The organism is Acinetobacter sp. YH12134 (genome assembly GCF_013418555.1).
GTDB classification, from domain to species: domain Bacteria; phylum Pseudomonadota; class Gammaproteobacteria; order Pseudomonadales; family Moraxellaceae; genus Acinetobacter; species Acinetobacter indicus.
The window spans coordinates 57,672-114,525 of record NZ_VPBT01000001.1 but is presented as its reverse complement, the minus strand read 5'-3'; the positions used below and the strand labels follow the sequence as shown (position 1 = coordinate 114,525).

Sequence of the window (56,854 nt, the reverse complement as noted above, 5' to 3'; positions counted from 1 at the left end):
CTGGTTTAAATCTCTGGTCGGGTCACAAGCCGCCAGTAAAGCACCCTGGATTAAAATAAGCAGGAAGATGATTCTTTTCATCATTATTCTCCCTTTCTGCAAGGTCTATCTGTTTATTTTTTGCACAGTTACTATTTTTATGCAAGCCTGATCCGGCTTTTATCGTGAAAGATTATTTAGCCATCATTGATGGCCGTGCCCCGTTTTCAGTTAGAATTGTCAAAAACGTTCCGTTCTGTCTATGTTTGATTCTATTGCCCAGCAAGTGCCTGATCAGCACATTGAATATCGCCACCAGCGCATCAGCATCAAGCGGCTGGATCTGATTCATCCGCAGATTTCGGGCAACAAGTTTTTTAAACTGAAATACAACCTGCTGGCCGCCCGGCAACAGGGGTTTGAAAAAGTGCTGACCTTTGGTGGGGCCTATTCCAATCATATTGCTGCAACCGCTTTTGCCGCGCATAAGTTTGGTTTTCAGAGCTTAGGCATGATTCGCGGTGAAGAACTGGCGCAGCGTCCTTTCAACCCGACCCTGGCCACGGCACAGCAATTTGGCATGCAGCTGGAATTTATCTCCCGCAATGCCTATCGCCAGAAAGATCAGCCCGATTTTTTGCAGCACCTGCAACAGCAATATCCCGATTTTTATCTGATTCCGGAAGGTGGCACCAATGCGCTGGCGGTTCAAGGCTGTCGGGAAATTCTGACAGCGGAAGATGCGCAATTTGACCTGATCTGCTGTGCTGTCGGTACGGGTGGTACGCTTGCCGGATTGATTGAGGCCAGCCAGCAACATCAGCAATTGTTGGGATTTTCGGCCTTAAAAGGTGATTTTTTAACTCAGGAGGTCGCGCAGCTCACGATCAAACGCAACTGGCGTATTCTGGATGATTATTGCTGTGGCGGTTATGCCAAAACCACACCCGAATTAATCCAGTTTATTCAGACGTTTGAGCAGCGTTATAATATTCCGCTGGAGCAGGTTTATACCGGCAAAATGCTGCGCGGCATCTTTGATCTGATTGATCAAGATAAAATTGGGCCAGACCAGAAAATTTTACTGATCCATACTGGCGGGCTACAGGGACGCGCGTTTTAAAGCATTAGCTTCAAGTGCAGTCTATTTATGATACCGGCTGGTTATTGTTTAGCGCCATCAGGCCTTTCACCAAACGGTAGATATGCCAGATAAAGGCCAGCAACAGCACAATAAAACCAATCAGAATGGTGGTCAGAACCGCACCGACCAGATAGGCAATCAGCGTCACCCAAAAGGTTTTGATTTGCCAGTTCACATGACTTTCCAGCCAGGTGCCACGCATTTCCGCGCGTTTTAAATAATTCATGATAATGGCAATAATTGGTGTAACACCGACAAAAAAGCCGACGATATACAGAATATAGGTGATCAGGTTGTATTGTTTGACTTGATCCAGCCCCGCGGTTTGATTCATTGATTTTTTCCTTTTTTATAAAGTCCGATACCAGATATAGATGTCTAGCCGACATTTCTATTTATTGTTAAGCCAATCAAAGTGTAACTGCGTCAAGTTGAGGCTCGACATCTTCATATAAACAGATCATAAAAAAGTCTGATGAAAGTTTTGTTGATGATCTGTATGTGCTGTGAAATTCAAAGTTCATCTGTTGTGACGTCCTCAATCGGGCTTCCATCCAGCGGATACAGTTTCAACTGGATGGAAGGAAAATCAAAACTTAAGGCTGATTGGTCTCTGGCAATGGATTGGCGGCAAAATAGCGCTCCAGATGATTCACATGTGAATCCGGACGTGGTCGGCGCATATTTTCTGCGACCCCGTTATAGAGCTCAGCCCGTGGCGTTAAGTGGAATTTATTCAGCTCTGGGTCCATATACGGCAAGCGCTGTTTACGCTGTAAATATTGATGCAATTGCTGATTAATTTCCTGTAAACCATAGCCACCTTTGGCCCAGGCGCTGTCGTGGCTGCCCCAGTGATGGCCGAACTCATGGCCCACAATGCCAATACTGGTATTGAAATAATGCGCATAGAACAGCCAGGTATCGACTCCCAGCACATTTCGTCCGCCTAAACCGCCGCCCACGGTGGTCACCCCGAGCGTCACTTCGCCACGGTTCATAATCTCATCATAATATTTTTGATACTCCGCTGCGGTAAAGTAAGCGCCATCTCCGACCACTTGGCCCTTGTTGCCAAAGAAGTCATGCCCCATGACCGCTTTATGGTTAAACCAAATGTGTTTAAACTCAGGGCTATTCACCAGATAGGCAAAATTGGTAATCATAATCACCCATTCACGCGCATAGGCTGGAGTAATTTTGCCCCAATTGCCATGCGTTTCAGGGGCAAAGTTGCCAAAATGAATTTTCCATTTCGGCTTTAAACTCATGAGCTTTTGTACATGCGGATCGGTTGCGGAGCTGATTTTTAACTCGAGTAAATCTGCCGATAACTGCTAGAAGTTGCCTAAATTTCTTAGCTGAACCGAACCTGTGCCCTGCAGCAATGGGAAATGCATATTTTCATTGATATTCAGTTTGAGTTTGACCTGGCTAAAAGCATCCAGATGGTCCAAGCGGGCCAACACAAACCATTGCTCGGTATCTTTCAGTCTGGCGTGAATTTCCAGATCACGGACCGGTGCCGCACTATAGCTTTGCAAGGCCAGAAGCTGATGCTGTAAATTTGCCGATAAAATATTATCCATATAAAAATGGCGCAGGTTTTCATTGGTCAGGGTTTCCCAGCTTTCCCCATCTTGCAGCACATAACTGCGGCTTTGGGCCTGCTGCTGCTTGAGTGCCGTGACTGTGGCAGCAGTATTGGACTGGAACTGCTGCAATCGCTTAAGCGGCATCATGACAATTTTGCCGTTAAACAGGCTGAATAAATGTTCCTGACTAACCTGAATATCTAAGGCACCGGCCAGTTGCTGATCGGTACTCGCCCCTGCCGTACGATATTTATAAAAACTTTCTTCTGCGGCTGGAAAAATATTCTGTAGATTTTGCGTATTTGGTAAAGCTGAACTGTCGATCCGGCCTGAAGTATGGGCTGCATAAAAACGCTGGTCATCCGCGGCATGAAATACCCGTGTTCCCACATTTTCCTGTCGTGTCGCCGCCACGTTTGTTGCGCCTTCTTCAAGATGAGTCAGGTCATATACATAGCTCATGCCATTATTAAAACTGGCATACAGCAAATTACCGACAGCTTCCAAACGCGCACTACAGTTATAACCACAGTTCGGCAAGGACAAACGTGCATATTTTTTGGCTTTTAAATGATTGGTGCTACTGATCTCACTTTGCTTCCAGACATTAATCCGGCTATGCGTATCTGCTGCCGTATTGCTGTCACTGCCACCGCCGCCACCGCAGCCAGTGAGAGCCATACTCAAAATTACCGCCAGGCTTAATAATGTTTTATTCATTGTGTTCCCCAAGAGACAAAGTCATGACATAAAAAACATGTCTAAAAATTGCTATTTATTCTGAACAACAATGCCCCTTTAATAAATAATAAATTATTGATTTAAAACAACTTTAAAATAAAACCAGATCAAATAAACACGACTTTGCCGCGTAAAAAATCACCTTGAAACAGTAAAATGTGGCCTTGCTAACGATGATTTGGTTTATTGATAGACCATTCCTGCTTTATAGGAAAAGTAAATATTCTGCGCACATTTCAATCTGGAAAATGCGGCATCATCAAACGATAAAGTCTATAATAGTCCGCTTTCATTTTCTCTCGGTGCAACATGGCAACAGCAAATCAATACGATGTTCTAGTTTTGGGTGCCGGTGCGTCTGGTTTAATGACCGCCTATATGGCTGCCCAGCGCGGACGCAAAGTATTGGTGCTGGAAAAAGCCAATAAAGTTGGCAAGAAAATCCTGATGTCGGGCGGTGGTAAATGCAATTTCACCAACCTCTATGTCGAGCCAAGCAACTATATTTCACATAATCCGCATTTTGTGATTTCCGCGCTCAGCCGCTATACCAATTGGGATTTTATCGGGCTGGTCTGCGAATATGGCATTGACTATGAAGAACGTAAACATGGGCAGCTGTTTACCTTAAATGGCGCCAAAGACATTCTGAATATGCTGCTGGCCGAGTGTGACAAAACCGGTCTGGTCGAGATTAAAACCAGCTGTGAAGTCAAAGCCATGACCGCCATAGATGATTTGGGTTTTCAGGTCGCAACCACTTTAGGTTATTTTCAGGCAGAATCTGTGGTGATCGCCAGTGGCGGCCTGTCCATTCCGACGCTGGGAGGGTCCGGAATCGGTTATGAAATTGCCAAGCAGTTTGGCCATCATGTCTATCCGACCCGTGCCGGCTTGGTGCCGTTTACCTTTTCCGACAGTTTTAAAGAAGTCACCACCCGCCTCAGTGGTAATGCTGTAGAAGCGACACTTTCCAATGCGCTAAACAGCTTTACCGAAGCCTTGCTGTTTACTCACCGCGGTTTAAGCGGACCAAGTTCGCTGCAGCTGTCCAATTACTGGGATGTCGGCCAAAGTTTTCATATCGACTTCCTGCCGGCCGTGGATTTAGCCGAGTTTTTTAAAGCCAAAAAATCCAGCCAGCCAAAAGTGCTGTTACGTACCTTACTGGCCGAACATTTACCGAAAAGTGTGGTGGCAGAGCTGCAACAGCTGATCTGGCCGGAACAGGCGGAAAGCGCGATCGGGCAGCTGAGTGATGAAAAACTGGAGCAGATTGCAGCGCGCCTGCATAGCTTTGAAGTCAAACCGTCAGGGACCGAAGGCTACCGTACCGCAGAGGTGACTTTAGGTGGCGTCGATACCACTGAAGTTTCTTCCAAAACCATGGAAAGTAAAAAGCAGAAAGGCGTGTATTTTGTCGGTGAGGTGCTGGATGTGACGGGCCATTTAGGCGGTTATAACTTCCAGTGGGCCTGGGCGTCAGCGCATGCCGCCGCCCAATATGTCTGATGGTTTATAAAACTGGTGGATGAATTATTCCAGATAATCTGTGCGCAATAAGCACAGATGATTCTGGCGTTGTACACGTAAAATGGTCTGCTGCATTTTCATCACGGCGCACTGAATATGCTTTGGTAATACTACCGGCTGTTCTGATTGTTTTAAGCTAATTTTTAACATAAGGTCTTCCCCAAATAGACTTTCGTCGATTTTATTCCCTGAATATTTCATACAGATTAAATCTAAGCATCTAAAATATATGAAATATTTATTCCTTTTTTATGAAGCTTCACTATAGCAAAAAATTGTTCATTTATACAACATCATCGACTTTGGTCGCAGCTTGCCCGGTATCGCCCGGATCATCAGCGCTCTGGGCGGGTTGGTTTTGATTTTGGTTTTGAGTTTTGGCAAAAATAAATTTATATGCGCTGGCCAAAAAGCCAAGGATAATCCCTGCAATCACTACGGGTGCAAAAAGATTAGAAGGCGCTTTCTTTTTCGTCATTCTGCTTCTCCAGTTTTCAACAAAAAACGAGGTCGATCAACACTCAGTTTGATCGACCTTGTAGATAGATGACAGGTTATTTCGGGTCATCTTTTCGTGGTTGATGTGCATCGACATCCGGTTCTTTTTCACCAGTTGAACCAAACGGATTATTGCTGGCCGGATGCGCCGGATCCACCTTCAGCGTATCAGGTGTAACCTGATCTGCACCGGATGCTTCATCTTCCTGCGGTGCAGTGGTCAGCGTTGCCGGTGTGGTATTCGACAAATCCGTGGTCATTGGGGCATTTGTCCCTTGTGACGGGTCCTGTTTGTTCATTGGATTTACTCCTGGGGTCATAAAGCCGCTATTGGCCGCACTGTCCTGCTCCTGTTTCAACGGATTCGGCTGCTTGGCTTCGCGTTTGGCTTTATCAATCAGATCGGTTAAAACACGTTCTGCCGGTTGACGGCCACCCAGACCAAAGGCCAGAGCAAAGGCCACCGCAACTGCACCCAAGGTTAGACCGAAGGCCAGGTTCACAATAGAATCGGCAATGCCCATGGCACGTAAGCCCATTGCTACGACCAGACCCATAATCAGTACGCGTACCAGCGTCGCTAACCAGCGTGAACTGTTGTATTCACCACGCTCGACCACTTTGGCCACCACATTCGCCAGCCAGAAACCGACCACCAGAATGACCGCACCCAGCAGGATATTGGCACCGAAGTAAATGAACATGGAAATCAGACCACTCACCTGCTCGAAACCAAGACGGTTAGCCGCTTCAGACACAGCAAACAGCATGGTAAAGAACACGATCAGACAACCAACCATGGTCGATACTTTGGTGGTACCGAGGAAACGCTGTACACCCAGTTTGGCCGGAATTTCATCGACACCCGTACCTGAAATAATTTCAACCACCAGATTGGCCACGAAACGTGACACCACATAGGCAATGATCAGAATTAAACCAGCGGCAATAATATGTGGAATTGCATACATGATTTCATGCAGCATGGCGGTTGCCGGCTGAGAAATCGCCTCAATACCCAAGGCTTCAAATGCAATGATTAATGCAGTAATGATAATAATGGCGAAAACAAAAGAACCGACCAGCTTCGGCAAGTTAGAGTTCTTGAACAGGCCAATTTTTTGCGCCTGCTGTTGCAGATTCAGACTGCCAATTAAACCTTCGACAATACCACGGACAATTTTGGCCAGAATATAACCGACAAAAATAATCACGCCGGCAATAAAGATATTCGGCAGATAAGAAATGGCTTCAGTCACCATGTTTTGTACTGGATATAACAGGCCGTTTAAGCCCAGAATCGACAGCACAATTGGCAAGAACAGTAATAGGATTAACCAGTACACAATATCACTGATATTGCGGCTAATCGGGCTAACCCCGACATCGGCACTGAGCTTTTCATCCAGCTGGGTACGATTCAGTACGCGCTGCAGGCCCATTTTGACCAGCGTTGCGACAATCCAGGCAATAAAACCGACCGCAATGGCTGCCAACAACTGGGGAATAAAGACCAGGAAGCTTTGAATCATATTGCTAAACGGCCCACTGACACTGGTCAGATTCAGCACATTCAGCGCCGCGATAATCGCGATAATCATGATGATCCAGAAGGCAACTCTGGACAGAATACTTTCTACATTGGGACGGTGCCCGGTGGCATGCGACAGCTTCTGGTTGGTGCCCAGCTTTTCTAAGCCTTTTTTAATGGCTGCACCGACAATTAATGCAATAATCCAACCAATAATAAGTATGACAATCGCCGATAAAATGGGATGAAACTGTTCCCAGTAGTACATGGCATCGAAGCCTGCACCTCTCGGGTTTCCATCAAAATAATCATTCATATGTCTTGCCCTCTTGTTATGACTTTCTACATTCGTTGTTCATGGCAAAAGATGCGCATCTTGATCATGGTAAAAATGAAAGGTTTAAGTACTTTGTGTTTTTAAGTACCGTGTTTTTATGAAGTACCAAGCGTGTAAAAATGCACGGCTATCGCAAAAAACCCTGAACTGACGGTCAGGGTTTATGCAATCTTCAGACTTATTGAGCAGTGGCCGTAGCGGTATCGCCATCAGTGGCAGTGGCTGAATCACCATCTACAGCGGTGCCAATATCGCCATCCACACCTGTGGTCGCCACACCTTCTTCAGCCATTGCAGGCGTACTGTTATTTGGTGTAGCCTGTTCTACATTGGCATTCGGATGCCCAGGTGGTGCCTCACTCGGTTTAGGATCACGATCCGCAAACATATACACCACCAGTGCCAGCAGAAAAACACCCACAGCAATCAAGATAAAAACTGGCATACGTTTTTTCTTTTGTACTTCTTCTGCGCTTGTGACATGAGGTGGCTTGTTAAAATCATGGCTCATGTTTCCCTCACTTCTTTTCTATTCGCTTGTCGAATTTTTATACTAACAAGAAGCATTGTTGTGTTGTGTGACAAAGCATTGTGAGATGGTGAAAAATGTAATTACAAAAAATGAAGTTTTTTACTGCTTTCATTTTATTCAAAATTTTGACGTAAACTGGATTTAGCAGCTGACAGGACTTGTATACTTTTTAATCACAACAAGCAGATGGATAACTGATGCAAAATTAGAAGAATAAGCACATGAAAAGGAATATAGAATCGCCTAGATGAGAGAAAAAATTCAGCAGCCTGAGCATTCTCCAGTGCTGATCAGCCCCTCCTTGCTTGATACAGCAAAATGCTAGGTAACAATTTGCTTCAGCTCGCCCACCACAAGCGCTGCCTTAACGCATACAAATGCGCTATAATATGTCACTCTTTTTTTCATGCTCCAGAATTTTATGGCGTATCGTCAACAAAGTGTAACGCTTGATCTTGACACTGACGTCACACATCAATGTGCTTTGCACTACACGCGTGATCAGCATTTAATCGGGATTATTGAGTTCAGTAAACCGAGCTTTCTTCTGAAATGGGGCGATCTGGAATATTTCCGCCGTCGTACTGAAGAGTTTTCAGTGATGCCGTTTCCAGACTGCATTAATGCCATGGTGATTGATGTGCGTAATGTCGCGGCCTGGCTCGATAATGAAGTGCCGATTATTCCATGGCGCTTACTGGAAGAAGAATGTCCAGTGCGTCTGGTGGTCCCTACAGACCGTGTCGAACACTATGCCGGCTTTTTTGAACCGACCTGGCTGACTACTGATACAGAAACAGCGATTCAGGAAATCCGTCATTTTATGGATATGTTTGTGCATTAAGCATATTCAAGTGGTGCTGACACTTCATCAAAAAAACCTCATCTGAATCATACAGATGAGGTTTTTTAATAGAATATACGTTTCATTTAATCCGCTAGCGAATGGTAAAAATACACTGCTGCTTAAAACTGGATTTGGGTAGCCAGATCAGCTGTTTATAGCGCACCTGATCTATTCCAAAACTTTGCATTTTCTGGCGTGTATAGCGCCAGCCAATACAATCTTGACAGCGCACATATTCAGGCGCTTGCCCTGCTGTAGTCGATGCCTGCTGGACCTGAATTTTCTGGAAAAACGCGGTTTCTCTGGCGCGCATCGGGCCAATATACTGCTGATAGGCCTGCTCCATGTCTGCATCATCAAACTGCATTGGTTACATGGCGCCGCCATGCCAGCCCAGCTGACTGCGCCAGTTCAGATATTTGACCTTTCCGGCCGGAAACACATAATTGGCGCAGGAGGAAAAACAGTATTGCCCGACTTCTACATTCAGTTGATGCGCATAGACCTGATCACCCAAATCCATTCCCAGACCAATTTCACCCCCCTTGACTGGTGATTTTCAGGGTCTGTACTTGCGGGAACTGCTTCAACAAAGCAGCTGCACGGGTATTGGCATCTGGGCTGAGCGGGCCAGCATAGATCAGCACATCTTCATGTACCGTCACTTCTGTTTCCGTGCCTGTAGTATTCGCCTGTAGCGTAGTTGCCGCCACCAGCGCGACGCTGGCCATAAGCATGGATTGGAACACTTGCATCACATCCTCACAGAACAAGAGAGCAATAAACCGGGCTGAAAACAGCAGATCATCAAATCAAACCTGTAGCACTCAAGCTTACCAGTAGTTTTCTACTGCAATATTGCCTTCTCCACGGCGGTTCATGCTCAGGCCACGCGCTTTTAGGGCTTCTTTGGTATCTTCCACCATTTGTGGGTTACCACATAGCATCACATGACTGCTGTCCGGATTAAAAGACAGGCCCACGGCTTTTTCCAGCTCGCCATTGGCGATTAACACCGGCAGACGGTCATGCAAAGGTGCGTTCGGATCACGGGTAATAATCGGCACAAATTTAAAACCTGTATGCCCTTCGCCAAAAGTCGCTGCAATTTCTTCAATCCGCTCGACATAGGCCAGTTCAGCGGCAGTACGGACACTATAGACCAGATGGATATGCTGGTATTTATTCCAGGTGTCAAAATCTTGCAGCATCGACAGGAATGGCGCCAGTCCGGTGCCGGTACCCAAAAGCCATAAGTCTTGTGGCAAAGGCAACTGATAGCGCGCCAAGGTTAAAAAGCCATACGGTACTTTTTCCAGATACAGCTCATCGCCAACCTGCAGATGTTGCAGATTGGAAGTAAAGGCCCCATCGGGTACGACAATTGAAAAGAATTCCAGGGTTTCATCAAAAGGTGAGGACACCACTGAATAGGCCCGCACCACCAGTTCATCGCCGACTTTAAGGCCAATACGCGCAAATTGCCCGGCAGTAAATTTAAAGTGGGCTGGACGCGTCATGGTAAAGCTGAACAAGGTATCGGTCCAGCGATGTACAGATAACACCGTTTCTAGGCTAAATTTTTCAATTGACATAATTTGTACGTGGCATGAAAGACTGCGCTCATGGTAGCATGGCAGCATAATTTATTAATATTTTTTAAATGTTAAGGCTATATTCATGCGCATGACTTTACGCCAATTGGCTGTTTTTGTAGCAGTCGCTCAAGAAGGCACAGTAACCAAGGCCAGTGATGCCGTCAAACTGACGCAAAGTGCGGCGAGTATGGCTTTAGCAGATCTGGAAGATGGTTTAGGCGCACCATTGTTTGACCGTTTAGGTAAACGCCTGCAATTGAATGATCTGGGCCGTTTTTTACTCCCGCAGGCGCTTGAAATTCTAGGCCGCTGTGAAGCCTTTGAACAGGCCGCCAAAGGCGAGCTGCAAAGCATTGATTTGCGCCTGGGCGCGACCCTGACCATTTCCGATTACCTGATGCCAGATTTAATGGCCAACTTCCTGCAAATTCAGCCACAGGCGCATTTACAGCTGCAAGTCGGTAATACCCGTCAAATGATTGAAGCAGTCAACCAGTTCCAGCTCGATTTAGCCCTGATTGAAGGTTCCTGTCATTTACCGCAGCTGCAATGTATCCACTGGCGTGATGATGAACTGGCGGTCTGCTGTTCACCGAATCATCCGCTGGCGCAGCTAGACCGTGCCTTAACCGCAGAAGACTTTAAACAGGTGGAATGGATTTTACGAGAAGAAGGTTCAGGCACGCGTGAAGTATTTGATAACGCCATTTTAAAAGATGTGCCAGATGCCAAAATCCGTTTAACCCTGGGTCATAATGAAGCCATTCTGAAAATTGTGGCCGGCGGCTTAGGCATGTCCTGTATTTCAAAACTGGCGATTGAGCCTTTACGTGAAAAAGGCCAGCTGGTGATTTTAGACACTCCATTCTGGCAACTGGCGCGGCCTTTATTTATGCTGGTGCATCGTCAGAAATACCAGGGTCCAGGTCTGAAAGCCTTTATGAAATTCTGTGACAGCAAATAAGGCTGCAATTTCAACTATAAAAAGCGCCAATAGGCGCTTTTTATGCTCTACGATACAAACCCTGTATCGAGGATGAAAATACAGTTTGATGGATTAACGTCGGAAATTGGACAGCAGGGAAGAAGTAATCGACTGGTTATGGGCGGCCACTTTGGATTTTTTGGCTTTGGCCGACTGGTCTTCAACCCGCTCAATTTTCACTGCTTTAAACTTGTTGCCGTTTTTGACCACATTAAATTTCACCCGGTCATTTCGCTTCGGTTCTATCCCATCGGCCGGGAAATCGGAAATATGAAAAAACACTTCGCCTTCCGGACAGGCAATAAAGCCGTAACCCTTGTCTGCGTTGTATTGCTTAACTTTACCCTGATATTGTTCGTTGCTCATCGACCTGTCCCCCTTTTGCGCTTCAAGCTTAGTATATAAAAAAGAGGCTATAAAAGCCCCTTCTCTGTTCACTAGCAAAATCAGTCTTTTTGCACGGAACCGAAAATTTTGTCACCGGCATCACCCAGGCCCGGTACGATATAGCCATTTTCATTCAGGCCCTGATCCACAGAGGCAGTGAAAATTACCACATCCGGATGCGCTGCTTCTACACGCTGAATACCTTCTGGCGCAGCCACCAGCACCATCACGCGAATATCTTTACAGCCGCTGGCTTTTAACACATCAATCGCCGCCACTAAAGATGAACCGGTGGCCAACATTGGGTCAATGATCATGGCAATACGGTTTTGTACATCCGGTACCAGTTTTTTGTAGTAGGTACGTGCTTCCAGCGTTTCTTCATCACGCTCTAAGCCCAGTACAGACACTTTGGCGCTTGGAATCAGGTTCAGGAAACCATCCAGCATGCCAATACCGGCACGTAAAATTGGTACCACCGTAATTTTTTTACCGGCAATACGGTCTACCGTGACCGCACCATTCCAGCCGTCAATTTCATGCTCGACCATTGGCAAATCTTTGGTCGCCTCATAGGTCAACAGCATGGTCACTTCTTGCGCCAGCTCGCGGAAGTTTTTAGTGCTGATATCTGCACGACGCAGTAAACCGAGTTTATGACGAATGAGCGGATGACGAATTTCATGGATAGCCACGGGAGAACACCTAAAAGGTTAAGATAAAATTCCGTCTATTATAATCATTTTTTAACCCTGATAAAAACAAAAAAGCCCTCAAATATTGAGGGCTTTTTGCTAGACAATTCTCTTTTTCAAGATTATTGCTGAGACAGCATGAAGTGAATTGGAGATAAAATCTCGGCTTCAAGTGCCATCTGGATAATTGGATCCGGATAAACACCAATCACCAATACCGCCAGTGCAGCCAGCAGAACCATGATCCCGCCAACACGTTGACCCCAGTGATCGACTGCATCCATTTTTGGTGTTTCTGGCGGAGTCATATACATCACCACCATCACACGTAAATAGTAATACAGACCAATACCCGAACCGACAATAATCATCGCTGCCAGGAACCAGTGCTGGGTTGTTACCGCAGCCATGACAATCAGGAACTTACCAATAAAGCCTGCAGTCAGTGGAATACCGGCCAGAGACAGCATCATCACGGTTAATACAGCAGTCAGCACTGGACGACGCCAGAACAGACCACGGTATTCAGCCAGACTTTCTGCTTCTGAAGTGTTGTTATATGGACTCGACATTAACGCTACGGCACCGAAAGCACCAATCGTGGTTAATACATAGGTAATCACATAAACAGTCACATTACCCAAGCTGGCATAAGTCAGACTGATCAGACCAATCAGCAGATAACCGAAGTGTGCGATTGAAGAGTATGCCAGGACACGCTTCAAGTTCACTTGGCGTACCGCCAGGAAGTTACCGACCACAATCGACAGTACGGCAATAATGGTCAGCAGTGTAATAACTGATTCTTGCAGGATGGCACCTGAAGTCAGCAAGTAACGTACGAACAAACCAATGGTCGCCACTTTGGCAGCCGTTGCCAGGAAGGTCGCGATTGGTGCTGGAGCACCCGCATACACATCTGGTGTCCATTTGTGGAATGGTGCCAAAGACAGTTTGAATGCAACCGCAAAGATAATTAAGGCAATACCTAAAATGACCAGTGGCTGGTGCAGGTTCTGCATAAGCGCCTGTACAGAGTCATAGAATGACAGTGAACCAGTGTAGGCATAAATATACGCCATACCCATCAGCAACATCGCAGATGCGGTTGCTGAAAGTACCAGGTATTTCACCCCTGCTTCTAAAGACTTCGAACGCTGATGTGTATAGGCCAACAAGCCATATACCGGAATCGACATCAATTCCAGGCTGATGAAGAATGAAGCATAGTGCGAGCTTGCCACCATGAGCATTGCGCCTGCAACTGAGGACAACATCAGGATGTACAGCTCTTCACGATTGTCTTTATAGCTTTCAATATAAGCATGTGACAAGGTACAGCAAGCCAGTGCAGCAACCAGGATCAGTAACTGATAAACCAGTGTGAACTGATCAATCATAAACATGCCCATGACATTCGCTGGTGCAAAAGCACCACCGAATAATGAGAGCAGAATATACGCTGCAGCAAGGTTTAAGCCCACTACAGATGCTGTCGCAATCAGGTTATGGTTACGCTTGATTGCGGTGAGAATCATCACGACGATCGCAGTTAAAGCCACGATCATCACAGGAGCTAATGGCATAAGCTCGGAAAATGACATTGTGAAGTTCATGACTTATTGGATCTCCACATTTTCGAGTTGAGTGCTTACCTGTTCGGTCACTTCAACTAGCTCTTGAACTGGAATGTAGCTGTTTGCTAACCACGCCATGCTTGAATTGGAAATATCAAGGAAGCTTTGTGGATACAGACCAAGCCATAACAGACCAACGGCACAAATTAACAGAATCACAATTTCACGCGCATCCAGATCTTTTAACGGATTGCTGTAATGCTGTTTTTGCTCTTCGTTTGGTGTACCAAATAAAGCTTTGTGAATCAGGATCAGACCGTAAAGACCTGCAAACACCAGACTCACTGCAGCAATGATTGTAAATACAGGGAACTGGTTGAATGAACCCATCAGAATCAGGAATTCACCAATAAAGTTACCCAGACCCGGGATACCGACCAATGCTGCCACGAAGAACATCAGGAAGAAGGCCAGATACGGGAATTGACCACGAATACCACCCATCAGACGCATGTCACGGGTATGCACACGTTCATAGACCTGACCACACATAATGAACAATGCAGCAGATGACAAGCCATGTGCCAGCATCATGATCATTAAGCCTTGGTAAGTCAGGATATTACCTGCGTAAATCGCCAGTAACACAAAGCCCATGTGCGAAATAGAGGTATAAGCCAACAGGCGTTTCATATCGGTTTGCTGGAAGGCACACCAAGCGCCGTAGAAAATACCAATTAAACCGAAAATAATCGCGATGTCTGCAAACTGTGCAGAAGCCGCCGGGAAGAATGGAATCACAAAACGGAGTAAACCGTACGCTGCAGTCTTAATCAAGATACCTGCAAGGTCAACAGAACCTGCTGTTGGTGCCTGTGCGTGGGCATCTGGTAACCAGCCGTGTAACGGGAAAACTGGAAGTTTTACCGCAAAGCCGATGAACATACAGATCATGAAGGCATAAGCCACTGCCGGTAACTGTGCATCAAGTGTATTCGCCACCGCTAACAGATAGTGGTAGTTGAACGAGATGGTACCTGACAGCATGTAACCGTAAATCACCAGCCCCAGGATACCGATCAGCATGATCAGACCTGCAACCTGTGTATAGATGAAGAACTTGGTTGCTGCGTAAACACGCGATTTACCATCTGCCCCTTTATGCCCCCAAAGCGCAATCAGGAAGTAGATTGGAACCAGCATCATCTCCCAGAAGAAGAAGAACAGGAACAGGTCAATCGCCAGGAATACACCAATTACGCCACCTAAAGACCATAACAGGTTCAGGTGGAAGAAGCCCACGTTCTTCTGGATTTCACCCCAAGAACAGCCGACGGCCAAAATACCCAGCAGCGCTGTCAGGCCAACCATGAGTAATGATAAGCCATCTACCGCCAGGTGAATGTTAATGCCCAGGGTTTGAATCCAAGGCAACTGGAATTGGGCAGCCCAGCTTGGAACCTGTGCACCCAATTCATATTGATACGTACCTGATTGCCATAACGCCAGGGTCAGACCCAGCGTTACCAGCATACCCACCAGCGCAATATAGCGCGGCAGTTTGTCGTCGAGCTTGTCGACGATCCAACAAATAAAACCTGCAATGAACGGAACGAGGATCAGTGCGGGTAAAATGATATTGTTTGGAGCTTCCATCTTATTTCCCCACGACCTGAGTCACGACCACGACCAGCAGTAAAACAACAACACCGAGGGCCATACTAGAGGCGTATTCGCGCAATGAACCGGTTTGACGTGAACTGGTAAAGCTGTTGCCTGCTTTAACAATTGCAGGAAGCACCAGCCACAAGCCATCAATCGGATCGCGACCTAAAATTTTAGCGATAAGCAGGTAAGGCTTCACGAATACGATGTCATACAACGCATCGAAACCAAGTGCATTACGGCAGATATTGGCCAGACCTGAACCCAGAGAAGTCTGAGCAAAGCCTTTCACGGCATTGTAAGCAAACGCAAACAGCACCACGCCAACAGCAAGACCTGCCAAAGCAACCCCAATCGCGATGTATTCAGCACCATGTGCACCGGCTTCAAGCGCTTCAGGAATAATGAAGGCTGGAATTTGTGCAGCATCCAGAATACTCATGACTGGTGCTTTCAGCACAATCGCCAGACCCGTTGAAAGCACTGCCAGAATTGCCAGTGGAGCCCAGTAAGTAATGCCTTTGATTTCATGATAAGGCGTGTTTTCTTTGCCGAAGAATACTACCCAGATTAAACGGAAAGTATAAATCGACGTTAAGAACGCACCTGCAACACCCACCCAATACAGTGTATTGAAGACTGGTACGCCAGCTAAATGGCTTTGTGTCCACACCGCGGCCAGAATCGCATCTTTAGAGAAGAAGCCGATGGTCAGGAATGGAATGGCTGCCAAGGCACCGCCACCAATCGCGAAACATGCAAACAGGAATTTGTTCTTGTAGAACAGACCACCCATCTTGAAGATGTTTTGTTCATGATGGTAAGCCAGAATCACCGCACCTGAAGACAAGAATAATAATGCCTTGAAGAATGCGTGAGTCAGCATGTGGAACAGACCTGCCTGGTACGCTTCAGCACCTACGGCCATAAACATATAACCGAGCTGACTCATGGTTGAGTAAGCCAGAATACGTTTGATGTCGGTTTGAACCAGCGCTGCAAAACCAGCCACCAGCAAGGTTACCGCACCGGTAATAGAAATGAAGATCATCACTTCTGGTGCAAGTTCAAATACGCTGAACATACGGCAGCATAGATAAACACCCGCAGTCACCATGGTTGCCGCGTGGATTAACGCAGATACTGGCGTCGGACCTGCCATCGCATCTGCCAACCAGGTTTGTAACGGGATTTGCGCAGATTTACCGGCAGCACCCAGGAACAACATTAAGGCTGTCCAGATGGTAATTGATGAGCTTTGGGTCATAACCGCAGCAGCATTCTCAACGATGTACTGTGTATTCAGGGTACCGAACTGTTGGTACAGTAAGAACAGTGCAATCAGCAGGAATACGTCACCCACACGCGTTACGGTAAATGCTTTAATGGCAGCAAAACCGTTGGCCGGGTTCTGGTAGTAATAACCGATTAACAGGTAAGAACACAGACCTACACCTTCCCAACCCAAGAACAATAACGCCAGGTTATCGCCCAGTACCAGCAGTAACATGCTGGCTACGAACAGGTTGAAGTAAGAGAAGAAACGTGCAAAGTCTTCCTCACCACGCATATACCAAGATGCGAAGATATGAATCAGGAAACCAACACCGGTAATCATGCCCATCATCAGCAACGATAAGCCGTCAAGCTGCAAGCTGATGCCTGGGGCAAAATCACCCACGCTAAACCACGTCCACAAATGCTGAACGTAAAGTTCTTTACCGTTATTGACAAAGTCAAGGCCGGCAATCAGGGCAAATAATGCCGATAGACCAACTGCCCCTACCCCGATAATCGCCGCAACTTTCTCAGGAAGATTGTGACGCCCTGCCGCTAATAAAATAAAACCGATTAGCGGGAACAAAATTGTTAAATATAAATAACTCATCCGCGCATCTCACTAGCAGCATCCACATCCAGGTGATGGAAGCGATGATAGAACTGAAGGACGATCGCAAGACCGATACACGCCTCTGCCGCAGCCAGCGTCAGAATCAAGATGAACATGATCTGGCCATCTGGTTGTACCCAGGCACTACCCGCCAGAACGAACGCAAGTGCTGCTGCGTTCATCATGATTTCAAGGCTCATTAAAATGAATAACAGGTTGCGTCGCACCATTACACCGTAAAAACCCAGTGCAAAAAGAATGGTTGCAACGATCAAACCATGTTCTAAAGGGATGTTGCCCATTATTGTTTTTCCTCTTCTGCACCTGGTTCACGTTTACCTAAGTGGAATGCTGCAACCAGGGCTGCTAGCAATAACATCGCGGCAACTTCAACCAATAATAAATAGTGAGTAAAGAGTGCTTGACCGACTTCTTTAGGACCAACAATTTCGGTTCCCATGACAGCTGGCGTGCTGGAGTAATCAGATGCAAGCATCCATACCAGAACCAGACCCATCAAGAAGCTCATTAATGCTGGATATGCCCATGCAGATGAGTTGAGCCATTTGCTCTCTTGTTCAACAGTTTGCTGACCCAAGTTCAACATCATCACCACGAACACGAATAACACCATGATCGCGCCGGCATACACAATAATTTCCAGGGCACCGGCAAACGGTGCACCCACAATCATGAACATCCCTGCAACAGCAAGTAATGACACGATCAAGCTCAGTAACGCATGTACTGGGTTCGTGTTGGTGACAACACGAACAGTAGAGATAATGGCCACGAGTGCCATCAAATAAAACGGCCACATCATGGTAATAGACTCCGTACATCAACAGGTGCACTTTCTTTTTGTGCTTGACCTTTGTCTTTACCTGTAACTGCCATACCGGTTACACGGTAGAAGTTATAGTCAGGATATTTACCCGGACCTGAAATCAGCAAATGTTCTTTTTCATAGACCAGGTCCTGACGAACATATTCACCCAATTCAAAGTCTGGTGTCAGCTGAATTGCAGTTGTCGGGCAGGCTTCTTCACACATACCGCAGAAGATACAGCGAGAGAAGTTGATACGGAAAAATTCCGGATACCAACGACCATCTTCCTGCTCTGCTTTTTGCAGTGAAATACAACCCACTGGACATGCAACGGCACACAGGTTACAGGCAACGCAGCGCTCTTCGCCATCTGGGTCACGTGTAAGCACGATACGACCACGGAAACGCGGTGGTACGATTTCTTCGGCTGGCACTTCCGGATATAAAATGGTGTCACGTTTGCGGGTTGCGTGGCTGAACACCATCCACAACGAGCGCACGATTGACCCAAATCCAGCTAGAAACTTATACATTTTGTTCTCCCTGCCCTTACCACAAGATAACCGCGCCAGTAACCAGCAGGTTCACCAACGCTAATGGCAAGCAAATTTTCCAGCCAAAGTTCATTACCTGGTCATAACGTGGACGCATTAAAGAACCACGTGCCAGAACGAACATCATTACAAAGAATGCTGTTTTGATAATGAACCAGAATGCTGGAGGTAAGAAATCAAGTCCGAATGGCGCTAACCAGCCACCGAAGAATAACGTCACGATCAGCGCAGAGATCAGCACCACGTTGACGTATTCCGCAACGAAGAACATCCCCCATTTCATACCGCCGTATTCGACGTGATAACCTTCTGCCAATTCCTGTTCTGCTTCTGGTTGGTCAAACGGGTGACGGTGCGTTACCGCAACACCTGCAACCACGAAAATCAGGAAGCCCAAGAACTGCGGAATTACAAACCAGACATCTTGTTGTGCTTCTACAATTTCACGCATGTTGAATGAGCCGGCAATTGCCACCACACCCATCAGGGAAATACCCAGGAACACTTCATAAGAAATGGTTTGCGCTGCAGAACGTAGACCACCCAGCAATGCATATTTGTTATTTGATGACCAGCCACCAAACAGAACCGCATAGACTGCAATACCCGCCATTGCCATAAAGAACAGCAGGCCGATGCTCATGTCTGCCACACCTAAATACGGTGATACAGGAATAACCATGAACGACAGTACCGCAGTTGCCATTGCAACTGCAGGTGCCATACGGAAAGTCAGCTTGTCAGCGAATTTTGGTGTCCAGTCTTCTTTGAACATGATTTTCAGCATGTCGGCGACAATCTGGAACATACCGCCCGGACCTACACGGTTCGGACCGTAACGGTCTTGCCATAAACCGAGCAGACGACGCTCGATAAATGACATTAATGCTGCAACCAGTACCACAACCAGCAAGATCACAATCGCTTGAATGACTGAATAGGCAATTGGCCAGTTCTCAGCCCAAAGCGGTGTTTGACGCATTAATTCTTGTTCCATGAATTATACTCCTACCGCGACTGACACAGGCTCAGCAAGAGATACCGTCGGTGCTAGACCAATTGGGTAACCAATATAACCTGTAGGTAAATATTCAATCACTTGAACTGGAAGAACAATTGAAGTCTCGCCTGCTTTCACAGTGATCTTCTGACCATCTTTCAGGTTCAAACGGCTTGCATCCTGTTCACCCACAGCAAACATGGCTTCAGGAATACGTGATTCCATCGCTGGTGTTTTAATGGTGAATTCACCTGACGCAAAAATATGATGCATTGGCACCAAACGGAAGCTGTCCGGATTGGCCAATACAGGGCTTGGTGCTACGAAGCTACGTGCTGGACGTTTTGGTAAACGGTCGAATAAACGTACGCCTGAATCACCACCTTTTAAGTGACCGCCCACGTTGTCCTGGAATTTGTTCCAGGCCTGTGGCGAGTTCCAGCCTGCAGACCACGCAAATGGCACCAGTGCAGATGGCGTCTGATTACCGACATAACCTTCCATCGAGAAAGTTAATGCAGAATCGACATCGGTCGGCTGTTTTGGTTCGTGAATCGAAAGCGGTGCACGAATGGCAGTACGGCCTGAGTAACGACGTGGTTCACGTGCCACTTTCAGACCATGGACACGGAAGCCCGCATTTGGTGCAACGTCTAAAATACCTTCTAATGCCGGTACGTTTTTCGCTACAGACTCGATCACATCATCCAGCAAGGTCCATGAAATCGCTTTACCTTTCATGCCAGTTTCAAGGGCATGTAACCAGCGCCAAGATTCTTTAATCGCCAGTTCCGGCTTGTAGTAGCTTGGGTCATACACTTGATAGAAACGCTGTGCACGGCCTTCTTGCGATACCACAGTACCATCACCTTCAGCGAAGCTTGCTGCTGAAAGTACGATGTCTGCTTTCGCCACAGTCGCAGTTTCAGAGTGGTCCAGCACAATAATGTCTTTACCTGCAAGTGCAGCATCGACCTGAGCCGCTGGTAAACGACGGTAAAGGTCATTTTCCACCACAATCACAGTGTCATAGTCTTGTGCAAAGGCTTGCTCCAAGCTCTGACCACCAAAGATCGCCAAGCCCATTGAGTTCACTTCAGGAACAGTCAATGTTAAGCCTGCATTACCCAGATTCTGCGCCACTTGTGCAGCAGCTTCCATGATGGCAGCGTCTTGTAAGCTTGTACCAGAGATGATTAAAGGCTTCTTCGCCGCTTTTAAGGTATCTGCGATGGTTTGCGCAAATGCTTTGGCATCGTCATCTAAACCGGTAATCACTTCGCCTTTTACGCCAGCGGCAATGGCAAAGCCTAAACGCGCGATGTCATTTGGAGATGCAACCACTTCACCAGTTGCCACGTCAGCAAGACGGGTTTGAGTTGCAGCCAGAATGTAAATCGGAGATTTTGCATCTTGCGCAATACGTTGTACCGGTTCAGCCAGCCATTCTTGAGTACGACGCTCTGCCGCCATTTCTTTGGCTTTGTTTTTCGCTGCTTGACGAACAGATAAAGCCATACGTGGTGCAGTTTGTGTCAGATCTTCACCCAGAATTAACACGGCGTCATAGCTTTCAATTTCACGCATGCCCGGGTTGTAAACACCTTCGGTTTGCATGATTGATGCCGCCAGTTCCACCAGACTTTGCTCTTTTTGCGACATACCGGTTGAGTAGTTGTCCTGACCAACCAGTTCGCGCAGTGCAAAGTTCGATTCAAGCGAGGCACGTGGTGAGCCAATACCCAGCACTTTTTTGCCTTGAAGATTCTCGATCACGGTGTCTAATGCCTGATCGACAGACACAGTCGTGACATTTTGACCATCACGGAATTGTGGCTGACGCGGACGATCTTCACGGTTCACATAACCGGTACCGAAACGGCCTTTGTCACACAGGAAGTACTGGTTCACTTCACCATTGAAACGGTTTTCTACACGACGCAGTTCACCATAACGCTCACCTGGAGAAATGTTACAGCCTGAAGAACAGCCTTGGCATACGCTAGGCGCATACTGCATGTCCCACTTACGGTTGTAGCGCGCAGAGTGAGTTTTGTCGGTGAATACACCTGTTGGGCAGACTTCAGTCAGGTTACCCGAGAATTCAGATTCTAAAGTCCCTGATTCTGGACGACCAAAGTACACACGTGATGCGTTGGCATATACGCCAAAGTCGGTACCACCAGCATAGTCTTTGTAGTAACGCACACAACGGTAACATGCGATACAGCGGTTCATCTCGTGCGCAATAAACGAACCCAGTTCCTGGTTGTAATGCGTACGCTTGGTGAAACGGTAACGACGACGGTCGTGTTGCGTCATTACAGTCATATCCTGTAAATGACAGTGACCACCTTCTTCACAGACCGGACAGTCGTGTGGGTGGTTGGTCATCAAGAATTCAACAACAGAAGCACGGAAATCTTTTGCTTCTTTGTCTTCAATCGAGATGTAGGTATTGTCAGCAGCAGGCGTCATACATGACATGACCAGACGACCACGCGTATCTTCAGGATTCGCGTATTGCGTCACAGCACATTGACGGCAAGAACCGACAGAACCTAAGGATGGATGCCAACAAAAATATGGGATGTCGATGCCAAGGCTTAAACAAGCTTGCAGCAAGTTTTCTGAGCCGTTGACTTCATACGATTTTCCATCGACATGAATTGTAGCCATAGTCGAATTCCTTAAGCTTGTTCTACGTTGCTGGTCTGAGCTGCGGCATTCACCACTTTCGCTTCAAACTCGCCACGGAAATATTTGAGTGCGCCCATTAACGGTTCCATCGCACCTGGTGCGTGTGCACAGAAAGTTTTACCAATCCAAAGCTTACGGGTCAGTTCCTGTAAGTGATCGATGTCTTCTTTCGTACCCGTACCATCTTCGAGTGCTTTCAGTGCTTTCACCGCCCACGGTAAACCATCACGGCAAGGTGTACACCAGCCACATGATTCACGCGCAAAGAATTCTTCTAAGTTACGGGTTGCTGAAACCATACATTGGGTTTCATCGACTACCATCAGCAGACAGGTACCTAAACGTGAACCCGCTTTCATGATGCTTTCTGCATCCATTGGCAGGTCAATGTGCTCAGCAGCCAGGAAGTCTGTTGATGCACCACCTGGTAACCATGCTTTCAGCTTCAGGCCGTCACGCATACCACCGGCATGTTCTTCAATCACTTCACGTGCAGTGGTACCAAAAGGCAGTTCCCAAAGACCCGGGAATTTCACCTTACCTGATGCACCGTAAATTTTCGTACCTGGATCTTTAGATTTACCCGCAGACAGGTTGATGTACCACTCAGGACCACGTAACAAAATGGCTGGCAAGTTGTTGTAGGTTTCTACGTTGTTGACAATCGTAGGACGACCCCACGCCCCTGCAACTTGCGGGAATGGTGGTTTGGTACGCGGATTGGCACGGCGACCTTCCAGCGAGTTAATCAGTGCGGTTTCTTCACCACAGATATAACGGCCAGCACCAGTGTGCACATACAGCTCGAAGTTCCAGCCAGAACCCAGGATGTTGTCGCCCAGGTAACCTTTGGCACGAATCTGCTCAATTGCTTCATTTAAGTATTGTGCAGCTTCGATGTACTCGCCACGGATAAAGATATAACCGTGAGTCGCTTCCAGTGTATAAGCTGCAATCAGCATGCCTTCAATCAATTGATGTGGAAGTTTTTCCATCAACAAACGGTCTTTGAAGGTACCCGGTTCCATTTCATCAGCATTACAGATCAGGTAACGTGGACCTGAATTGTCGTTTGGCGCCATCAGCGACCATTTGATGCCCGCCGGGAAGCCTGCACCACCACGACCTTTAACGGTTGCAGCTTTCACCACATCCAGCACTTCAGCCGGTGTCATGCTAATGGCTTTTTTGAAGCCGGCATAACCATCAAGCGCTTCGTAATCATCTGCATGACGAACATGCTCTTGTTTACTCAAACGCCAAGTTAATGGATGAGTTTCTGGGTTACCGTCGCCATAAATTGGTTTTGGTTCGGTATTCATACATACTTCTCCAATAACTGTTTAATTGATGTCACTTCAACCAGACCGTGAGTATCTTCATCAATCATTAACGTTGGACCTTTGTCACAGTTGCCCAGACAGCAGATTGGCAGCAAAGTGAAACGACCATCTGCAGTCGTTTGACCAAACTGAATACCAAGCTCGCGCTGGAACGCTTCTGCCAAAGTTTCCGCCCCCATCAAGAAGCACGCGATAGAGTCACACAAAAGAATAACGTGACGACCTACCGGTTGACGGTAAATACGGTTATAGAACGTTGCTACCCCTTCTAAATCAGCAACACTGATTGAAAGCAGTTGAGCAATCGCATTGAGCTGTGCGTCATCAATCCAGCCATTACGGCGTTGTACACACTTCAGCGCATCCAGAGATGCTGCACGTGGGTACGGATAGTGACCAATGTGATGTTCGATTTCGTGGATTTCATCCGCAGTTAAAATCCCTTCAACATTCACACGTGGCTTTTTATCAGTCAAAATCATCATAATGCGTTTACCCCTTAGCGATCCACGTCAGCCATTACGACATCAATTGTCGCTAAATAAATAATCAAGTCAGAGACCAGACTGCCGTTAATCACCGAAGGAATTTGCTGTAAGTGCGTGAAGGTTGGTGTACGGATACGGGTACGATAACTCATGGTTGACTTGTCTGAAGTCAAGTAGTAGTTCGACGCCCCTTTCACCACTTCTGCCATTACAGATGCTTCACCTGCCGGCATGACAGGCCCCCAAGACACGCTCAAGAAGTGCGTAATCAGGGTTTCAATATCTTGTAATGTCTTGTCTTTTGGTGGTGGAACAGCCAGAGGATGATCCGCTTTATATGGACCAGATGGCATGTTATCCAAGCACTGCTTTATGATTTTTAAAGACTGTTCGATTTCGCGGTAGTGAACGATGACACGCGCATAGGCATCACCTTCGTACTCCACCGGCACTTCGAAGTCATAGTTTTCATAGCCGCTGTATGGACGGTATTTACGTACGTCAAAGTCGATACCTGTTGCACGTAAACCGGTACCTGTCACACCCCAGGCCAATGCAGATTTTGCATCGTACTGCGCTACATTGCGGGTACGGCCTTCAAACACCGAGTTTTTCAGCGCTGCAGTATGGTATTCCTTCAGACGCTTTGGCATCCACTCCAGAATCTCGCGGATCAGGTGCTGCCAGTTGTTTGGAAGGTCATGCGCGGTACCGCCAATACGGAACCAGGCTGGGTGCATACGGTAACCGGTGATCGCTTCAATCGCGTCATAAATCTTCTGACGGTCGGCGAACATATAGAATACTGGGGTCATACCGCCGGCATCCTGAATTGCTGTACCGATATAAAGCAAGTGGTTATTGATACGGAACAGTTCCGACATCATCACACGGATACATTGTGCACGCTCTGGCACCTGAATACCGGCCAGCTGCTCCACACCCATCACATACGGCATGTTTTGCGCACAACCACCGAGGTAGTCGACACGGTCGGTATACGGAATGAATGAGTGCCAGGTTTGACGCTCAGCCATTTTCTCTACACCACGGTGGTGATAGCCGATGTCGGGTACACAGTCTTTTACTTCTTCACCATCCAGCTGCAAGATGACACGGAACGCACCGTGCGCAGATGGGTGGTTAGGACCCAAGTTCAGGAACATGAAGTCTTCGTCTTCGTTACCACGGGTCAGACCCCAGTCTTCCGGTACAAAACGTAAGTGTTCCTGTTCAAAATCCTGCTTGGCCTGGTTCTGCATATACGGGGTATATTCAGTGGCACGTGCAGAATATTCCTTGCGCAGCGGGTGACCTTCCCAATAGGTTGGCAGCAAGATACGACGGAGCATTGGATGCCCTTCGAAGTTAATGCCGAACATATCGTAAGCTTCACGCTCGTACCAGTTGGCATTTGGCCAGATATTGGTCGCAGTCGGAATATTCAGATCGTTCTCATTTAGCGCAACTTTGACACGGATATCGCTGTTACGTTCTAACGACAACAGGTGATAGAACACGGTAAAGTCAGATGCAGGCAATCCGTCGCGGTGCGTACGTAAACGCTCATCTACCGCAGACAGGTCAAACAGCATCACGTATGGACGTGACACTGTACGCAAGAACATCAAGACTTCTTGTACGCGTGCGCGCTCAACCCAGACCGTTGGAAAATCTTCAAAAGTCGTTTGCACATAGAAGTTCTCACCAAATTTGGTTTTGAGCTCTTCTACAATTGCAAATGCTGGGCGGGAATCAACTGCTGTTGATTCTGGCATAGCAATGTCAGTTTCAGCCATTGGCTTGGCTTCCTATTTAATACAAATTCAGTCAACCTAAACGACAACTACACCCATAACGGGTGCACCACGATTTTGTCGCTTAAATTATTTAATTTCATCCATAGAGCGCAGGTTTTTCACCGCAATACGCTGTGCTTGCTTACGGTCACGTTCTGGCATCATCTTTGGCTTATACACTGGCTTAAGATCATCACCAATCACCGCAGACAGCGGACGGCGCTCTAATTGAATTTGGTCTTGCAACAACATTAATGCCTGAATTAAGGCTTCAGGACGTGGTGGGCAACCTGGGATATACACATCGACAGGAATGATTTTATCCACACCTTGTACAACCGAATAAATATCGTACATACCGCCTGAGTTTGCACATGCACCCATTGAGATGACCCATTTTGGCTCAAGCATTTGCTCGTACAAACGCTGGATTACTGGGGCCATTTTCACGAAACAGGTACCGGCGACAATCATGAGGTCGGCCTGACGAGGTGAAGCACGAATAACCTCGGCACCAAAACGTGACAAGTCATGCACGCCGGTTAAAGTCGTTGCATACTCTACGTAGCAGCAAGATGTACCAAAGTTAAACGGCCAAACTGAGTTCTTACGCCCCCAGTTTACTGCTGTATGTGCCAAGTCTTCTAAACGAGTCATGAACACATTTTTATTCACTTCTTCTTCAAGCGGATCTGTAACGATCTGGCGCTCCTGAAGTGGATATTGATCAGCATCCGGATTCGCACGGGTTAAGGTATATTTCATCCCGAGTTACTCCTTATCAGATGATATAGCCTGTGATTTTTTCACATGACCAGCAGATTGAGCAGGAATTTGACCAGTAGGGTCGATTACCAGCTCTTCAATTGAGTTAAAGCGGGTAATTTCTGCAAGATCCATATTTGGTGAACCGATTTTAGGTTTAATCCCTGCAGCTTTACGTTTGTCAGATGGAGCCCAGTTCAGTGCACCGGTTGACAGTTCGTAAATCAAACCAACGAGTAAAACTAAAATAAATACAGCAGCAGTTGCAAAACCAACCCAGCCTACTTCACGAACAGAAGCTGCCCATGCGTAGAGATAGAGGGCTTCTAAGTCGAACACAACGAAGAAAATCGCAACTAAATAGAACTTGGCAGACAAGCGAATGCGTGCACCACCTGCACTCACAACACCTGACTCAAACTGCTCCTGCTTGGCACGGCCCCATGATTTACCCCCTAGGAGTAACGGGACAGTGAGCATAAAGACGCATAAAAATGTAACGCCGATCACGAAGGCAATAATTGCCCATTCGTATGGAGTAATGGCACTCATGCGGGGATAACTCCTGGCAGGCCTATTTATTAACAAAGAATGTATGTATTGGCCTTCAAATACACCAAACACAAAATTAATCCCGCCAATTGTACCTGATTTATGATTTCACTTGCTAGCTTATAAGCCTTAGTCTTTCGGATGATTTTTCCGCGAAACAAATGCCAGAGCACCATTCTGTTGTGCCCCTACAGGCCATAATCGCTTTACTAAATCAAGATGTGTTTATTTATTAATTTTTCCAAAATTTTGCATGAGTCGCTGCTATTGATCACTAAATTTGCAATGGCCAATCCTGCCAGCCGTATTCGGCTTCATTTACACCGAATTGAAATGATGATCCTATTCTGCGCCTGAACGCCGGCGTGATTTGTATATTTTTGCAATTTAAAGCGCTTAAGGCTTCATCAATCTGAAGGCTTATGGTATTCCTAAGAAGAACTATAAATTTCAATAATAAGGAGTACATACATGAGCTTAAAATTTACCCATCATCCTGAGTACTTTCTCTTTGCCCAGCTAATTATGCGTCATATTGAAAATTATATTGAGAAACATCCAGACGCAAACAATGCCATTTTCGATTTACGAGATATTTACGAGCTGTTCCGTCAGGACAAAGCTTCAGCCAGCATTAACCTCGATGGTATTTTAAATATTGCCGATGAATACACGGTGGATACCCTGGACGGTGACCAGAAACTGATTAGCCGCTACAGTATTGATGCCAAAGACAATAAGCTGCTGTTTGACTTTAATCAAGCTGCGCTAGAAGGCCTTAAGAAAGGCAAAGCCCTGATTGCTCCGGATGCCAAAATCCAGGAATAAAACAAAAAAGCGTGTTTTGACAACACGCTTTTTTAATTAACTTTTACGTTGCCATAAAAATTGTGAAATGGCTCTTAATGCAGCGGCATCTTCAGCAAAATAGTCTAGTGCCTGCAGGGCCTGATCATGCAAATCTGTGGCATAAGCCTGTGCCTGCTCTAGTCCCATCAATGCCGGATAGGTCGATTTCTCCACCTGTTCATCCTTCCCGGCAGTTTTTCCTAACACTTCAGTATCAGAAATAATATCCAGAATATCATCCTGGACCTGGAAGGCCAGACCAATCACCTGCCCATATTCGCGCAGTTGTGGAATCGCGCGATCGGTACCCTCAAAAATCGCTACTGCGGCCATCATAATCGCCGCAGAAATTAAAGCACCGGTTTTATTGCGATGAATCGTTTCTAACGCAGCCTGATCGACCTGCTTGCCTTCGGCCTGCAAATCCAGCACCTGTCCGCACACCATCTTGGAAGACGCGGTCGCCAGAATCTGCATCTGCTTTAGCACAATTGCCGCATCTACCGCCGCCCCTTGATCAAACAGACGGCTGCCCAATACCTCAAAGGCCATTGACTGTAAAATATCGCCAGCCAACAGTGCCGTATCTTCACCAAAAGCAGCATGACAGGTCGGCTGGCCACGGCGCAGCAAATCATTGTCCATACAAGGCAAATCATCATGCGCCAGCGAATAGCAGTGAATCAGCTCAATCGCCACCGCAGCACGGCGTACTGCCGCCATATTGGTATTCGGTTTTAAGGCTGCTGTGGCATAACACAAGGCTGGACGCACACGTTTTCCACCCAGCATCACCGCATGATAGACCGCCCCTTTTAAAGGCTCAGGAATGGCAAAAGCGTCTAAGGCCGTCAATAAATCTTGTTGGATACGTTGTTGCGCTTCAGTCAACACGGTTACAGGGACGTCAGTGAGAGATGACACATTTGCCTCGAATTGGTTGTTCTATAAGATTGTTAGCCGTCACTGGCCAACCCCCTGTCCGCATTGTACCTCTAATTTAAGTTTTTTTAAGCCTTAACTACAGACAAGCGGATATTTCAGTTTTTAAACTCTAACCTTAATTCAATAAAAAAACGCCCCTATTGAACATAGAGGCGAATTCATTAATTCAGGCAAGATTAAAGTCAGTGTTATTCCAGCACCTCGGCCGGTACACGTACCCAGCCTTCCATCAGCACCCGCGCACTACGGCTCATCACCGCTTTTTTCACCTGCCACTGACCGTTTTCCTGTACTGCTTGCGCGCCAACGCGTAAAGTCCCGGAAGGATGACCAAAACGCACCGCTTCACGCTCGCCACCACCAGCAGCCAGATTGACCAATGTCCCCGGCACAGCAGCAGCTGTCCCAATGGCTACCGCAGCGGTGCCCATCATGGCATGGTGCAGTTTCCCCATCGACAAGGCACGCACCAGTAAATCGACATCTTCAGCCTGAATATTTTTGCCACTCGATGCAGTATAGCTCTGTGGGCGCGCGACAAAAGCAATTTTTGGAGTATGCTGACGTTTTGCCGCTTCCGCTACATCGTCAATTAGCCCCATCTGCTTGGCCCCATAAGCCCGGATTTTTTCAAAACGCGCTAACGCCTCTGGATTACTATTAATATCATCCTGCAATTCAGTACCGCTATAGCCAATGTCATCGGCATTTAAAAAGATGGTCGGAATACCGGCATTAATAAAGGTCGCCTGAAAAGTCCCAACATCCGGCACCACAAAGGTATCCACCACATTGCCAGTCGGGAACATGGCCCCGCCCTCTTCGCCATCATCGGCCGGATCTAAAAATTCAATTTGCACTTCTGCTGCCGGAAAAGTCACACCATCCAGCTCAAAATCACCGGTTTCCTGGACCTGGCCATCGGTGATTGGCACGTGTGCGATAATGGTTTTCTGAATATTTTTCTGCCAGATACGCACGGTGCACAGACCATTTTCTGGAATTTTATCGGCATCCACCAAGCCCTGACTGATAGCAAAGGCCCCCACCGCCGCAGTCAGGTTGCCACAGTTACCACTCCAGTCCACAAAAGGCTGATCAATTGCCACCTGACCAAATAGATAATCGACATCATGCTCTGGCTGGCTGCTTTTGGCCAGAATCACGGTTTTACTGGTACTGGAAGTGGCGCCGCCCATGCCATCAATCTGCTTGCCATAAGGGTCCGGGCTGCCAATGACCCGCAGCAGCAACTGATCACGAATTTTTCCAGGCACTTGCGCTTCGACTGGTAAGTCATCCAATTTGAAAAAGACACCTTTACTGGTACCGCCACGCATATAGGTGGCCGCAATTTTAATTTGTGGAGCGCAGCGCATTCTTATCTAATCCTTTGATTTTTCGTTGTATTACATAATCTCAAGCAAGGTTTTTTGCTTGCTTTAAATCATAACGTCTTTTACTTAAAAAATCAGGCAAACTGGACTTAAGTATAAAATTCACCCAAATCTTTGGCTGTGCACTTGAAATTTTCAGGCCTAAAAAAAATATAGCTAATAAAATTAATATCTTGATTCAATTATTGTTTCAACAAAATGACCATTTTCGATTTTATGAGCTGTTCTGAAGCGACTGGTGATCTACTAGGCTAATTTGCAACTATCTATTACAATCGAGCCACTTATTATACATTGTCGGGCTGAACACTTTGAACAACGAGTCTTCTCAACTTCAGCGTGGCTTAAAGAACCGTCATATCCAACTCATCGCCATGGGCGGCGCGATTGGTACTGGCTTATTCTTAGGTTCCGCTCAAGTCATCCAATCCGCAGGTCCCTCTATTATTTTAGGCTATGCGATTGGGGGTTTGATTGCATTTTTAATTATGCGCCAACTGGGCGAAATGATTGTTCATGAACCGGTTGCAGGTTCTTTCAGCCATTTTGCTTATCGCTATTGGGGGAAATTCCCTGGCTTCCTGGCCGGCTGGAATTACTGGATTTTATATATTCTGGTTGCCATGACCGAACTGACCGCCGTCGCCAAATATATTAACTACTGGTGGCCGCATATTCCAGCCTGGTCCTCAGTCCTGTTCTTCTTTATTGTCATTACCCTGATCAACCTCGGCAATGTGAAATTTTATGGGGAATCAGAATTCTGGCTGGCAATTATTAAAGTGGTCGCAGTGGTGTCGATGATCATTTTTGGTCTATACCTCCTGTTGACCGCAGATGCCAACTCGACAGCATCTTTTAGCAACCTCTGGAGCCACGGCGGATTCTTCCCGCATGGTTTTGAGGGCTTATTCTTCATGTTAGCCTTCCTTATGTTTGCCTTTGGCGGGATCGAGTTAATTGGTATGGCGGCAGCTGAAGCGCAGGACCCGAAAAAGACTATTCCAAAAGCCATCAATCAGGTGGTGTTCCGTATCCTGATTTTCTATGTCGGTTCATTGACCATTTTACTGTCCTTAGTGCCATGGAATCAGCTGGAACTGGGCGGTCTGGATAAAAGCCCATTCGTGATGATCTTTAGCCAGTTAGGCATTGGCTGGGCGGCACATCTGCTGAACTTTATTATTTTAACGGCGGCGCTGTCGGTTTATAACAGTGGTATGTATGCCAATAGCCGGATGCTGTTCGGTCTGGCCCAACAAGGCAATGCGCCAAAAGTATTCCTGAAAGTGAACAAGCAAGGCGTGCCAATTCCTGCGGTGCTGTTCTCTGCCCTGCTGATTTTTGGCTGTGTATTGTTGAACTACTTTGTACCGGAAGATGCTTTAAGCCACCTGATTTATATTGTGGTCGGTGCCTTGGTACTGAACTGGGCCATGATTACCCTGACTCACCTGAAGTTTATTCAGGCCATGAAAAACTCAGGTCAAACCACCTCTTTCCCTGCACTGTGGTCACCTGTGGGTAACGTGATTGTGCTGCTGTTTATTGCCACCATCCTGTACATTATGTGGACCCAAGGCTTTAGCGAATCGGTGTATATGATTCCGGTCTGGATTGTGCTGATGTGGGGTCTGTTTAAATTGCTAAAACAAAAAAACAGCTAAGTTATTTTTACTGACAAAAGAAAAAGTTATTACTTCGGTAATAACTTTTTTTTCAGCTTTTTTTCAGCTAAATTAAGGGCGTTTTGTGCCCTTAGCTTAACTGGATAGAGCAGTTGCCTCCTAAGCGACCGGCGTGGGTTCGAGTCCCACAGGGCACACACACCATCGTATCTATAAAAAAGGAAGGCGCATCTCCTTCCTTTTTTATCTTCAGCACTTCACCGAGATGAAGCAACTCGCGTAGCTGCCTTGGCGAATTCCCCCACCATTTTAAATCGGCTGTAACTGTGCGCTTAAACGTGCTGCCATCTCTCTTAAATACTGGATTTTTGGATGCTGCATATCCAGCGGCAAATCAGAAGCGGTGCCCAGCACCGAAATCGCATATTCAATTTCATGATGCTGATTTAACACCGGCACACAAATCGCATGAATTCCGGCCAGCAAATCGCCTGCGACCGTGGCCACACCTTCACTTAGAATCTGCTGTTTTAATGTTAAAAATTCATCCCAGTTCTGTGGATAGACCGGTTTTTGCTGTGCCTGATGCTGTTGCCATTCTTTTTCCAGCAAAGGCCGGACCAATGCTTCCGGCATAAATGCAGCATAAGCCCGGCCGGTGGCTGAGTTCAGCATCGGCATAATCGAACCAACCCGGGTAATTACTGATACCGGCTGATTCGGCTCTAACCACTGTACAATCAGTGGGCCTTGCGTCGTCCATTTGCTAATCTGCAAACCACAATCCAGATGCTGGTGCAGTTCATTAATCTGTGCCTGTGCCGCCTGCAGACTGTCACTACGCTGGATACAGCTCAAACCAAAACGATAAGCCTGATCGCCCAGTGCATAACGACCATCTTCCAGCTGCTTGGCATAATTCATACGTACCAGACTGACCATATAACGATGCACCTTGGCCGGATGCATAGCCAGTTTTTCAGATAAATCTTTGAGCATGACCGGATGACGATAGGTCATCAGCGCATCCAGCACGGTTAAACCCACCTCTAAAGATTGCACGCCCACCTGATTCTTTTCTGACATAAGAATTTTACTCTCCTGTAAACACCGAGCATTTTAGCGTGCTGTTCTGATTTATAAATACATCTCTGCAGAATTCTTTTATTTACATTTTTACGATATCCGTAATTTAATTAACTATTGCATAATTAATAAAAATGAGTATGATGAGATTTATGACAAAAATCAAGTGATCCAGATCACTCCCAGATCGAAAACACTGGACCGTTTTCATCGAGATATGCAGGAACCCCCATATGACTCAGCAAGCATTTGTAGACGTTGCAGCACATTCAGATTTCCCGATTCAGAACCTGCCGTATGGCGTATTTAGCGAAAGCCCAATGGGTCAGCGCCGTATTGGTGTGGCCTTAGGTGAATGGGTGGTGGATTTAGCCATGCTGGAAGCGAACGGTTTTCTCAGCATTCAGGCCGGCGAAAGTTATTTTAATCAGCCAACCCTGAATAAATTTATTGAATCAGGTCAACACAACTGGCGCAAAATCCGTCAGGAATTACAAAGCCTGTTGTCTGCTGACAACCCGACATTACGTGACAATGACAGTTTACGTGCGCAGGCTTTCTTCGCTCAGGCAGAAGTGCATATGCATCTGCCGGTACATATTCCGGGCTATACCGATTTCTATTCATCTAAAGAACATGCCACCAATGTCGGCTGCATGTTCCGCGATCCAAAAAATGCGCTATTACCGAACTGGTCAGAATTACCGGTCGGTTATAATGGCCGCGCCAGTTCTGTGGTGGTGAGTGGTACACCGGTGGTACGCCCATCTGGCCAGATCAAGTTACCAAATGCCGAACGTCCAATTTTCTCGGCTTGCCGTAAACTCGATTTTGAACTGGAAACCGGCTTTATTGTTGGCAAACCCAACAAACTGGGTGAACCAATCTCAATTGAGAATGCTTGGGAGCATATTTTTGGCATGGTGCTGTTCAATGACTGGTCAGCACGTGATATCCAGCAATGGGAATATGTGCCTTTAGGGCCGTTTAATGCCAAGACCTTTGCTTCATCCATTTCACCATGGATTGTGACCATGGAGGCGCTGGAACCGTTTAAAACCCGTACCCCGGTGCAAGAGCCACGTCCCCTGGCCTATTTACGTGAAGAACAGGTCGATAACAGCTATGACATCCATTTGTCGGTTGAGCTCAAAGCCGCACAATCGGAACAGAGCGATGTGATCTGCCAGACCAACTTTAAATATATGTACTGGTCGATGGCACAGCAACTGACCCATCACACTGTTTCAGGCTGTAATGTTCAGGTTGGCGATTTAATGGGTTCCGGCACCATTTCTGGTCCAACGCCGGATTCTTATGGCTCCTTGCTGGAACTGACCTGGAACACCAGCAAACCGTTAACTTTGGCCAACGGTCAACAGCGTGGTTTCCTAGAAGATGGCGACACGCTAATCATGAAAGGCTACTGTGAAAAAGATGGCCTGCGCATTGGCTTTGGTGAAGTCAGCGGCACCGTCTTGCCTGCAGTGCAATTTAACTTTGCCACAGATGAAGCGCAGGATGCTGCCCATGAAACTGTATAGTTATTTTCGCAGTTCAGCTGCTTACCGGGTGCGGATTGCGCTGAACTTGAAGGGCTTAAAAGCTGAGATTATTCCGGTACATTTGCTAAACAATGGCGGTGAACAGCATCAGCCTGCCTATCGTCAAATCAACCCAAGCGGCCTGATTCCGGCTTGGGTGGAGGATGATTTTCAGCTGAGCCAGTCGCTGAGCATTCTGGAATATCTGCAAGAAAAATATCCGCAGCCAGCCCTGTTACCGGCCGATCTACAGCAACGCGCCAAAATCCGCGCCTTTTGCCAGAGCATTGCCTGCGATATTCATCCGATTAATAACCTGCGCGTGCTGCAATATTTAAGCGGAACGCTACAACTCAGCGATGAACAGAAAACGGCATGGTATCAGCATTGGGTGACTTTGGGCTTTCAGAGTCTGGAGGCACAATTGACCGATTCCAATGGCCGTTTCTGTTTTGGCGACCAGCCCACTTTTGCAGACTGCTGCCTGATTCCACAGGTCTATAACGCCCAGCGCTTTCATGTCAATTTAACCGACTTTCCAAAAATTGCCGCGATTTATAGCCATTGTCTCACTCTGCCTTCATTTCAACAGGCCGCACCCGAAGCACAGGCAGATGCCGCCTAAGATTCATCAATAAGGATATTGAACCATGACCATTCAAATTGAAAAAATTCACCACGTTGCCTATCGCTGTAAAGATGCCAAAGAAACCGTCGAGTGGTACAAAAAAAACCTGAATATGGACTTTATTCTGGCTTTTGCCGAAGACTATGTGCCGTCGACCAAAGCCTTTGACCCATACATGCATTTATTCCTAGATGCCGGCAATGGCAATGTACTGGCCTTTTTTGAACTGCCGACCCAGCCAGAAATGGGCCGTGATGAAAACACCCCGAAATGGGTGCAGCATATTGCCCTGAAAGTCAAAGACCGCGCTGCACTGCTCGAAGCCAAAGCGCATCTGGAAGCTAATGGTGTCGAGGTTTTAGGCGTGACCAATCATGGCATTTTCCATTCAATTTACTTTTTTGATCCGAATGGCCATCGTCTGGAACTGGCCTACGATGATGAAGCTGCGCCAGAAAAAATCGCCCTGATTACCGAAGACATGAAGCATGAAATGCTGGAGCAATGGAGCAAAACCAAACGCGCGCCACATCATACCCATTTCCTGCATGCCTCGGAGTTAGACAACAATGCTGGCAGTGCCAAAGTCAACAGCTAAACAAGCAGGTTAAAACAGATGAATAAAGTAGTTGCAACTGCTGAGCTGGCGTTGGCCGATGTGGTGGCCGATCATCAAACGCTCGCGGTAGGTGGTTTTGGCCTCTGTGGCATTCCTGAAGCCTTAATTGAAGCGCTAAAAAATACCGGAGTGACTGGACTGACCTGTATTTCCAACAATGCTGGGGTCGATGATTTTGGTTTGGGCAAACTGCTACAGACCAAACAGATTTAAAAGATGGTCTCCTCCTATGTTGGTGAAAATAAGGAATTTGAACGCCAGTATTTAAGTGGTGAACTGGAAGTGGAACTAACCCCTCAAGGCACACTGGCAGAAAAATTACGTGCTGGCGGCGCGGGGATTCCGGCCTTTTACACGCAAACCGGGGTCGGCATGCTGATTGCCGAAGGCAAAGAAGTTCGTGAATTTGAAGGAAAATCCTATATTCTGGAACACGCCTTAACTGCCGATGTTGCATTAATTAAAGCTTACAAGGCAGATAAAGCCGGAAATTTAATATTCCGCAAAACTGCCCGTAACTTTAATCCTGAATGTGCCATGGCCGGCAAATTTACCATTGCGGAAGTCGAGCAGATTGTGGAAATCGGCGAGCTGGACCCGGACGAGATCCATCTGCCTGGAATTTATATCAACCGTGTGGTACTGAACAGCACACCCGAAAAACGGATTGAACAGATGACCTTAAAGGCGGAGGCTTAAACCATGGCATGGACGCGAAATGAAATGGCCCAGCGTGCTGCGCTTGAGCTGCAAGATGGCTTTTATGTCAATTTAGGGATTGGCCTGCCCACCCTGGTCGCCAACTACATTCCAGAACATATCAACGTTTGGCTACAGTCTGAAAATGGCCTGCTGGGCATTGGTGAGTTTCCAACTCAGGACACGGTTGACCCTGACCTGATTAATGCCGGGAAACAGACGGTAACTGCACAAGCAGGGGCATCATTTTTCTCGAGCGCAGAGTCCTTCGCCATGATTCGTGGCGGACATGTCAACATTGCCATTTTAGGTGCCATGGAAGTGTCGGAACATGGCGATTTGGCTAACTGGATGATTCCAGGTAAAAAAGTCAAAGGCATGGGCGGCGCCATGGATCTGGTGGTTGGGGTACAGAAAGTCGTGGTGCTCATGGAACACTGTGCCAAAGATGGCAGTCCAAAACTGCTTTCCGAATGTAGCCTGCCTCTGACCGGTCAAGGTGTCGTCAACCGGATTATTAGTGATCTCGGCGTGATTGATGTGACTGAACAGGGCTTAAAGCTCGTAGAACTGGCCAAAGATGTGACCCTTGCACAAATTCAGGCTGCTACAGGGGCAAAGCTGATCACAACGGGGCTAGATGCAGCTTAAATCACACAGATCAGGAGCAGCCAAATAGCTGCTTCTGTTTTTAACCCACTAATCACCTGATTTTTTAAGAGCACGCGAGTCTCTAAAATTTTGAATTAAATCTCAAAAATTATAGTTTCACATAAATAAGCCTCAAATTTTTAACTACCAAAATCGATCAAATTTCAATCAATTAAAAACATTCAAACAAGAGATTGATTTTAAATTTTATTCTTTAATTTTCAATCACTAACAAGCAAAAAACCCACACCAATTAGAACAAATACTCTATTCAGAGTGTTTTTTATACTGATTAGTTTTTTCTAGAGCATTTACTCTTATTTTAATTGTGATATTTTTGTCACATGGAGTAACAAATGGTCTCGGTTTGCACAAATCGAAATCATCCAAAATGAAAGCTTAAAGCATCAACAAAAACTGTCATAAAAGACTTTATAGCCCAAGGGAAATGTATAATGAAATTAAAAGCACTAAGCACAGCAATGATTTTAGCAACTGTACCAATGACAGGTGCTTTTGCTGCAGCTCTAGATCGTTCTGGTCAATCTATGGCTGCATTCTTACAACCGGGTAACTATTTTGAAGCAGGAATTTCTGTATTAGATCCAAGTGTTTCTGGTAAGGAAGCAGGTGAAACCCCTACTCGCCGTAATATTGGTGATATGGCTGGCGATTATTACTTCCCTAGTGCAGCCTTAAAGCTTCAACCAACAAAAAACTTCTCATTTGGTATTTTATACGATCAACCATACGGTGCTGATGCTGCTTATACTGGTAACAATGTTTTCGTTTCAGATACGACCAATACAATTCTAGCGCCTGAAGCTTTGGCTGAGATTCGTCAAAACACTATCACTTCAACATTTGAAGGATTAACTGCAGAGGAAAGAGTTGGTGCTGCCCTGGAAGCCCAAGGTGTAGACTTAACAACTGCTGCTGGACAACTTCAATACCAAGGTACTTTAGCGGCATACAACACTGTAGATGCAGTTAAGCAACAAATCGACGCTGGCGTTCTTGCTGGTGTTACAGCTCGTGTAGATGCAGGATTGGCCGATGTCAATGATTTACTGGGTGTAGGCAATACTCAAGTTGAAGTTGATACTCAAAATCTATCGTTTGTAATGGGTTATCAACCGACTGAGAACTGGAATATTTATGGTGGTGCTGTTTATCAAACTATTAAAGGTAATGTATCTTTACGTGGTCAGGCATACAGCCTATACAATGGCTATGATGCCTCCATTCCAGAAGACAGCGCTGTAGGTTGGTTAGCAGGTATTGCTTATCAAATTCCTGAAATTGCATTAAAAGCATCCCTAACGTATCGCTCAGAGATTGATCACGACGTTAATGTGCGCGAAACATTACCAACTCTTGAAGCATTAGCATTACTGCCGAATGGTGCGGCAGCAGCAGGTGCTATCGCAACTTCAGAAGGTAAAACTACAATTACCACACCACAGTCTGTAAATTTAGATTTCCAAACTGGAATCATGGCAAATACTGTGGCATTTGCAAACTTACGTTGGGTAGAGTGGTCTAAGTTCTCTATCCGTCCACATAAATTTGGTCTTGTAAGTGAGGCTGTAGGTCCTCTAGTTCAACGTCCTAATGGCTTTAATCTAGTTGAATATGAAGATGACCAAATTTCTGCAACTGTAGGTGTTGGTCGCAAATTAAATGACCAATGGGCTGGCAACGTATCTGTAGGTTGGGATTCTGGCGCAGGTAACCCTGTATCAACTCTTGGTCCTACTGAAGGTTATTGGAACGTGGGTCTAGGGGTTCAATACTCACCTGCACCAAACTACTTTATTGCAGGTGGTGTAAAATACTTCATGTTGGGTGATGCTAAAGCCCAAACAGGTGCTCAAGCAGGCAGTTCTGATTATGTTGCAGAGTTTGAAGACAACGATGCATGGGCATACGGCTTAAAAATTGGTTACCGATTCTAATCTCTTAGTTTTCAAAGGAGCCACCCTTCGGGGGGGCTTTTTTGCACTTAAAACCCACTCGTTTTTAAACAAGTGTTAATTAAATGTTTAAATTAAAAGCAATTAAACTCATATTTACCCAAACATTACCCTAAAAAATTATTTAATAAAATTCATTCACTTAAGACCTAAAAATAGTACTTTTGCTCTAATCAACTGCTATTTATAACTTATTCAGTTCATTTATTCTGCGAAGTTGAGCATTTACTCTTTTTTTATATGTGTTACTTTTCCTGCACTTTTTGTTACATAAAGCATCAGGGAACGGCCATGAAGCTCAATAAAATCTATTCAGCTATTTTACTTAGTACTCTTCCACTTACACCTGCACTTGCTGCTGGTTTAGACCGTTCTGGTCAATCTATTTCTGCTTTTTTACAGCCGGGTAATTATGCTGAAGCAGGTATTACTGTGATTGATCCTAGCGTATCTGGAAAATCTATTCCTCAACTAGGTAATGAATCTATCAGCGACATGGCAGAAGACTACTACTTTCCATCTGCTGCTATTAAAGTTCAAGCAACTGATAAAATATCTTTAGGTCTGATTTATGATCAACCTTATGGTGCCGATTCAATTTATCCAACAAATAATGTAAGTTTTTCACAAGTAAATCCTCTTAGTACTCAACGAGAAAGCACTCAAGTAGAAGTAAAAACTAATAACCTTACAGCTTTAATCGGTTATCAACCAACTGAAAACTGGAATTTTTATGCTGGACCTGTTTGGCAAACTGTAGAAGCTAAAATTGCATTACGAGGTGCAGCTTATGGAAATTCGGGCTATGATATTAAACTTGATGAAGAAGAAGCTTGGGGCTGGCTTGCTGGTTTCGCCTATCAAATCCCTGAAATTGCTTTAAAAGCAGCTATTACTTATCGTTCAGAAATCGATCATGAGGCAAATTCAACAGAGAGCTTTGGATTTGGAACTATTGCATCGCCTCTTTCACCAGATGTTACAGCTACAACACCTCAATCTGTAAATTTAGATCTTCAAACAGGTATTGCAGCAAATACTTTAGCCTTTGCTAACGTACGCTGGGTAAATTGGAGCCAATTTGCAGTAACACCTAATTTATTAAAATTACGCTCAGGTAGTAATTTGATTGACTACTCAGATGATCAATGGTCTGCAAATGTTGGTGTTGGCCGTAAATTTAGCGACAAATGGTCTGGCTCTGCTTTAGTAAGTTATGACTCAGGTGCAGGTAATCCTGTAACAACACTAGGACCAACCGAAGGTTACTGGGGTGTAGGTTTAGGTGGACAATATAGCCCAGCCGAAAATTACTTTATTCAAGCAGGTGTTCGCTATATGTGGTTAGGTGACGCTGAGGCTAAAGCAGGCCCTAATGTTGTAGGAGAGTTCACCGATAACACTGCAATCGCATATGGCATGAAAATCGGTTACCGCTTCTGATTTTTTGATAGATTCAATAAAAAAGGCGCTTATAGCGCCTTTTTATTTACTTAAATTCTTTAAGCAGGGATATCACGCACTGAAGCTTTACGGATCGCTTCTTTTAGCGCTTCATAGCCATGAATGGCCGGGAACTGTGGAAATTCTGCAATCACATTTTCAGGTGCATCAAACAGGAAACCGGCATCGGCTTCGCCAAGCATGGTGGTGTCATTATAAGAATCGCCTGCGGCAATCACACGGAAATTCAAACCATGTAATGCTTTTACGGCCTGACGCTTCTGGTCAGGTTGACGCAGCTTGTACGCGGTGATCATGCCATTTTCATCAGTTTCCAGTTTATGGCAGAAAATAGTTGGCCAGCCCAGTTGCTTCATTAACGGATGTGCAAACTCATAGAAGGTATCAGATAAAATAATCAGCTGGAAATGGGTACGTAGCCATTCCACAAATTCTTTAGCACCCGGAAATGGGCCCATATCGGCAATCACTTCCTGAATATCATTTAAACCTAAACCATGCTGTTTTAAGATATTCAAACGCTGTGTCATTAATACATCATAGTCAGGAATATCACGGGTTGTCGCTTCTAGCTCTTTAATCCCAGTTTTTTTTGCAAAGTTAATCCAAATTTCTGGAACCAACACACCTTCAAGATCAAGACATACAACTTCCATGAATGCTCCCCATATCTGTCATTGAAAAAAATTTGCTCTATCATAGACCAAGATCGTGCTTTTGACTTGTTCTTTTTTAAATCTATTTTTTTCATAAGCATTGATTTTTTAGTGATAAGTCGGTTTTGGCATTTCTATTAAAATACAGCCAAAATAAATTAATATAGGTTTTGCCATCTCCAAGCCTATAGCCAGGAATATTATGACTACCATTCCCACTATTGATCTCGTTGACGCGCTTGCCGCCGAGTATGCAGATAAATCTCCAAGTGAAATTCTAAAACTGGCACTCAACCAGCCAGGTGAAATTGCGATTTCCTTTTCAGGCGCTGAAGATGTGGTACTGATTGATATGGCAGCCAACTTAGGCCTGCCATTTCGTGTCTTTAGCCTGGATACCGGCCGTTTGCATGGTGAAACCTATCAATTTATTGAAACCGTTCGCAAGCACTATAATATTCCAATTGAAATCTGTTTCCCGGAAACTGAAGCCATTCAGCAATTGGTTAATGAAAAAGGCCTGTTCAGTTTCTACGCCGACGGTCATCAGGAATGCTGTGGCATCCGTAAGGTTCAGCCGCTGCGTAAAAAGCTGGCCACGCTAGATGGCTGGATTACCGGTCAGCGTAAAGACCAGAGTCCGGGCACGCGCAATGAAATTCCAGTGGTTCAGGCTGACCCAGGTTTTTCTGGTCCTGGCAAACAGCTCATCAAGTACAATCCCTTGGCCAACTGGTCCAGCAGTGATGTCTGGAATTACATCCGTTTAATGGAAATTCCATATAATCCATTACATGAAAAAGGTTTTATTTCGATTGGCTGTGAACCATGTACTCGTGCGGTGTTACCAAACCAGCATGAACGCGAAGGCCGCTGGTGGTGGGAAGATGCAACCCATAAAGAATGTGGACTTCACGCCGGAAATCTGAAAAAATAAATACGCTAGACCACTGCCCAGCAGTGGTTTATTTTTTTACGCAACAGAATAAACAAAGTTCCGCGTTTATATGATAAACACTATATACTAAGTCAGTTCACCTATAATTCTAAAAAGCCGTTCCAATGAGGGTCGGTCATATTGCAGTGAGGCAATTAACGCTATGCGTCCATTACATCCGATTGATTTTATCTTTCTGTCTTTAGAAAAACGCCAGCAACCGATGCATGTTGGGGGGTTATTCCTATTTCAGATTCCAGAGAATGCACCTGAAACCTTTATTCAAGATCTGGTCGAAGACATCCGTAATTCTCAATCGATGCCGATTCCACCATTTAATAATAAATTAAATGGACTATTCTGGGATGAAGATCCTGAATTTGATCTGGACCACCATTTCCGTCATATCGCCCTGCCTCATCCGGGACGAATCCGTGAATTACTGACCTATATTTCTCAAGAACACAGCGCGCTGATTGACCGCGCCAAACCGCTGTGGACCTGTCATATTATTGAAGGCATTGAGGGCAACCGCTTTGCCATGTACTTCAAAATCCATCATGCTATGGTTGATGGCATTGCCGGCATGCGCTTACTGGAAAAATCGCTCTCACACGATCCAGATGCCAAAAGTATTGTACCGCCTTGGTGTGTAGAAGGCCGCCGCGCCAAACGCCTGAAAGAGCCAAAAGCCAGCCGCTTTAAAAATATTGCAGCAGGCCTGAAAAGCCAGCTGGAAGCCACACCGCGAGTCATGTACGAGTTATCACAAACCGTAATGAAAGATATGGGCCGTAATCCGGATTATGTATCCAGCTTCCAGGCGCCAAGTTCAATTCTGAATCAGCGCGTCAGTTCTTCACGCCGCTTTGCTGCACAGTCCTATGAGTTTGCCCGTCTGCATAAAATTGCCAAGGCCCTAGGCGTGACGATTAATGACATTGTGCTGGCCATCTGTTCAGGTGCCTTACGTGAATATTTACTCAGCCAGAATGCCCTGCCAAGAAAACCACTAATTGCCATGGTGCCCGCCTCAGTCCGTAGCGATGATTCCGATGTATCCAACCGGATTACCATGATTCTGGCCAATCTGGCGACGCATAAGGACAATCCGCTGGAACGTCTCAGCATTATTCGCCGCAGCGTACTAAATGCCAAAGAACGCTTTAAACGCATGAATGCCAACCAGATTCTCAACTATAGCGCCTTTGTTTATAGCGCCGCCGGCCTAAACATTGTGTCTGGTTTAATGCCAAAACGTCAGGCCTTTAACCTGGTCATTTCCAATGTACCGGGACCGCGTGAAGCGCTGTACTGGAATGGTGCCAAACTCGAAGCACTGTATCCGGCTTCAATTGTGCTGGATGGTCAAGCGCTGAATATCACCATGACTAGTTATCAGGACAAGCTGGAAGTCGGTTTAACGGCCTGTCGCAATGCCCTGCCAAAAATGCAGAACCTGTTACAGCATCTGGAAGATGAAATTCAGCGTTTTGAACGGATTATTGAAACGGTAGATGTGACCTTGGACGAGGTGGAACAAAAAGTCAGTTGAAAGACTCGGCCCAGGCCGGAAGAATATCGAGATTCAGACGAAAAGTATGAATCTCGTTTTTAAAATTGTAATGATAAGAGAAAAAATTAAGGGGCTTTCAAAAGGCCCCTTAACTTTTAATGGTTCGACATTGTTTTAATAATTGCTGACAGACGGTGCGAATCATGGCGGTAGTAATTTGTACTTCTTTACCTTGCTCATCTACGATATACGCCGCACTGTGTACAGTTTTTGGTTCTAAAACTTTAAGACTTTTATTAATCACGACTTCGCTCATACCCATGATAGACCTCATTTTGCTGAAACCGTAAGGGAGATTACGGCTTTGGCTCTGGTGTATGCTTAGTATTGTGAATCTACCTAAAAAAGTAAAATTTCAGATGTAACAACTGTTTAACGATATCCTGTTACAATTTCAGCTTAAAATGATATCGTATTGCTCTTGCGTGTATAAATTTTCAACCTGGAATTTTATGACACGATTCACGAAATGCTCCAGATCCGCGACGGCTGGTGCTTCTGCGGTTAACAGCCGGTCAATCACCGATGGATGGGCAACGACAGTAAAGCCACGCTGAGATTCAAAGGCACGTGCATAGCGCATAATTTCTCGAAAAATCTCGTAACACACTGACTCGGCTGTTTTCACATAACCGCGGCCCTGACAGGTTGGACAAGACTCACACAGCAAATGTTCCAGAGATTCACGGGTACGCTTACGGGTCATTTCCACCAGACCCAGTTCAGACACCTGGGTAATTTTGGTTTTAGCATGATCGCGTTCCAGCATTTTCTCGAACTGGCACATCACTTCTTCACGATGCTGCGCTTCCTGCATGTCAATAAAATCAATGATGATAATCCCGCCCAGATTACGCAGTCGCAACTGACGTGCAATCACCTGTGTGGCTTCCATATTGGTTTTAAAGACCGTGTCTTCCAGACTACGCCCGCCGACATAAGAACCGGTATTGATATCAATGGTGGTCATGGCTTCGGTCTGATCAATCATCAGATAGCCACCCGATTTCAGCGCCACGCGGGTTTGAAGTGCCTTCTGGATATCTTCTTCGACATTGTATAAATCAAACAGCGGTCGCTCACCCGGATAATGCAACAAGCGGTTTTGCATATTCGGCACAAACTCATCGACAAAGTCTTTTAGCTTGGCATAGATTTCACGTGAATCGACATAGATTTTGGCGGTTTCTTCATTGGCCAGATCGCGAATCACACGCTGCGGTAAAGGTAGCTCTTCAAAAATTAAAGACGGCACCGCAATAATTTTCTGTTTACGCTGAATATGCTCCCACAGCTTGGCCAAATAGGCCATATCCTGGGCAATGGCGGCTTCTTCCACCCCTTCTGCAGCGGTACGAACAATCACCGAGCCCGGCAGTTTATGCTGTTTCTGAATGCGTTCAATCATCGAGCGTAAACGGTCACGCTCTTCATCCGATTCAATCCGCTGTGATACCCCAATATGGCTGCCAAACGGCATCAAAACCAGATAACGCGAAGGAATTGACAGATCGGTCGACAGACGCGCACCTTTGGTACCGAGCATGTCTTTCATGACCTGCACAGTAAGGATTTGTCCCGGCTGTAACAGCTCGAAAACATTCGGCGTTGGCTGGCTGCGTGGCCAGACCATGTCATTGATATGTAAAAAAGCGGTACGTGACAGCCCAATATCGACAAAGGCGGCCTGCATACCTGGCAGCACCCGTACCACTTTACCTTTATAAATATTTCCTACTAAACCACGTTTGGCGGTACGTTCAACAAATAATTCATTGACCGTGCCGTTTTGAATTAACGCGACACGACATTCCATAGGCGTGACGTTAATCAACAACTCGTCAGACATAATACAACTCAAAGCCTTATAAAAATTCTTGTAGCAGCAGTTAATTTAGTGCCTTAACTGTCTGTAATAACTGTACGGTTTCATGCAGCGGCAATCCCACCACGTTGCTATAACTGCCTTCAATACGCGGGATATAACGTGCTGCAATGCCCTGTATGGCATAGGCTCCCGCCTTACCCAGCGGCTCTCCACTGGCCCAATAACACTCCATGTCACTCAGACTCAGCGCTTGAAATTCAACCTGGGTACGTACCACTATACTGTATTTTTCTGCTTTTGTGCGTACGCAAACACCTGAAAATACATCATGTTTTCGACCGGAAATCTGCTGCCACATGGCAAAGGCATGCGCTTTGGATTCTGGTTTTCCTAAAATCTGCCCATCAACACCCAAACTGGTATCGGCGGCAATCACAATCGCATCAGGGAAACGTGCCAACACGGCATCGGCTTTGGCACAGGCCAGCCGCTCAACATACTGCTCGACTGGCTCATCTGGCAAGATAGACTCGTCGATGTCCGGGCTGTAAATCTCGAATTGCAGCCCCAACTGTTCAAGCAGCTCACGGCGTCTAGGTGAGCTGGAGGCCAGAATTATACGCTGCGCCATTTTCGTAGCAGATAATACAGCACCGGCCAGACCAGAATGCTGGACAGCACCGGTTGCCAGTGACGGGCAAATGGAAATTCAATACCAGCCATAACCTGTAACAGCCAGATCAGCGCCAGATGGACCACAATGGCAATACTGGCAATCACCCATAAATTGGCAAAAGTCATCACCCGGCGTTCACGGGTCAAGAATCGCGCCACAAAAGTAATTAATACAAAACTTAAGGCATTCATGCCCAGCGGTGCATCCAGCAGCAAATCTGCAAACAGGCCGGTGCCAAAGGCAAACCAGACGCCGCACCAGGTCGGCTGGCTCATGACCCAGAACAGCATCACCATCATCATAAATACCGGACGCCAGCCCGATAAGCCATAAGACAAAGGATAAACCAGCAGCACCGAGGCAATAATGACCGAAAAAATAATCGGGAATAAAGGATCTTTGGGTTTGCGCTGGCCCATTTTAGCGATTGGCATGTGGCTGCTCCCGTGATAAGGATTCAGAGAATAACACCACCACATGATGTCCACCGGCCAGCTGTGCAGCAGGAATCACATCAATTTGCGCAAACTCGCCCGAGTTATGCCGGCTGACCTTGGAAATAGTTCCGACCAGATAACCTGCCGGGAAATGTTCACCGAGTCCGGAGCTATAGACTTTTTCACCGACTTTGATATTGGCGCTGGTCGGCACATATTCCATTTTTAAACGACCTAAGTCACCCGTACCCGAAACAATCGCGCGCATACCGGTATGTTCCAGACGTACCGACAGCGAATGTTCTTTATCAGACAGCAGCATCACCCGGCTACTGTGCGGATAGACATCAACAATCTGGCCCATAATACCACGATCATCCAGCACGGTTTGCCCGACTTTGAGCTGACGGTTGGCGCCGCGGTTAATCACAATAATATGTCGTAGCGGATCGGCATCGGTCCCAATCACTTCGGCAATTTCCATGCGTCCGTCAATGATCAGTGGCGTATCGAGCAGGCCACGTAAACGGGTATTTTCGGCAGACAGTTCGGAGAGTTTTTGCAGGCGTACCTGTGCCTGAAGCAGCTCGGCCTGCATCGCGGTATTTTCACGACGCAGCTGGGCTTCAGATTTACTTTGTTGACTTAGCCATTCTCGCGACAACACCGGATAACTTGCCAGCGCATAAATCGGATTATATGCCGCGTACAAGAGATCCCTTGCCGGTTGAATTACATGCGGCATGCGCCAGTTAAAAAACAGCACCACCAGGCATGTAATGACCGCAATAATAAAGGAGCGAAAAGATGGCGGTTGTCTGGAAAACAGATGTGATTGCACCGCCGGGTCCTTTTGATTAGCCTACAAATAACATGTCATGGTTTGGATTATCAAAGAATTCCAGCACCTTGCCACCACCACGGGTAACACAGGTTAAAGGCTCTTCAGCCACGACCACTGGCAAGCCGGTTTCTTTGGCCAACAGCTTGTCCAGATTACGCAGCAAGGCACCACCACCGGTCAGGACAATACCGCGCTCGGCGATATCGGAAGACAATTCTGGTGGTGTTTGTTCCAGCGCCGATTTTACTGCCGACACAATATTTTGTAGCGGATCAGAAATCGCCTGGGTAATTTCATCAGAAGTCACGGTAATGGCACGAGGTACCCCTTCGGCCAGGTTACGGCCACGCACTTCAATTTCCAGTGGTTTCGCACCCTCTTCAGGAACTGCCATGCCCACTTCTTTCTTGATGGTTTCTGCTGTGGTTTCACCAATCACACAGCCATGCGCTTTACGGACATAGTTGATGATCTGCTCATCAAACACATCACCACCAATACGCAGTGAATCTGCATAGACACAACCTTGTAGCGAAATAATCGCAATTTCAGTTGTACCACCGCCCACATCGACCACCATCGAACCACACGCCTGCTCAACCGGCATACCGGCACCAATTGCTGCAGCCATCGGCTCTTCAATTAAACGGACATCACGCGCACCGGCATTAAACACTGCCTCACGAATGGCGCGACGTTCAACCAGCGTCGATTTGCATGGCACACACACCACCACGCGCGGTGCAGGCGGAAACAGGCGCTTTTCATGCACTTTACTGATGAACTGGTTCAGCATGGTTTCAGTCACTTCAAAGTCGGCAATGACGCCGTCTTTCATTGGACGAATGGCAGAAATATTGGCAGGTGTACGACCCAGCATCTGTTTAGCATCCAGACCGACTGCGGCAACGATTTTCTGTGAACCGCTGTGACGAATTGCCACAACCGTCGGTTCATTTAATATAATGCCTCGTCCTGGCGCATAAATAAGTGTATTTGCTGTACCTAAATCAATGGCTAGATCTGGTGAAAACAAGCCAATTAGTCGTTTTAGAATCACGGAGTCGTTCTCGATTAAACTTTATGTGGACGCAAGTTGGCAACTTTAACTAAATGTGATGCTTTGGACAAGTCAATCGCTTATTATAACGCACGATATTTTGAAAATTTTTAATACTGATTAGGTGATGTTATGTCTACATCGGATGCACAGCATTCTGCAGATTTAAATGCACAAACAGTTTCAGCAATCGCCAATCTTGCTCGGTTGTCGCTCAATGATACGCAATCTGCTGAATATGCTCAAAGTCTAAATAAAATTTTAGGCATGATGGAAACCTTAAAAGGCATCAATACCGATGGCGTTGAGCCACTCAAAAGCCCATTTGACCACCCTCAACCGCTACGTGAAGATGTGGTGTCTGAAGATAACCATCGTGAGGAATATCAGGCCGTTGCACCTGCCGTGCAGGACGGTTTGTATCTGGTACCACGCGTAATTGAATAATTTTTCAGCGCTCATCTTTTTGTTGAATTCAGGTAAAGAATATTTCTCATGACAGATTTACATCGCTTATCCATTCGTGAACTGACTGAGGGTTTAGCCAATGCAAAATTCTCTGCTCGCGAATTGACCGAACATTATTTAAAACGCATCGAAAAAATTGATGCCCAGGTCAATGCCTATGTCACCGTAACTGCGGAACAGGCGCTGGCCCAAGCCGATGCTGCCGATGCGTTGCGTCAAGCTGGCGGCGCTGGTGTGCTGACCGGTGTGCCTATTGCGCATAAAGATATTTTCTGTACCCAAGGCATTAAAACCACCGCTGGTTCTAAAATGCTGGATAACTTTATCTCGCCTTACGATGCTACGGTGGTTGCCAAAGGTAAAACTGCTGGCTTAGTCACTTTAGGTAAAGTGAACATGGACGAATTCGCAATGGGTTCGACCTCGGAAAGCTCATACTTTGGCGCAACCAAAAACCCGTGGGCACTGGATCGTGTACCGGGTGGTTCTTCAGGTGGTTCGGCTGCGGTGGTCGCGGCTGATCTGGCGCCATTTGCAACCGGTACCGATACCGGTGGTTCGATTCGTCAGCCAGCTTCTTTCTGTGGCTTGACCGGTCTGAAACCAACCTATGGCCGTGTTTCACGTTTCGGTATGATCGCATACGCATCATCTTTAGACCAAGGCGGTCCTATGGCGCGTTCTGCGGAAGACTGTGCGTATCTGATGAACGTGATGGCGGGTCATGATGCCAAAGATTCAACGTCGGTCGAGAAAGATGTCGATGATTACGTGGCGAACCTGAATGGTACATCGTTAAAAGGTTTACGTATTGGTATTCCAAAACAGTACTTTAACGTTGCCGGTCTGGCCGCAGATGTAAAAGCACGCGTTGAAGAATCGCTGAAAAAATTAGCAGAGATGGGTGCCATTCTGGTTGAGGTTGATCTCAACATGACTGAAGCCTATGTACCAACTTATTACCTGATTGCGCCAGCGGAAGCATCTTCTAACCTGTCACGTTATGACGGCGTACGTTATGGCTATCGCTGTGAAGATCCAAAAGATATTCTGGACCTGTACAAACGTTCTCGTTCAGAAGGTTTCGGTGCTGAAGTTCAGCGCCGTATCCTGATTGGTACCTATGCCCTGTCTGCCGGTTATTACGATGCCTACTATGTAAAAGCGCAGAAAGTCCGTCGTTTAATTCAGCAAGACTTCCTGAAAGCCTTTGAACAGGTGGATGTGATTGCTGCGCCATCTGCACCGACTACTGCCTATAAAGTGGGTGCTGACCTGACTCCGGTAGAAATGTATCTGGGTGATATTTACACCCTTGCGGTGAACCTGGCCGGTCTGCCTGCCATTAATGCCCCTGTTGGTTTTGACCAGAACAACCTGCCAGTTGGCTTACAGCTGATTGGTAATTACTGGTCAGAATCTCAATTGTTGTCTGTGGTGCACCAGTACCAACAAGCCACCAATTGGCATACACAACGTGCGGCAATTGCTGAGGAGAACGCATAATGGCGAAGAATAACGCGAAACCAAAATCTAACCTGATTGATGGCTGGGAAGTTGTCATTGGGATCGAGATTCACACCCAGCTTGCGACCAACTCTAAAATCTTCTCCGGTTCATCAACCGAGTTTGGTAATGATCCAAATACTCAGGCCAGCCTTGTAGATTTAGCCATGCCAGGTGTACTGCCTGTACTCAACAAAGAAGTGGTTGATCTGGCGATTCGCTTTGGTTTGGGGATTGATGCCTACATCGACCAAGCGTCTGTATTTGCACGTAAAAACTACTTCTACCCGGATTCGCCTAAAGGCTATCAGATCAGTCAGATGGACAACCCGATTGTGGGCTTGGGTCATATCGACATCCAGCTTGAAGATGGTACAGTTAAACGTATTGGCGTAACTCGTGCGCATCTTGAGGAAGATGCGGGTAAATCAATCCATGACCAATTTGAAGGCATGTCTGGCATCGACTTAAACCGTGCGGGTACACCCCTTTTAGAAATTGTATCTGAACCAGATATGCGCTCAGTTGAAGAAGCGGTTGCTTATATTAAAGCGATTCACACACTGGTGCGTTGGTTGGGTATTTCTGACGGTAACATGGCCGAAGGTTCATTCCGTGCTGACTGTAACGTGTCGCTACGTCGTCCGGGTCAGCCATTCGGTACACGTTGTGAGCTTAAAAACTTGAACTCATTCCGTTTCATTGAACAGGCGATTAATGTTGAAATTGAACGTCAAATGGAAATTTTGGAATGGGATGGCACCATCGACCAGGAAACTCGTTTGTTCGACCCTGTGAAGATGGAAACGCGTTCAATGCGTTCGAAGGAAGAAGCCAACGACTACCGTTACTTCCCTGATCCAGACTTGTTGCCTGTGATTATTCCTGATGCGCAAATTGAAGCCATTAAAGCGACTATGCCTGAGCTTCCTGCTGCACGCCGTGCGCGTTTCGTAGCAGACTTTGGTGTAACTGAGTACGATGCTCACGTGCTTACATTAACTCGTGAAATGTCAGAATTTTACGAAGCTGTAGTTGCTGCGGCTGGTGGTGCGGCACAAGGTAAGATTGCTGCAAACTGGGTAATGGGCGAATTCTCAGGTGCTTTAAATAAAGCAGGCTTAGATTTGGCTGATTCTCCTGTATCTGCGGAAAAACTTGGCGGTATGATCGCGCGTATTGTGGACAACACGATTAACGGTAAGATCGCGAAGCAAGTATTCGGCTTTATGTGGGAAGAAGGCAAATCTGCGGACGAGATTATTGCTGAAAAAGGCTTAAAGCAGGAAACTGATACAGGTGCGATTGAAGCAATCATTAAAGACGTGCTTGCTGCGAACGAGAAGATGGTTGAAGAGTATAAATCTGGTAAAGAGAAAGCCTTTAACGGTCTTGTGGGTCAAGTGATGAAAGCTGCAAAAGGCAAAGCTAACCCTGCGCAAGTCAATGAATTAATGAAGAAATTGATCGGTTAAGCTGATCTAGTTTCAAAAGAAAACCCGCGAAAGCGGGTTTTTTATTAATCGGTTAAAGATGAAATCAGTGATTCATTCCCATCTATAAAACCATCTAAACCTGTAAAATCGTATGTTGGATCATTTTCTAATATTTTTTCAATAATTAATTTGTGATCTCTTTTTGCACGACTTCTATCATAACATTGTGAATTTTGATTAACCTTACTAGCTAAATTTTTTAATTGTTGAAAACTAAAGTTTTGAAAATAAGGACGTATTAACTTATCAAATCTGTCATTAGCTGAATCAAATGATCTTGCAAAAGAGTATCCTTCAATACAGTAGTCATAGAATTTATCTTTACAACTATACTCCTCAGCTTCACCTTCTATAATATTAAAGTTTGATAATGAATAATTATTTGAGTTTCTAATTAAAAAATCAATATAATCAATAATACGCTTAAACTTAATTAACTGAAACTTACTATCACTTGCCTCAATAATTGTAGTTACAGTTTGAATAGAGTTTTCACTAAAATATTCAAAACATCATCTATTGTTCAATAAGAAATGAAGTAGATTTTCTTTTAAATTATCTTCTAACTGAATATCAGAAATAAAATCTTTTTCTTTATTTAAAAACTCTATAAAAATCTGCTCTTTTCTATTAATGATACTATTTAAAATATCCAAATTAATATCTTTATTGAGTATTGTTTCTGGATTATTAACTCTAAAAAGAAACTTCCATAATGTCTTTAAGAACTTGAGCAATACTGCATTAGGCATTTTTGAAAGGAATTTATGAGAAAAATAACGATCTCTTTGATCATAACCAACTAAAGTATCTCTAATAGTATTCAAATCTTTAAGCATAACATCAATAATTTTAGAGGAAAATAAAGCTTCTTTAGTTAGTACGCTTTCTAGAGCATTTCTTATCAAGCTGTACACTGTCTCTTTTGTAGGAGAGTGCAATAAGTCTGTTGATGTAATTACTGGGTGAGCTGATACATGTCTCATTTTCTGTAAATGCTCTAAATTAGCAACTTCAAAAGTTTCAAAAAAATTTATTTCTTTATAAAACTTATCAATAATCTCAGACTCCCATTTAGATGACTTAGGATCTTTAGTCTGCTCGGCTTGAATGTATTGAAGAATTTGTGCTGCTTTAGGATCACTATAAACACTATCTAACTCCTTCAATTTATGGACAAGATCTGTCACTACAACCGACCAAAGCATCACAGTAGCAGATCTATAATTCCCCATTGCATAAGAAGAGTAAACTTCTTTAAATAATTCTTTTGTATATGGATTTTTAATATTTTCAATGGATTCATCTATAGAAAAATAACTCATTTCTTCCCCCTAAATTTATGATGTAATCTAGCACAAAGAACTGTTTATTAAATAAGATGACCATCAAAAAAGTATCCTCCATCGCCAAACTCGAAGACTTAGGACGTATTCAACTTCCCTAATCCCTCTAAACCTCCCTTTAGAAAAGGGAGACTTTGTCATGTGATTAATTGGATACGCGGTCTTCCCTCTCCTTTTTTAAAGGAGAGGGCTAGGGAGAGGATTTTTATATTAAGTAGTTTTAATTCCCGAAAAACCACTACGTTAACCACATTCTAATACTTTAAGAACATTAACCACTTGCAAAAAATCAAAGGACAAAAATGAAAATAGCCATCCTCACACTTTCTAGCCTTGCCTTCTTCAGCACTACCATCTTTGCAGAAACCAAACCCACTGTTCCTGCTAAAGAAGCCAGCCAAATATTTAAAGCCGCAGGCTTTTCAAAAACCAAACATGGCTGGGAAGGCAGCTGCGACACAGGTGAAATCACCACATACAAAGACCTCAATGGTGACGGTCTAAAAGACGCAGTCATTTCAGACTACAGCACCATGTGCTATGGCAACACAGGTGTCGGCTACCATATCGTTGCTCAGCAAAAAACTGGAAATTGGAAACTTATTTTTGAAAACATGGGCATCCCTACTTTTCTAAAAACCAAAGGAAAATACGGCTGGCCAGATATTGAAAATGGTGGCCCCGGATTTTGTTTTGCAGTTTACCGTTGGAATGGTCAAAAATATGATGTCAACCGTTATGAATATCAGGGCAAAGCTTGCACATTAGACTATTAACACCTCAGCATAGTAAATTTCATATCCATGAATATATAAACTGATTGATTTAACACGCTTATACAGACAGTTAAAACGCCTCAATTACTTGGGGCTTTTTTATATAAACAACCTCAGCTATACGACTAAAGAGCACTGAATGACTTAAAAATGACATCTGAACTGTGCTAATTTAGATCAAAATTGAACATAAATATGCACAAACAATTAAGAGGGTTTAAAGATGTCAAAACAAATTTTAATGCTCGTTGGTGACTATGCTGAAGACTATGAAACCATGGTGCCTTTTCAGTTTTTAACAGGTCTCGGTTATACCGTACATGCGGTCTGCCCCGATAAAAATGAAGGTGAAAGCATCGCTACAGCTATTCATGACTTTGAAGGCGAGCAAACCTATAGTGAAAAACGCGGTCATAACTTTGCCATTAACTATGACTTTGATGTAGTTAACTCAGATAACTATGTCGGCTTAGTGATTCCGGGTGGTCGTGCACCTGAATATTTACGTATGAATGCACGTGTGATTGAAATCGTACGCGAATTTGACGCAGCGAAAAAACCGATTGCAGCAGTTTGTCATGGTGCACAAATTCTTGCGGCAGCCGATGTACTCAAAGGTCGTACTTGTTCCGCTTACCCTGCCTGTGCAGCCGAGGTGAAACTTGCAGGCGGAACTTACGCAGACATTGAAGTAACTGAAGCTGTAACTGATGGACACTTGATCACAGCGCCGGCTTGGCCTGCACACCCTGCTTGGATGGCACAGTTTATTCAAGCTTTAGGGGCGACTGTGACGGTTTAATTGTGTTGTTCCTCAAGTGAATCTTTTATGAGATGACCTATCAGCCTTTAGATTCAAAAATAAAAAAAGCTCCTTTGATTCAAGGAGCTTTTTTAATGGCTTTTTTTATAACATTAATGCTTTCGATTCAGTTTATAAATCGCTCTCACTATTCATAATCTTCAAAGGCCGAACTACCTCGTTACACCCAACTTATTCCACACATCTGGCGTCAAAAAGGTCATCATCAACTTGTTTAAATCCAGATAACGCAGTACACCATTCAACTGACTTTTAATTTCAGGCGTCTTTAAAAGTTCTTCACCGGTAATTTGTCCCAGCTCCTGAAAACTGCTGCCGACCGCTTGGATGCCCTCAGCCTGAATCACCGCTTTGGCCTGCGCAGAACATTGCTCTACCAGTATCCGCTGCAAAACGGTTGCCAGCTTTTGATCTAAAGCCTGTTTTTGTTCTGGCGTTACCTGACTCAAATGTTTCAAATCCGGATGTGCAGATAGCGCAACAAAGGTCCACTGTAATACCGCAGTTTTATCGGTTGCCGTGGTCGACTTCACCAGACAGTCACTCAACTGATCAACGGCCGGACCAGCCGTACTCACTTGTGAGCAACCCAATAGCGCAATCGCTAGACTCCATCCTCGTAGCTGCTTTAGACTCAACTGCATCATGTTATACCTCGCCAACATCGACTTATCCCAGAAATAGCCTATTTGTAGCATGCAAGCAGCAATCTCACCTGTTATGACTGTGTAACGCGCATAAAAAAAGGAGAAGTGATGTGCTTCTCCTTGTTACTTATACTGACTATTTCATTTGCCTGAGCATACGCTTGGCACCGGCATGATTATGCTGGTTGGCCAGCTCCTGCAAAATCCGTTTGGCCCGGGCTTTGGGCTGGGAAAAACGGTTACTAAAACTCGGCACAGCGCTTAAGCAACGCGCCAGCAAAATCCCCGATTCAGCATAGACATTCCGCGCATTGGTGCCCTGCAACCGGCCATAATTATAGGCCCGCTGTGCGCTGTTACAGGCATTTAACTCATTGCGGCCGCTGTTTAAATCACGGCGTGCAGCGACATAATATTTCATCTGCTGCTGTTGTGGGGTCGCAGCCACCACAGGCGCCGCTTTTACGGGTGCCGGGGTTTTCTCGGCTGGAAGTTCCGGTGTTTCTTTTGGTTCGGGCTCTTTGGCAACAGCTTTAGTGTTTTTATTATTCCGATTGGTATTCGTATTAGCCTTCTTGCTGCTGGAAGATGCCGAACGATAAAAACGCCGTGCTTCATCTTCCGTCATGACTTGAGTAAGTAAATGCACAATGCGGACTTCACCCTGGCCATCGCGTTTACGCTCGCTGACCGGCTCAATTGAAACAATCCAGTCCGGGCCATTTTT

General features: G+C 45.7%; 59 protein-coding genes, 1 tRNA gene and 1 pseudogene (2 of these 61 only partly in view). 21 read left to right on the top strand and 40 right to left on the bottom strand.

The genetic code is table 11. The features are described from left to right. Positions 1-81 carry the beginning of an NF038215 family lipoprotein gene (locus FTU69_RS00560; RefSeq protein ID WP_075167144.1) on the bottom strand. Its footprint begins 126 nt before the window's first position, so only the first 81 of its 207 coding nucleotides appear in the window; it begins with the start codon at positions 79-81; its stop codon lies off the left edge, out of view. A gap of 160 nt (positions 82-241) precedes the next feature. Between FTU69_RS00560 and FTU69_RS00555 the strand changes: the two genes are divergently transcribed. Continuing rightward, on the top strand, positions 242-1,102 hold the full coding sequence (locus tag FTU69_RS00555) for a 1-aminocyclopropane-1-carboxylate deaminase/D-cysteine desulfhydrase (protein ID WP_180103323.1): 861 nt from the start codon (positions 242-244) through the stop codon (positions 1,100-1,102). A 25-nt stretch (positions 1,103-1,127) separates the two neighbouring features. On the opposite strand, the gene FTU69_RS00550 is transcribed toward FTU69_RS00555, so the two are convergent. The 3 genes from FTU69_RS00550 to FTU69_RS00540 all read right to left on the bottom strand — a co-directional run bounded on the left by FTU69_RS00550 (position 1,128) and on the right by FTU69_RS00540 (position 3,438). Beyond that, complete coding sequence (locus FTU69_RS00550; protein WP_180103322.1) at positions 1,128-1,457, bottom strand: hypothetical protein; 330 nt, start codon at positions 1,455-1,457, stop codon at positions 1,128-1,130. A gap of 262 nt (positions 1,458-1,719) precedes the next feature. Continuing rightward, positions 1,720-2,394, bottom strand: a complete 675-nt coding sequence (locus FTU69_RS00545) for a hypothetical protein (protein ID WP_257223568.1) — start codon at positions 2,392-2,394, stop codon at positions 1,720-1,722. A gap of 66 nt (positions 2,395-2,460) precedes the next feature. Next, the gene (locus FTU69_RS00540) at positions 2,461-3,438 is read right to left on the bottom strand and encodes a hypothetical protein (protein ID WP_180103321.1); all 978 of its coding nucleotides are present in this window, start codon (positions 3,436-3,438) and stop codon (positions 2,461-2,463) included. A gap of 330 nt (positions 3,439-3,768) precedes the next feature. On the opposite strand from FTU69_RS00540, the gene FTU69_RS00535 reads away from it, so the two are divergent. Beyond that, on the top strand, positions 3,769-4,971 hold the full coding sequence (locus FTU69_RS00535) for an NAD(P)/FAD-dependent oxidoreductase (protein WP_180103320.1): 1,203 nt from the start codon (positions 3,769-3,771) through the stop codon (positions 4,969-4,971). Positions 4,972-4,995: 24 nt separating this feature from the next. Here FTU69_RS00535 and FTU69_RS00530 read toward each other — a convergent pair whose 3' ends face one another. The 4 genes from FTU69_RS00530 to FTU69_RS00515 form a co-directional block, all read right to left on the bottom strand. Beyond that, positions 4,996-5,142 carry a hypothetical protein gene (locus FTU69_RS00530; protein ID WP_168397513.1) on the bottom strand — a complete coding sequence of 49 codons (147 nt, stop codon included), beginning with the start codon at positions 5,140-5,142 and terminating at the stop codon, positions 4,996-4,998. Positions 5,143-5,275: 133 nt separating this feature from the next. Then, positions 5,276-5,470 carry a hypothetical protein gene (locus tag FTU69_RS00525; RefSeq protein WP_180103319.1) on the bottom strand — a complete coding sequence of 65 codons (195 nt, stop codon included), beginning with the start codon at positions 5,468-5,470 and terminating at the stop codon, positions 5,276-5,278. Positions 5,471-5,546: 76 nt separating this feature from the next. Then, entirely contained in the window at positions 5,547-7,337 is a 1,791-nt protein-coding gene (locus tag FTU69_RS00520; protein ID WP_180103318.1) for a mechanosensitive ion channel, read from the bottom strand. 199 nt (positions 7,338-7,536) lie between these two features. Then, positions 7,537-7,869 (bottom strand): hypothetical protein, encoded by a 333-nt coding sequence (locus tag FTU69_RS00515; protein ID WP_005179600.1) that lies wholly within the window; start codon positions 7,867-7,869, stop codon positions 7,537-7,539. A gap of 442 nt (positions 7,870-8,311) precedes the next feature. Here FTU69_RS00515 and FTU69_RS00510 point away from each other — a divergent pair, with 442 nt between their 5' ends. Next, positions 8,312-8,734 (top strand): hypothetical protein, encoded by a 423-nt coding sequence (locus tag FTU69_RS00510; protein WP_180103317.1) that lies wholly within the window; start codon positions 8,312-8,314, stop codon positions 8,732-8,734. A 94-nt stretch (positions 8,735-8,828) separates the two neighbouring features. Here FTU69_RS00510 and FTU69_RS00505 read toward each other — a convergent pair whose 3' ends face one another. The 4 genes from FTU69_RS00505 to FTU69_RS00490 form a co-directional block, all read right to left on the bottom strand. Continuing rightward, entirely contained in the window at positions 8,829-9,104 is a 276-nt protein-coding gene (locus tag FTU69_RS00505) for a hypothetical protein (protein WP_180103316.1), read from the bottom strand. Positions 9,105-9,107: 3 nt separating this feature from the next. Beyond that, the gene (locus tag FTU69_RS00500; RefSeq protein ID WP_180103315.1) at positions 9,108-9,260 is read right to left on the bottom strand and encodes a hypothetical protein; all 153 of its coding nucleotides are present in this window, start codon (positions 9,258-9,260) and stop codon (positions 9,108-9,110) included. A 13-nt stretch (positions 9,261-9,273) separates the two neighbouring features. Further along, positions 9,274-9,492, bottom strand: coding sequence for a hypothetical protein (locus FTU69_RS00495; protein ID WP_180103314.1), 219 nt, complete (start codon positions 9,490-9,492; stop codon positions 9,274-9,276). 78 nt (positions 9,493-9,570) lie between these two features. Next, a complete protein-coding gene (locus FTU69_RS00490; RefSeq protein ID WP_034597870.1) occupies positions 9,571-10,332 on the bottom strand; it encodes a ferredoxin--NADP reductase in 762 nt (253 codons plus the stop codon). 85 nt (positions 10,333-10,417) lie between these two features. Between FTU69_RS00490 and gigC the strand changes: the two genes are divergently transcribed. Continuing rightward, entirely contained in the window at positions 10,418-11,299 is an 882-nt protein-coding gene (gene gigC, locus FTU69_RS00485; RefSeq protein ID WP_005179612.1) for a LysR family transcriptional regulator GigC, read from the top strand. 93 nt (positions 11,300-11,392) lie between these two features. Here gigC and FTU69_RS00480 read toward each other — a convergent pair whose 3' ends face one another. The 15 genes from FTU69_RS00480 to ndhC form a co-directional block, all read right to left on the bottom strand. After that, positions 11,393-11,686 (bottom strand): cold-shock protein, encoded by a 294-nt coding sequence (locus tag FTU69_RS00480; protein ID WP_005179613.1) that lies wholly within the window; start codon positions 11,684-11,686, stop codon positions 11,393-11,395. Between the two features lie 80 nt (positions 11,687-11,766). Then, positions 11,767-12,402, bottom strand: a complete 636-nt coding sequence (gene upp / locus FTU69_RS00475; protein WP_045796291.1) for a uracil phosphoribosyltransferase — start codon at positions 12,400-12,402, stop codon at positions 11,767-11,769. 122 nt (positions 12,403-12,524) lie between these two features. After that, positions 12,525-14,018 (bottom strand): NADH-quinone oxidoreductase subunit NuoN, encoded by a 1,494-nt coding sequence (nuoN, locus tag FTU69_RS00470; protein ID WP_005179615.1) that lies wholly within the window; start codon positions 14,016-14,018, stop codon positions 12,525-12,527. Between the two features lie 3 nt (positions 14,019-14,021). Further along, positions 14,022-15,635 carry an NADH-quinone oxidoreductase subunit M gene (nuoM, locus tag FTU69_RS00465; RefSeq protein ID WP_104491474.1) on the bottom strand — a complete coding sequence of 538 codons (1,614 nt, stop codon included), beginning with the start codon at positions 15,633-15,635 and terminating at the stop codon, positions 14,022-14,024. 1 nt (position 15,636) lies between these two features. Beyond that, positions 15,637-17,532: an NADH-quinone oxidoreductase subunit L gene (nuoL, locus tag FTU69_RS00460; RefSeq protein ID WP_005179621.1), complete on the bottom strand. Its 1,896-nt coding sequence runs from the start codon at positions 17,530-17,532 to the stop codon at positions 15,637-15,639. Then, entirely contained in the window at positions 17,529-17,837 is a 309-nt protein-coding gene (gene nuoK / locus FTU69_RS00455; protein ID WP_005179622.1) for an NADH-quinone oxidoreductase subunit NuoK, read from the bottom strand. The genes nuoL and nuoK overlap by 4 nt, the downstream gene beginning before the upstream one ends. Beyond that, positions 17,837-18,355: an NADH-quinone oxidoreductase subunit J gene (nuoJ, locus tag FTU69_RS00450; RefSeq protein ID WP_171065113.1), complete on the bottom strand. Its 519-nt coding sequence runs from the start codon at positions 18,353-18,355 to the stop codon at positions 17,837-17,839. Before nuoJ ends, nuoK begins: the two co-directional genes overlap by 1 nt. Further along, entirely contained in the window at positions 18,355-18,897 is a 543-nt protein-coding gene (gene nuoI, locus FTU69_RS00445; protein WP_005179629.1) for an NADH-quinone oxidoreductase subunit NuoI, read from the bottom strand. Before nuoI ends, nuoJ begins: the two co-directional genes overlap by 1 nt. A gap of 16 nt (positions 18,898-18,913) precedes the next feature. Beyond that, positions 18,914-19,915 (bottom strand): NADH-quinone oxidoreductase subunit NuoH, encoded by a 1,002-nt coding sequence (gene nuoH, locus FTU69_RS00440; protein ID WP_005179637.1) that lies wholly within the window; start codon positions 19,913-19,915, stop codon positions 18,914-18,916. Positions 19,916-19,918: 3 nt separating this feature from the next. After that, entirely contained in the window at positions 19,919-22,597 is a 2,679-nt protein-coding gene (gene nuoG / locus FTU69_RS00435; protein ID WP_180103313.1) for an NADH-quinone oxidoreductase subunit NuoG, read from the bottom strand. Positions 22,598-22,608: 11 nt separating this feature from the next. Continuing rightward, positions 22,609-23,940, bottom strand: a complete 1,332-nt coding sequence (gene nuoF / locus FTU69_RS00430) for an NADH-quinone oxidoreductase subunit NuoF (RefSeq protein ID WP_104499100.1) — start codon at positions 23,938-23,940, stop codon at positions 22,609-22,611. Beyond that, positions 23,937-24,446 carry an NADH-quinone oxidoreductase subunit NuoE gene (gene nuoE, locus FTU69_RS00425; protein WP_005179645.1) on the bottom strand — a complete coding sequence of 170 codons (510 nt, stop codon included), beginning with the start codon at positions 24,444-24,446 and terminating at the stop codon, positions 23,937-23,939. The genes nuoF and nuoE overlap by 4 nt, the downstream gene beginning before the upstream one ends. A gap of 14 nt (positions 24,447-24,460) precedes the next feature. Then, the gene (nuoC, locus tag FTU69_RS00420) at positions 24,461-26,248 is read right to left on the bottom strand and encodes an NADH-quinone oxidoreductase subunit C/D (protein WP_005179647.1); all 1,788 of its coding nucleotides are present in this window, start codon (positions 26,246-26,248) and stop codon (positions 24,461-24,463) included. Positions 26,249-26,335: 87 nt separating this feature from the next. Continuing rightward, positions 26,336-27,013, bottom strand: a complete 678-nt coding sequence (locus FTU69_RS00415; protein ID WP_005179652.1) for an NADH-quinone oxidoreductase subunit B family protein — start codon at positions 27,011-27,013, stop codon at positions 26,336-26,338. Positions 27,014-27,019: 6 nt separating this feature from the next. Further along, positions 27,020-27,565 carry an NADH-quinone oxidoreductase subunit A gene (gene ndhC, locus FTU69_RS00410; RefSeq protein WP_005179655.1) on the bottom strand — a complete coding sequence of 182 codons (546 nt, stop codon included), beginning with the start codon at positions 27,563-27,565 and terminating at the stop codon, positions 27,020-27,022. Positions 27,566-28,036: 471 nt separating this feature from the next. Between ndhC and FTU69_RS00405 the strand changes: the two genes are divergently transcribed. Further along, on the top strand, positions 28,037-28,393 hold the full coding sequence (locus tag FTU69_RS00405) for a hypothetical protein (protein WP_005179658.1): 357 nt from the start codon (positions 28,037-28,039) through the stop codon (positions 28,391-28,393). A gap of 36 nt (positions 28,394-28,429) precedes the next feature. On the opposite strand, the gene FTU69_RS00400 is transcribed toward FTU69_RS00405, so the two are convergent. Together FTU69_RS00400 and prpF are read right to left on the bottom strand one after the other, a co-directional pair. Beyond that, a complete protein-coding gene (locus FTU69_RS00400) occupies positions 28,430-29,338 on the bottom strand; it encodes a farnesyl diphosphate synthase (protein WP_104505624.1) in 909 nt (302 codons plus the stop codon). A gap of 209 nt (positions 29,339-29,547) precedes the next feature. Then, positions 29,548-30,738, bottom strand: coding sequence for a 2-methylaconitate cis-trans isomerase PrpF (gene prpF / locus FTU69_RS00395; protein WP_168408405.1), 1,191 nt, complete (start codon positions 30,736-30,738; stop codon positions 29,548-29,550). A 329-nt stretch (positions 30,739-31,067) separates the two neighbouring features. Here prpF and FTU69_RS00390 point away from each other — a divergent pair, with 329 nt between their 5' ends. Both FTU69_RS00390 and FTU69_RS00385 read left to right on the top strand, forming a co-directional pair. Then, positions 31,068-32,423 (top strand): amino acid permease, encoded by a 1,356-nt coding sequence (locus FTU69_RS00390; RefSeq protein ID WP_180103312.1) that lies wholly within the window; start codon positions 31,068-31,070, stop codon positions 32,421-32,423. 85 nt (positions 32,424-32,508) lie between these two features. Next, positions 32,509-32,581: transfer RNA gene (locus tag FTU69_RS00385), tRNA-Arg, on the top strand. 112 nt (positions 32,582-32,693) lie between these two features. Here the strand turns inward: FTU69_RS00385 and FTU69_RS00380 are convergent. Continuing rightward, positions 32,694-33,470 (bottom strand): IclR family transcriptional regulator, encoded by a 777-nt coding sequence (locus tag FTU69_RS00380; RefSeq protein ID WP_180103311.1) that lies wholly within the window; start codon positions 33,468-33,470, stop codon positions 32,694-32,696. A 233-nt stretch (positions 33,471-33,703) separates the two neighbouring features. On the opposite strand from FTU69_RS00380, the gene fahA reads away from it, so the two are divergent. The 7 genes and pseudogenes from fahA to FTU69_RS00345 all read left to right on the top strand — a co-directional run bounded on the left by fahA (position 33,704) and on the right by FTU69_RS00345 (position 41,030). Then, positions 33,704-35,014: a fumarylacetoacetase gene (gene fahA / locus FTU69_RS00375; protein WP_180103310.1), complete on the top strand. Its 1,311-nt coding sequence runs from the start codon at positions 33,704-33,706 to the stop codon at positions 35,012-35,014. Then, the gene (gene maiA / locus FTU69_RS00370) at positions 35,001-35,639 is read left to right on the top strand and encodes a maleylacetoacetate isomerase (protein WP_104490737.1); all 639 of its coding nucleotides are present in this window, start codon (positions 35,001-35,003) and stop codon (positions 35,637-35,639) included. Before fahA ends, maiA begins: the two co-directional genes overlap by 14 nt. A gap of 25 nt (positions 35,640-35,664) precedes the next feature. Further along, entirely contained in the window at positions 35,665-36,240 is a 576-nt protein-coding gene (locus tag FTU69_RS00365; RefSeq protein ID WP_104487515.1) for a VOC family protein, read from the top strand. Between the two features lie 18 nt (positions 36,241-36,258). After that, positions 36,259-36,960, top strand: a pseudogene (locus FTU69_RS00360) (CoA transferase subunit A). A 3-nt stretch (positions 36,961-36,963) separates the two neighbouring features. Then, positions 36,964-37,611, top strand: a complete 648-nt coding sequence (locus FTU69_RS00355; protein ID WP_163141373.1) for a 3-oxoacid CoA-transferase subunit B — start codon at positions 36,964-36,966, stop codon at positions 37,609-37,611. 455 nt (positions 37,612-38,066) lie between these two features. Then, positions 38,067-39,569 (top strand): outer membrane protein transport protein, encoded by a 1,503-nt coding sequence (locus FTU69_RS00350; protein ID WP_180054229.1) that lies wholly within the window; start codon positions 38,067-38,069, stop codon positions 39,567-39,569. Positions 39,570-39,878: 309 nt separating this feature from the next. Beyond that, positions 39,879-41,030, top strand: a complete 1,152-nt coding sequence (locus tag FTU69_RS00345) for an OmpP1/FadL family transporter (protein ID WP_087662246.1) — start codon at positions 39,879-39,881, stop codon at positions 41,028-41,030. 59 nt (positions 41,031-41,089) lie between these two features. On the opposite strand, the gene thrH is transcribed toward FTU69_RS00345, so the two are convergent. Continuing rightward, complete coding sequence (thrH, locus tag FTU69_RS00340; protein WP_075168141.1) at positions 41,090-41,707, bottom strand: bifunctional phosphoserine phosphatase/homoserine phosphotransferase ThrH; 618 nt, start codon at positions 41,705-41,707, stop codon at positions 41,090-41,092. A 202-nt stretch (positions 41,708-41,909) separates the two neighbouring features. Here thrH and FTU69_RS00335 point away from each other — a divergent pair, with 202 nt between their 5' ends. Together FTU69_RS00335 and FTU69_RS00330 are read left to right on the top strand one after the other, a co-directional pair. Further along, positions 41,910-42,644: a phosphoadenylyl-sulfate reductase gene (locus tag FTU69_RS00335; protein ID WP_045796276.1), complete on the top strand. Its 735-nt coding sequence runs from the start codon at positions 41,910-41,912 to the stop codon at positions 42,642-42,644. 163 nt (positions 42,645-42,807) lie between these two features. Beyond that, complete coding sequence (locus FTU69_RS00330) at positions 42,808-44,199, top strand: wax ester/triacylglycerol synthase family O-acyltransferase (RefSeq protein WP_005179696.1); 1,392 nt, start codon at positions 42,808-42,810, stop codon at positions 44,197-44,199. A 109-nt stretch (positions 44,200-44,308) separates the two neighbouring features. On the opposite strand, the gene FTU69_RS00325 is transcribed toward FTU69_RS00330, so the two are convergent. The 6 genes from FTU69_RS00325 to FTU69_RS00300 form a co-directional block, all read right to left on the bottom strand. Then, on the bottom strand, positions 44,309-44,482 hold the full coding sequence (locus FTU69_RS00325) for a PA1571 family protein (RefSeq protein ID WP_005179698.1): 174 nt from the start codon (positions 44,480-44,482) through the stop codon (positions 44,309-44,311). Between the two features lie 132 nt (positions 44,483-44,614). Continuing rightward, a complete protein-coding gene (rng, locus tag FTU69_RS00320; RefSeq protein WP_005179701.1) occupies positions 44,615-46,069 on the bottom strand; it encodes a ribonuclease G in 1,455 nt (484 codons plus the stop codon). A gap of 40 nt (positions 46,070-46,109) precedes the next feature. Next, positions 46,110-46,679, bottom strand: a complete 570-nt coding sequence (locus tag FTU69_RS00315; protein ID WP_016659381.1) for a Maf family nucleotide pyrophosphatase — start codon at positions 46,677-46,679, stop codon at positions 46,110-46,112. Then, positions 46,664-47,158, bottom strand: coding sequence for a rod shape-determining protein MreD (gene mreD, locus FTU69_RS00310; protein ID WP_016659382.1), 495 nt, complete (start codon positions 47,156-47,158; stop codon positions 46,664-46,666). The genes FTU69_RS00315 and mreD overlap by 16 nt, the downstream gene beginning before the upstream one ends. Continuing rightward, complete coding sequence (gene mreC, locus FTU69_RS00305; protein ID WP_005179707.1) at positions 47,145-48,002, bottom strand: rod shape-determining protein MreC; 858 nt, start codon at positions 48,000-48,002, stop codon at positions 47,145-47,147. Before mreC ends, mreD begins: the two co-directional genes overlap by 14 nt. A 16-nt stretch (positions 48,003-48,018) precedes the next feature. After that, positions 48,019-49,065, bottom strand: a complete 1,047-nt coding sequence (locus tag FTU69_RS00300) for a rod shape-determining protein (protein WP_005179708.1) — start codon at positions 49,063-49,065, stop codon at positions 48,019-48,021. Positions 49,066-49,197: 132 nt separating this feature from the next. On the opposite strand from FTU69_RS00300, the gene gatC reads away from it, so the two are divergent. Genes gatC through gatB form a run of 3 tightly spaced genes read left to right on the top strand, consistent with a single transcriptional unit; the run spans position 49,198 to position 52,514 of the window. Then, complete coding sequence (gene gatC, locus FTU69_RS00295; RefSeq protein WP_045796270.1) at positions 49,198-49,512, top strand: Asp-tRNA(Asn)/Glu-tRNA(Gln) amidotransferase subunit GatC; 315 nt, start codon at positions 49,198-49,200, stop codon at positions 49,510-49,512. Positions 49,513-49,560: 48 nt separating this feature from the next. Further along, positions 49,561-51,039, top strand: a complete 1,479-nt coding sequence (gene gatA / locus FTU69_RS00290) for an Asp-tRNA(Asn)/Glu-tRNA(Gln) amidotransferase subunit GatA (protein ID WP_104470939.1) — start codon at positions 49,561-49,563, stop codon at positions 51,037-51,039. After that, entirely contained in the window at positions 51,039-52,514 is a 1,476-nt protein-coding gene (gatB, locus tag FTU69_RS00285) for an Asp-tRNA(Asn)/Glu-tRNA(Gln) amidotransferase subunit GatB (RefSeq protein WP_180103309.1), read from the top strand. Before gatA ends, gatB begins: the two co-directional genes overlap by 1 nt. 533 nt (positions 52,515-53,047) lie before the next feature. Here the strand turns inward: gatB and FTU69_RS00280 are convergent. Next, on the bottom strand, positions 53,048-53,860 hold the full coding sequence (locus FTU69_RS00280; protein WP_180103308.1) for a hypothetical protein: 813 nt from the start codon (positions 53,858-53,860) through the stop codon (positions 53,048-53,050). A 323-nt stretch (positions 53,861-54,183) separates the two neighbouring features. Between FTU69_RS00280 and FTU69_RS00275 the strand changes: the two genes are divergently transcribed. Continuing rightward, positions 54,184-54,657: a hypothetical protein gene (locus FTU69_RS00275; RefSeq protein ID WP_168407985.1), complete on the top strand. Its 474-nt coding sequence runs from the start codon at positions 54,184-54,186 to the stop codon at positions 54,655-54,657. 223 nt (positions 54,658-54,880) lie between these two features. Next, positions 54,881-55,459: a DJ-1/PfpI family protein gene (locus FTU69_RS00270; protein ID WP_180103307.1), complete on the top strand. Its 579-nt coding sequence runs from the start codon at positions 54,881-54,883 to the stop codon at positions 55,457-55,459. Between the two features lie 173 nt (positions 55,460-55,632). On the opposite strand, the gene FTU69_RS00265 is transcribed toward FTU69_RS00270, so the two are convergent. Further along, entirely contained in the window at positions 55,633-56,127 is a 495-nt protein-coding gene (locus FTU69_RS00265; protein WP_180103306.1) for a hypothetical protein, read from the bottom strand. A gap of 136 nt (positions 56,128-56,263) precedes the next feature. Continuing rightward, positions 56,264-56,854, bottom strand: partial view of a hypothetical protein gene (locus FTU69_RS00260; protein ID WP_075168129.1) — the 3' portion only. Its footprint extends 375 nt past the window's final position; only the last 591 of its 966 coding nucleotides appear in the window; its start codon lies off the right edge, out of view — the gene reads right to left on this strand; its stop codon occupies positions 56,264-56,266.

What these genes read in the sequence shown, in the direction of transcription:
- FTU69_RS00555 (WP_180103323.1), top strand. Translation starts at nt 242, where the DNA reads ATGTTTGATTCTATTGCCCAGCAAGTGCCTGATCAGCACATTGAATAT.
- FTU69_RS00550 (WP_180103322.1), bottom strand. Translation starts at nt 1,457, where the DNA reads ATGAATCAAACCGCGGGGCTGGATCAAGTCAAACAATACAACCTGATC.
- FTU69_RS00545 (WP_257223568.1), bottom strand. Translation starts at nt 2,394, where the DNA reads ATGAGTTTAAAGCCGAAATGGAAAATTCATTTTGGCAACTTTGCCCCT.
- FTU69_RS00540 (WP_180103321.1), bottom strand. Translation starts at nt 3,438, where the DNA reads ATGAATAAAACATTATTAAGCCTGGCGGTAATTTTGAGTATGGCTCTC.
- FTU69_RS00535 (WP_180103320.1), top strand. Translation starts at nt 3,769, where the DNA reads ATGGCAACAGCAAATCAATACGATGTTCTAGTTTTGGGTGCCGGTGCG.
- FTU69_RS00530 (WP_168397513.1), bottom strand. Translation starts at nt 5,142, where the DNA reads ATGTTAAAAATTAGCTTAAAACAATCAGAACAGCCGGTAGTATTACCA.
- FTU69_RS00525 (WP_180103319.1), bottom strand. Translation starts at nt 5,470, where the DNA reads ATGACGAAAAAGAAAGCGCCTTCTAATCTTTTTGCACCCGTAGTGATT.
- FTU69_RS00520 (WP_180103318.1), bottom strand. Translation starts at nt 7,337, where the DNA reads ATGAATGATTATTTTGATGGAAACCCGAGAGGTGCAGGCTTCGATGCC.
- FTU69_RS00515 (WP_005179600.1), bottom strand. Translation starts at nt 7,869, where the DNA reads ATGAGCCATGATTTTAACAAGCCACCTCATGTCACAAGCGCAGAAGAA.
- FTU69_RS00510 (WP_180103317.1), top strand. Translation starts at nt 8,312, where the DNA reads ATGGCGTATCGTCAACAAAGTGTAACGCTTGATCTTGACACTGACGTC.
- FTU69_RS00505 (WP_180103316.1), bottom strand. Translation starts at nt 9,104, where the DNA reads ATGCAGTTTGATGATGCAGACATGGAGCAGGCCTATCAGCAGTATATT.
- FTU69_RS00500 (WP_180103315.1), bottom strand. Translation starts at nt 9,260, where the DNA reads ATGGATTTGGGTGATCAGGTCTATGCGCATCAACTGAATGTAGAAGTC.
- FTU69_RS00495 (WP_180103314.1), bottom strand. Translation starts at nt 9,492, where the DNA reads ATGCAAGTGTTCCAATCCATGCTTATGGCCAGCGTCGCGCTGGTGGCG.
- FTU69_RS00490 (WP_034597870.1), bottom strand. Translation starts at nt 10,332, where the DNA reads ATGTCAATTGAAAAATTTAGCCTAGAAACGGTGTTATCTGTACATCGC.
- gigC (WP_005179612.1), top strand. Translation starts at nt 10,418, where the DNA reads ATGCGCATGACTTTACGCCAATTGGCTGTTTTTGTAGCAGTCGCTCAA.
- FTU69_RS00480 (WP_005179613.1), bottom strand. Translation starts at nt 11,686, where the DNA reads ATGAGCAACGAACAATATCAGGGTAAAGTTAAGCAATACAACGCAGAC.
- nuoN (WP_005179615.1), bottom strand. Translation starts at nt 14,018, where the DNA reads ATGAACTTCACAATGTCATTTTCCGAGCTTATGCCATTAGCTCCTGTG.
- nuoM (WP_104491474.1), bottom strand. Translation starts at nt 15,635, where the DNA reads ATGGAAGCTCCAAACAATATCATTTTACCCGCACTGATCCTCGTTCCG.
- nuoL (WP_005179621.1), bottom strand. Translation starts at nt 17,532, where the DNA reads ATGAGTTATTTATATTTAACAATTTTGTTCCCGCTAATCGGTTTTATT.
- nuoK (WP_005179622.1), bottom strand. Translation starts at nt 17,837, where the DNA reads ATGGGCAACATCCCTTTAGAACATGGTTTGATCGTTGCAACCATTCTT.
- nuoJ (WP_171065113.1), bottom strand. Translation starts at nt 18,355, where the DNA reads ATGTGGCCGTTTTATTTGATGGCACTCGTGGCCATTATCTCTACTGTT.
- nuoI (WP_005179629.1), bottom strand. Translation starts at nt 18,897, where the DNA reads ATGTATAAGTTTCTAGCTGGATTTGGGTCAATCGTGCGCTCGTTGTGG.
- nuoH (WP_005179637.1), bottom strand. Translation starts at nt 19,915, where the DNA reads ATGGAACAAGAATTAATGCGTCAAACACCGCTTTGGGCTGAGAACTGG.
- nuoG (WP_180103313.1), bottom strand. Translation starts at nt 22,597, where the DNA reads ATGGCTACAATTCATGTCGATGGAAAATCGTATGAAGTCAACGGCTCA.
- nuoF (WP_104499100.1), bottom strand. Translation starts at nt 23,940, where the DNA reads ATGAATACCGAACCAAAACCAATTTATGGCGACGGTAACCCAGAAACT.
- nuoE (WP_005179645.1), bottom strand. Translation starts at nt 24,446, where the DNA reads ATGATGATTTTGACTGATAAAAAGCCACGTGTGAATGTTGAAGGGATT.
- nuoC (WP_005179647.1), bottom strand. Translation starts at nt 26,248, where the DNA reads ATGGCTGAAACTGACATTGCTATGCCAGAATCAACAGCAGTTGATTCC.
- FTU69_RS00415 (WP_005179652.1), bottom strand. Translation starts at nt 27,013, where the DNA reads ATGAAATATACCTTAACCCGTGCGAATCCGGATGCTGATCAATATCCA.
- ndhC (WP_005179655.1), bottom strand. Translation starts at nt 27,565, where the DNA reads ATGAGTGCCATTACTCCATACGAATGGGCAATTATTGCCTTCGTGATC.
- FTU69_RS00405 (WP_005179658.1), top strand. Translation starts at nt 28,037, where the DNA reads ATGAGCTTAAAATTTACCCATCATCCTGAGTACTTTCTCTTTGCCCAG.
- prpF (WP_168408405.1), bottom strand. Translation starts at nt 30,738, where the DNA reads ATGCGCTGCGCTCCACAAATTAAAATTGCGGCCACCTATATGCGTGGC.
- FTU69_RS00380 (WP_180103311.1), bottom strand. Translation starts at nt 33,470, where the DNA reads ATGTCAGAAAAGAATCAGGTGGGCGTGCAATCTTTAGAGGTGGGTTTA.
- fahA (WP_180103310.1), top strand. Translation starts at nt 33,704, where the DNA reads ATGACTCAGCAAGCATTTGTAGACGTTGCAGCACATTCAGATTTCCCG.
- maiA (WP_104490737.1), top strand. Translation starts at nt 35,001, where the DNA reads ATGAAACTGTATAGTTATTTTCGCAGTTCAGCTGCTTACCGGGTGCGG.
- FTU69_RS00365 (WP_104487515.1), top strand. Translation starts at nt 35,665, where the DNA reads ATGACCATTCAAATTGAAAAAATTCACCACGTTGCCTATCGCTGTAAA.
- FTU69_RS00355 (WP_163141373.1), top strand. Translation starts at nt 36,964, where the DNA reads ATGGCATGGACGCGAAATGAAATGGCCCAGCGTGCTGCGCTTGAGCTG.
- FTU69_RS00350 (WP_180054229.1), top strand. Translation starts at nt 38,067, where the DNA reads ATGAAATTAAAAGCACTAAGCACAGCAATGATTTTAGCAACTGTACCA.
- FTU69_RS00345 (WP_087662246.1), top strand. Translation starts at nt 39,879, where the DNA reads ATGAAGCTCAATAAAATCTATTCAGCTATTTTACTTAGTACTCTTCCA.
- thrH (WP_075168141.1), bottom strand. Translation starts at nt 41,707, where the DNA reads ATGGAAGTTGTATGTCTTGATCTTGAAGGTGTGTTGGTTCCAGAAATT.
- FTU69_RS00335 (WP_045796276.1), top strand. Translation starts at nt 41,910, where the DNA reads ATGACTACCATTCCCACTATTGATCTCGTTGACGCGCTTGCCGCCGAG.
- FTU69_RS00330 (WP_005179696.1), top strand. Translation starts at nt 42,808, where the DNA reads ATGCGTCCATTACATCCGATTGATTTTATCTTTCTGTCTTTAGAAAAA.
- FTU69_RS00325 (WP_005179698.1), bottom strand. Translation starts at nt 44,482, where the DNA reads ATGGGTATGAGCGAAGTCGTGATTAATAAAAGTCTTAAAGTTTTAGAA.
- rng (WP_005179701.1), bottom strand. Translation starts at nt 46,069, where the DNA reads ATGTCTGACGAGTTGTTGATTAACGTCACGCCTATGGAATGTCGTGTC.
- FTU69_RS00315 (WP_016659381.1), bottom strand. Translation starts at nt 46,679, where the DNA reads ATGGCGCAGCGTATAATTCTGGCCTCCAGCTCACCTAGACGCCGTGAG.
- mreD (WP_016659382.1), bottom strand. Translation starts at nt 47,158, where the DNA reads ATGCCAATCGCTAAAATGGGCCAGCGCAAACCCAAAGATCCTTTATTC.
- gatC (WP_045796270.1), top strand. Translation starts at nt 49,198, where the DNA reads ATGTCTACATCGGATGCACAGCATTCTGCAGATTTAAATGCACAAACA.
- gatA (WP_104470939.1), top strand. Translation starts at nt 49,561, where the DNA reads ATGACAGATTTACATCGCTTATCCATTCGTGAACTGACTGAGGGTTTA.
- gatB (WP_180103309.1), top strand. Translation starts at nt 51,039, where the DNA reads ATGGCGAAGAATAACGCGAAACCAAAATCTAACCTGATTGATGGCTGG.
- FTU69_RS00280 (WP_180103308.1), bottom strand. Translation starts at nt 53,860, where the DNA reads ATGAGTTATTTTTCTATAGATGAATCCATTGAAAATATTAAAAATCCA.
- FTU69_RS00275 (WP_168407985.1), top strand. Translation starts at nt 54,184, where the DNA reads ATGAAAATAGCCATCCTCACACTTTCTAGCCTTGCCTTCTTCAGCACT.
- FTU69_RS00270 (WP_180103307.1), top strand. Translation starts at nt 54,881, where the DNA reads ATGTCAAAACAAATTTTAATGCTCGTTGGTGACTATGCTGAAGACTAT.
- FTU69_RS00265 (WP_180103306.1), bottom strand. Translation starts at nt 56,127, where the DNA reads ATGATGCAGTTGAGTCTAAAGCAGCTACGAGGATGGAGTCTAGCGATT.